The following is a 57,671-nucleotide window of genomic DNA, read 5'->3' on the forward strand; positions in this document are numbered from 1 at the left end:
GGCGCGTGCGCAGGATGTGCTCGACGATCTCCGGCACCGACTGGTACTGGTAGATGCGGAACTGTTTGCCCCGGCCCAGCAGGGCGAAACGCGGTTGCAGGGTGATTTCGTAGCGGGCTTCGTCGTGGGAGCCGGACAGGCGCTTGAACTCGGTGACCGCACCGTGGAAGGTGCGCAGCGGCTTGATCACCGGGGGCTTGAAGCCCTTCGGTGTCGGCGGTGGCGGCATCGGGTACAGGCTGAAATGGGCGCTGTGGTTGAGCAGGTCGGTGGCCGCCAGGTCGCGCTCGGTGCAGGTGAATTCGATGCGGTAATGGTAGGGCCGGCTCAGGTGTTCTTCGCCGGCGAAGGCCAGGACGTCGAGGCGGGCCTTGAGGTTGTAGACGCTCAGGGTGTGGCGGCTGTGGTCGAAGAAGATGGGCATGTTCATTGCGCGGGCTCCATATCGACAGCCCCGGCAGCGTCTGCGGCATCGACGAAGCGCAGGGTAATCCCCTCCTCCTGGCAATGACCCAGGTGCACCACGCGGGTCCGCAACTGCGCTGCCCGACGTTGCAACAACTGTTGGCTCAGCACCGGCAGGATCTGTTCGTTAAGCAGGCTATCGATGTTGCGTGCACCGGTGTCGGGCAGCAGGCAGGCGGCGACCAGGGCCTGGTTGAGAGCGTCGTCGATCTCGCAGTGCAAGCCATAGTGGCGCTGCAACCGCTTGGCGACCTGCCCCAGCTTGATCGCGACGATGCGTTGCAGGGCATCCTCTTGCAGAGGGCGGTAGATGAGGGTCTGGAAGCGGGCCAGGAGAGCCGGCTGAAAATGTTCACGCAGGATCGGTCGCATCAGGTCATGCAGCACGCTGTCCGGCGCGTCGGGTTGCGCCTGCAAGCAGGCCTGCAATGGCTCGCTGCCCAGGTTGGAGGTCATGAGGATGACGGTGTTGCGAAAGTCGATCTCGCGCCCTTCCCCATCGCGAATGAAGCCGCGATCGAAGACTTGGTAGAACAGATTGAGAACGTCGCGGTGGGCTTTTTCCACTTCGTCGAGCAGCACGACACTGTAGGGCCGCTGGCGCACGGCTTCGGTCAGCACGCCGCCCTGCCCATAGCCGACGTAACCGGGCGGCGAGCCCTTGAGCTGGCTGACGGTGTGGGCTTCCTGGTACTCGGAAAGGTTGAGGGTGATAAGGGATTTTTCGCCACCGAACAGGCTGTCGGCCAGGGCCAGGGCGGTTTCGGTCTTGCCGACCCCGCTGCTGCCCACCAACAGGAAAACACCCAAGGGCCCCTTGTCATCGGTGAGCCCGGCCTTGGCCGCACGCAGGCGCTGGGCCATTGCATTAAGTGCGGGGGCCTGGCCGATCACGCGCTCGGCCAATTGCTGTTCCAGCTCCAGCAGGTTGGCTTGTTCGTCCTTGAGTAGGCTGCCCAGCGGTACGCCAGTCCAATCGGCAATTACCTCAGCCACGCTGCGCGCGTCGACATCCAGGGACAACAGAGGTCGATTGCCTTGGATTGCATCCAGCTGTCGTTGCAACTGCCCACACGTTTGCTGCTGCGATACTCCAGCCTCGCGCGCATCAAGCAGTTTCTGGGACAAATCGAGCACCTGCATGTATTCGCGCACCAGCTCAACTCGCTGATGTTCCAACTCAGTGTGTTGCGCCGCGATTTGCGCCAGGCGTTCCGTATCAACGTTGCCGCTAAGGCCCTGGTCTACTTCCAGCGCTTGACGCTCCAGTTCCAGGGCAACTTTGCGCGCCTTGACACGAACCAGCGCCTGCGGTTCGCAGTCCACACTCATGCGCACCCGTGCGCTGGCCGTGTCCAGCAGGTCAACCGCCTTGTCCGGCAATTGGCGACCGGTGAGGTAGCGCCGCGACAGGCTGACGGCGGCCTGCACCGCCGCATCCTGGATGTGCACGCCATGATGGCTGGCGTAGCGCGCCTTGAGGCCGCGCAACATCAGGCAGGCGCTGGCGTCGTCCGGTTCGTCGACCTTGACCTTCTGGAAACGCCGCTCCAATGCCGCATCGCGTTCGAAGTATTGCTTGTACTCACTCCAGGTGGTGGCGGCGATGGTGCGTAACTCGCCACGAGCCAAGGCCGGTTTGAGCAGGTTGGCCGCATCGGTGCCGCCCGCCTGGTTGCCGGCGCCGATCAGCGTATGGGCTTCATCGATGAACAGCAGGATCGGGTTTTCGGACTGCTGCACCGCGTCGATGATATTTTTCAGGCGCTGCTCGAACTCACCCTTGACCCCGGCTCCGGCTTGCAACAGCCCGAGGTCCAACGCACGCACGCTGACCGACTTGAGGCTGTCGGGCACGTCGCCCTGGGCGATGCGCAGCGCCAGGCCTTCGACCAGCGCGGTCTTACCCACGCCCGGCTCGCCGACCAGGATCGGGTTGTTCTTGCGTCGACGACTGAGGATGTCGATGACTTGGCGTATTTCATCGTCGCGACCGAACACCGGATCGATCTGCCCTTCCTGCGCCTGGGCGGTCAGGTCCTGGGTGAATCTGTCCAGCAGCACCTGCCGTGCATCGGGTTTCGCACTACCGGGAACGGCGATGATGGGCTCGTTCATCGCAACATGTTCTTGTACCTCCGGGCGTTCTTCGGAAGTTTGATCCAGCAAGACAAACAAGCGCTGCAATTGGGTCTCGCTGAGGCTCAGCAATGGCCAGGCCTCAGCGCAAACCAGCAGGCCGGGCGTGTCCATCAGCGCTCCCAACAGATGCGCGGAACGCAGCCGGTCGTAGTCGTCATCCAGCGAGGCGCGCAGCCAGGCATTCCTGATCAGCTCCTGCAACGGCTCCGACAGCTGCGGCTTGCCCTGTACGCTGCGCGGCAGGCTGTCGAGGTGGTTGAGCAGGTCGCACCAGAGCGCCTCCAGATCCCATTCGTAACGCCGAGCGATCACCGTCAGGTCACCCTCGCCCTGCCCCAGCAACTTGAGCAACCAGTGCTCGATGGTGATATGTCCATGGGCACGGCTTTGACACAGCGACGCCGCGTCACTCAATGCCTGGGCACAGTAGGGATTTAGACGACGAAGCAAACGAGTGGCGCTCTGTGCCATGAGGGGGCGTCCTTGTGTGGGTTTCAGTGTTGGTGCAAGCGAAGATTGAAAGCAGATGTGCTTGGCTGAGCGCCCGCGAACGGACGCTCAACCCAACACACCGACGTGGGCGTGTCAGGCGCTCTGGCGTTCGCTCCAGGCATCGGAATGAATGATGTTGCCGTCCTTGTAGGTCCAGGTGACCTTTTCGTAGCGCAACGCAACTTCTTCCAGATGGTTGTGCTTCTCTTTATCCGGATCCTTGATGTCATGCATTTTCGGCGCGACTTTCACCACCTTGACGTTTTCCAAGCGGGTGACGAAATACACGACTTCCTGCCCGGCATCGTTGATGCGGTACCACTTGAATTCGGCGCTCTCAAGGGTTTCCCCACTCGTCACTGCCTTGTAGAGGTAAGGCGTCGAAGCATCGATTTCCTTGGTAAACACAAACGGTGCGTGCATCCGCGCGCCGGTCAATTTGCCGGTGTTGCTATCCGTGGGGATCGCAAGGCTGTGTTCCTGGGCGAGCACCTCGATACTGCCCTCGCGGTCTTGCACATCCACCGACCCCTTGATGGGCTCGTTTGCATCCTTGTGCAGCCAGAGATAAATGGGAATTGCCATGGGAAGCTCCTGTTTCTGAGGTTAAGAGTCGCTTGATGCGACAGGGGGTTGCGTGTCTGGGCCTGCCGTGGGAAATGCACAGGCCCCCACTTCGGGTACCAGACGAATATCGACACGACGATTGGCGGCGCGCCCTGCCTCGGTGTCATTGCTGGCGATCGGGTAGCTCGCGCCGAACCCTTGCACGGCAAAGCAGCTGTCGGGGATGCCGCCCATGTGCTGCATCCAGTCATGCACGGCGGCTGCACGTGCACGGGACAACCGAAGGTTCTGCGACGCATCGCCGGTGGCATCGGTGTGCCCGGCAATCACGATCAGCCAGCCTGGTTGGGCCTTGATACCGACCAGCGCATCGATCAACACCTTGGTCGAGTTCGGTTTGAGTTGCGCACTGCCCGGACTGAACAGCGAGAGGCTGTCCAGGCGTACCGGGGTGGGTAATTGCAGGGGTATCGAAAGCGACCGCTCACGGTGATTGGCGAGCACCGCCCACAGCCGCGTACGCAAGCGTTCGCCGCGATACAGGCCCAGGCCTAGCGCCAACGGTTCACCGTTGCGGTAATAGGTGTCCAGTCGCTGGCCTGCTTGACGGAGCTCCCGCGCTGCGACTTCACGCCGGGCGATGGTCTGCCGATCACGTTGTTTCAATGCCGAAAGGGAGGTGTACCGTTGCAGATCGTCGCTGACCTGACGGACCAACAAGGTGTTTTGCCACGCAGAGTGAGCCAATGCGAGCACGCCGGTCAGCGCAAGCATCCACAACGCAACGACACTGGCGCGCTGTGTCTGAGAGCCTTGGCCGCGTCGTGGAATCACGTTCAATACAGGGTCCGGGAACGGCAGCTGTGCACCTGTCAATGCTTGTCTGTTGTCGTCCAGCGCTACCTTGTTGCGTAGCCATTGCTGCCACAAACTCCCCTCCACGAGCAGGGGTAACGCCGGTACTGGTTTGATCGCGCAAATCATTGCCGGCCCCACGGCATCATCGAACCACAAGTGTGGTAGGACCGCTTCATTCAGCCAGACGCTAACGCTGCGCAGTTGCACGACGGTGCATGTCCGCGCGGTTTGCACTGACGAATCAGCGGATTGCGACTGCCAATCGGCCACACTGACGCAGGCACCGGCATTACGAACCCGGGGACTGGACTGGCCGTTCGCCCAACAGAACCAGGGATCTTCGCTTTGCGATGTCGGTAGGTAGCTCAGCAGCACCAGCGGTAGCGCGCCGCCGTACTTTCTCGCTTGGGCGAACTGGTAGCGGAAGGTGCGCAAGTGGCCCGCCAGGACGCCGGCCTCGGCGTGCGCAGCCGGATTGACGATCAGCATCACACTGAGCTGACTGCCCCAATCCGGGCGCACGGCCAGGACGCTTTCGGTGAAGGCCGGTAGCTGTTCCACCCCCGGCACTCGTACGTAGCATCCCTGGTCGCTCACGCGCAGGGCCATTTGTTCCTCTGCAACGGTGCCGAACAAGCCCTCCAAGTCATCGCCACACACCAGTACGACCGGTCGACGAAATGAAGCCGCGGGCAAGGACATGCTCGCGGCCAGGTTCACCGATCCACGCCGACGCGCGGCGTGGCGACTGGACAGCACCCAGCCCAACCCAACACAGCACACCACGATCAGCATCGCGACGACGCGTACCCAAGTGGCAAGCGCAATGATGGCCAGTAGTGCGAGCGCAAGCATGCCCGCCCACAGCCAAAGAACTCGTTGCAGTTTGAGCGTCATGTGCGCCTCACGCTTGGTCGGGCAAAAGTGAGGCGATCACGCCGTTCAACAGATGGTCCATAGCCCACCAGACACCCGCGAACAACAGGACGACCGCCAGGGCATGTACCAAGGGTGAACGTAGCTGGCGCAAACGCTCGATCAGTTCGCTGCCGGCCACCTGGGTAGTCGGGCCAGGATTGAACGCCAGGGGCATAACTTGTGCGTTGAGGGCAGCCAGAATCTGCTCGCGCTCCGGATCGGCTATATCCTGGTAACGCCCCCGGAAACCAAGCGTCAATATCCGTTGAAACGCGGTCAACACTGCCTGATCCGGCGCGGCTTCGCGCAACACCTCCCGCATATCCTCGTAAAGAAACTCACCCGCCTGATGCCGATTGAAAAACCTGGCCTGCAACGGCTCCCTGGCCCAGTCGGTACGTTCAGTCCCTTGCGTGCAAGTCAGCACGGTCTCATCCAGCAATGCGCATTGGGCATGGTTGATGTGATCGACGCTACGCGGGCTCAACCCCGCCTGCTCGAGCCGTTGGCGAACCTGTTCGACCTGCGTCACACAAAGGTCTCCCAATGCCTCGCTATCGGGCACCGAAGCGCCTCGGCGCAACTCGACCACCAGCAGATAGGTGCCCTGCAACAGGTCATCGATGTCCACCGTCGTTGCGTTGTGTTTTTTCGAAGTGATCAGATTCATGTGCGCAGCACCGCAAACAGTTCAAGTTGTACATCCGCCAGCGTGCTGGGCACGTAGAAGGCGCAGGTCCCCATGGCTAACATCGCCTGTCCCTTGGGATGACCGAGGTCCAGGACGAAGTACTGGTTCTCCAGACGCAGAGGTATCGCCGCCGGCACATGGCTGAGCGGTTTCAGTGGCACGCCGTCGAGTGCGGCATTGATCAAAGCATCGACATCGTCCGGCGCACCGGCCTTGCACAGGCGAGGAAATTGATCCTGCAACTGCGCCGCCGGCGAATGGCTGCGAACCGACAGGTAGAAATCCGCACCACCAGGTTCACGCAGGCGCTCATCGTTGAGTGTCACCTCCCAGCGATTGACGCCCTTCTTCTCCAATACCAAGGCAATGACCCGCGACGGCAGACTGGCTTCCAGCAAAGTGGAGATGGTGCGTATCAGCGGTGCAAACACGGTTTCCAAGTGCGCATGCCGATAGGCGGGAATTTTGTCGATATCGTGTTCCAGCGAGAACGTCAGCAGGCTGCCGGCCAGTTTGATCAACTCCAAGTAGACCTGCTCGGGATGCCGCTGCGGGTACGCCTTGAGGTCCGTCAGCACCGGCTGGTAGGTATTCAAGGCATTGAGCAGCCAGAACAACGACACATCGGCCACGGCAAAATCGGCCATGCGCTGATTGCTTTCCCGACGCATGCTCATCAGTCGTTGCCGCTTGGCCGACAACTGCGTCAGCAGGTTATCCAGCTGGCCCAGGAGCCCCGGATGCGCGGCGAAACTGAGCAGCGGCGGCACGTAGGTCGAGTCGAGGCTCCACCCCTCCTGCCCCTCGCGCACCAGGCGCGCGAGGGGGCAAGTCAGGTAATCGCCGTTGTCGTCCTTATCCAGGCGTAGGCTCAGCACGTGCTCCAGTACGCCGATCGACTGCACTTCGTCTGCATAAAGATCCTGTACCGCTCGCCAGTCCTGGCGATAACGGGTCGGCCGATCAGCCCGGCCTTCCTGCAACAGGCAGTTGTTACCGTTGGCCTGCTCCAAGGGCAAAGCCAGCAGCACGAGCGTTTGCTGGATATCGTCAGGCAGCAGCCGCGCCAACTCCAGCCCTGGCGGCAAACGATCCACCCTTTCACTATCGAGCAGGGTTCCATCGGGCATGCGCACACTCAGCCGGGTTGCCTTGAGCTTGCCCAGGCGCAATGCGTCCAGGTCAAACGCAACAGCCTTCACCCCCCATGGGTGTGCCAAGGCCAGGTGAGCAAGCTGTTCGTTGGCCCAAGCTTCCCAGCGCGCCTGCTGCTGGAACTGTTGCGCAGACAACAAAGTCCCGGACGCCCACAAAGGACGATCGATTTTCATGGCATCGTTTCCTTGGGAGTGAGTCAGGCTTTTGCCTTGGGCATCTGCGAAACCAGTGACAAGTTGACGTCCATGCCCTCGACTTGAAAGTGCGGCACCGCGTACAACTTCACGCGGAAGAAACCGGGATTGTCTTCAATGTCTTCTACGGTCACTTTCGCGTCACGTAGCGGATGGGATGCCTGCAGGTCATCGCCCGGGTCGGTCATCTCGGTGACCAACCCGCCGATCCATTTATTGAGTTCCAACTCCAATAAACGACGGTCCTTGGTGGTGCCGATGTTTTCGCGCTGGATCAGTTTCAAATAATGGGCGATGCGCGAGAGCAGGAAGATATAAGGCAGGCGCGCGTTGATTCGGCTGTTGGCGGTGGCATCCGGGGTGTCGTACAAAGCTGGCTTCTGGGCGGAACTGGCGGAGAAGAAACACGCATAATCACGGTTCTTGTAATACGACAGCGGAATGAAACCGAGATTGGCGAATTCGAATTCGCGGGTTTCCGGAATCATCACCTCCGAAGGAATCTTCACCTGGTTACCGGTACCCAGGTCGTACAAATGGATCGGCAAGTCTGTAACCGCACCGCCGGACTGCGGCCCTCGAATCTGCACACACCAACCGTTCGCGATAAAGCTCTTGACCATGTTCGCAGCGAAGGCAAAAGACGCGTTGGTCCACAGGTACTTATCGTGGTCGGGGCCTTTGACGCTTTCGATATAGTTGAAGCTGCGCACGGGAATCGTATCCGGCCCATAGGGCAAACGACCCAGGACCCGAGGCATGACCAGGCCGATATAGCGCGCATCGTCACTGTCGCGAAATGCCTTCAACTTGATGTATTCGGCACGATCGAAGTAGTTACCGATGTCCTTGATGGCCGCCACTTCCTCCATGGATTTTTTGCCAAAGAAAGCCGGGCCCACCGAACCAATGAATGGCATGTGCGCCGCTGCCGACACTTTCGAGATGTTGCGCAGCAACGCGATGTCCTGTGGGCTGCGATCGAACTCGTAGTCGGAGATGGCTGCCGCAATCGGCTCTCCACCCGGCGTGTCGTATTCGCGAGTGTACGTGTGCAAATACAAACCGCTCTGCGCTATTTCCGGTGCATCTTCGAAGTCCCGCACCAGATCGTCCTTGCTGATATCCAGCAATTCTATGCGCACGTTCTGGCGAAAATCGGTCTGGTCGATCAATGACTTCACGCCACGCCAGGTTGATTCGACTCGTTGAAAGTCGGGGTGATGCATCACTACGTCGAGTTGGCGACTGATCTGCATGTCCAGCGAGGCGATATGCTCATCGAGCAGAACCTTGTCCAAACGCTCCACTTTTTGCGATGACTGTTTTAGCAATTTCAAGAACACGCTGACAGCGGCAGTGACCCGTTCATCAGTCGACGCCTCCGACAAGGCCTCGGCGTGCTGGAAAGTTTCGATATCTGCCAACTCTGCGACAGGGCTTAGATTGATCTTGCTGAAAAGCGCAGCGTAGACACCACTTTCTTCGGACAACACTGTAGCGCCGCGCGATTGCACGTTAGAACTTTCAACGGACATAGTTAATGTACTCTTCTGGGCTGCCGGCAATTTTAATTAACGAACGGTTTCTGGCGCCAACGCTGCCAACTCGGCTCGCAACTCATCGCTGAGCGCATCATCCTTGAGGATGCGCTCCAACTCGTGACGAAAGGTTACGTTATCCAACAAGTTAGATTTCAGGTCACGTAATAGATTGCGCATGGCCAGCAATGCGCGCAATTGAGGAATCTGCCGTGCTACCTGCTCCGGTTCGAAATCCTTCATACTTTGAAACTTCAACTCGACAGACACGTCGGAATCATCATCAGCCAGGGTATTATTCGCTCTAAGTTTCAGTCTTGGAGAAAACTCACCCAAGACGCTATCGAAGTTATTTCGGTTGATGTCGATTTTTTCTCGCTCCGACAACTGGCGATGCTCCTTGCCGTTGCTGTAGTCACCCATCACCATCAATTTCAGTGGCAACTCGACTTTTTTCTGCGCGCCTCCGGTGTGCAAGTCGAGTTTGATATTGACCCGCGCTTTGGGCACCTCATTTTGGAAACTGTTTGAAGCCATGTTTTTGCTCCTTGTTTTCAACGGCCATTGCCGCATCTGAAGACGGCTCATGTACCGTCTGCTTGATCTTGCTCCCGCTGCCGATATAACCCACTTGCCCGCTCGCCCTCCCCTGTAGCCAGCCACACCTCACTGACACTCAGCAAACGCGCGAGCTGCTCCACCCGCAATCGAGGTACGCCTCGTCTTTTCCAGTAGCACAAACATTGAGGAGTTATACGCAGTACCTCGGCAAAACCCGAGGCAGGGATGCCGTACTCCTTCAGCAGGCCACTCAATCGTTGTGCGCAAGCTCGCCGGGCGCTGGACTGCGGATTACTTTGTTTCCACCAAACATTGACCATCGTGATTGCCCTGCATCTTGCTCGTACATTCAGTGGTACTGACTGTAAGCAACGCAGCACAAAGCTGGATAGGTTTAACAAGGTGGTCGCCATCGAAAAAGGAACAACCCCACAATAAGCAAACGGGGGGCTTACAGAAAATTCCCACAACAGTGCTCACCCATACGAATGTATGGGCGAGCGCTCAAATATTTAGGAAACAAATTACAGACGCAAAGCCGGACACAATGAGTTCCGCTTTGCACGCTCATTCTGGGAACTGATAACAAAAGACAAAGTTCAAGATTTTTGGCGGTCGGATGATTTATACCGTCAGATAGACGCGACCAAGCATCGGGGTTTCGGACACCGCGTCGATGACATTTTTCAGACGCTGCTCGAATTCACCCTTGACCCCGGCAACGCCTTTCCACGCAGGACGGCGCCCCGAACACATCTCCTGCCCGCTCGCCCTCCCCTGTGGCCAGCCACACCTTACTGACACTCAGCAAACGCGCCAGTTGCTCTACCCGCAACCGAGGTATGCCTCGCGCACTCCAATTCGTCAGGCATTGAGGGTTGATACGCAGCACCTCGGCAAACGCCACGGGATAAATGCCGTATTCCTCCAGCATGCCTCTCAAACGTTGCCCGCAAGCCCGTCGGGCACCTGACCGCGAATTACATTGCTGTTGCTGTTCCCACCAAGCATCAATCATTGCTATTGCTTTTCATCCTGCCTGTTCGTTTAGCGGGCCAAATGTAAGGAACTCGGCGCAAAACCGGGTAGGTCCAAGTACTGGTCCATCTGAATAAAAGGAATGCCCCCACAAACAGACAGGAGAGGGATTACAGACTGCACCTACGAACAGGTGCGTGCGTGGCCGAATCCTCAGATCTGTAAGAACAGGATTACGCAGGGATGCTCATACAGATACGCCTGGCGACGTGGCGAGGGAGCCGGAGCTTGCTCGCGCTGGGCTCCGTAGGAGGTGGCGAAGCCTGCGATCTTTTGATCTTTCGCTGGGGACTCACGTGGCTGGGGAAAGATCGCAGCCTCTTTGCACTCGACAGCGCCTACACAGCGTTCAATCAACCGCCGTGATCCGGCGTCAACTTGCAAGACCCAAGGCTTTTGTCGACGGGATGATCTATACCTTCAGATACACGCAGTCAGGCCGATGCAACAGACGGGCCTGTCCAGATAAAACGGCTGTGGCGAATCCGCTTTTTGGGGGGCTGCATCACATAAAATCGGCCAACAACACGCTGTTTCCTGCGCCGCCCCGTAAAATGGCGCACCACTTTCCAATGCCTGAAGTATTGATCATGAGCCCGAGCAAGCGCGTTTTGAATGCCCCCACCAGAGCGCTATCCAGGCTTTGTCTGTTGTTACCGCTGCTGGTTGTCGATAACGCGTGCGGTGAACCCCTGACGATTGAACTGCACATTCTGGATGCGCCCCCGCTGACCTTTGTCAACGACCCCAGGGGCCACGGCATCGTTGGCGATGTCGCCGTGGCAGCCATGGCCAAAGCCGGGTATGTGATGAAAATCCATGTACTGCCCTGGGCCAGGTCGCAGAAACACGTGAGCGAGGAGCATGACCACCTGATCGCTCCCCTGTCGCGCATACCGGAACGTGAAGAACGCTTCACCTGGATCGCCTCGATCATGCCCATGGAGCGGGCCTTCTTCAGCCTCGACCGGAAAGTGAGCAGCTTTGCCCAAGCAAAAGAAACCTACCACAAGATTGGTGTCGGCCTGGGCAGTGCGCAGGAACAGATCCTGCGCAGCGAAGGGTTCAGCGAAAGGCAGATCCATACGCTGGCCATTGGCGACAACCCCGCCCAGATGCTTTTAATGGGACGCATCGATGCCTGGTTCAACGGCGTCCCAGAGAGTCGATATATCTGGCCGAGGGTGTCCAAGCGCAAACTGCTCATGAGCCCGGTCGGCAGCCATGCCGATCTCTACCTGGCCTGTTCCAAGCAATGCTCGCCCCAAATGGTGGAGGACTTGCGCGATGCCATTGACGCACTTCGCAAGGATGGTTCAATCAAGCGCATCCATGACGTCTACTTGCCCGAATAGCTGTTCCCTGGAGACCCGCCGACCATCAACTACATTGATAGCCCCCTAACAAGATCCCCGCAATAGAGGCCTTGTCGATGGCTTATATCATTCTGAATGATAGTTACCTTTGCTTCATTCGATTCGTTCCTCTGCCTTGCGCCACGCATCATCCGCCCATTCTCAATACATTGGCGGATGGTATCCATGGAACATTCACTTTCAAAACTGCGTTTTCCCCTCGCGCTGCTGGCGGTGCTGGTGGTGAGCGCCTGCGGCAAGACTCCCGACTCGACAGCCTCGATGCCGCCGGCCAAAGTCAGTGTGGCCAAGGTACTGGAACAGCCGGTCAACGAATGGGATGAATTCACCGGACGCCTTGAGGCGCCGGAAACCGTCGAGATCCGCCCACGGGTTTCCGGGCAGATCGACAAAGTGGCCTTCACCGAAGGTTCGCTGGTCAAGAAAGGCGATCTGTTGTTCCAGATCGACCCACGCCCCTTCCAGGCTGAAGTACGTCGTCTCGACGCCCAACTGGCTCAAGCCCGCGCCACCGCCACCCGCAGCAAGAACGAAGCCCAGCGTGGTGAACGTCTGCGCTTGAGCAACGCCATTTCCGCCGAGCTGGCCGACTCGCGCACCAGCGCCGCCCAGGAAGCCCGCGCCGCTGCCGCGGCTATCCAGGCACAATTGGACCTGGCCAAGCTGAACCTGAGCTTCACCCGGGTGACCTCGCCCATCAGCGGTCGCGTCAGCCGAGCGGACATCACCGCCGGCAACCTGGTGACCGCTGACGTCACCCCGCTCACCAGCGTGGTCTCCACCGACAAGGTCTATGCCTACTTCGATGCCGACGAAGGTGTCTTCCTCAAGTACACCCAACTTGCCCGCCAGGGCCAGCGCGGCCAAGCCACGCCGGTCTACATGGGCCTGTCCAACGAAGACGGCAACCCGCACCAGGGCCACATGAACTTCGTTGACAACCAGGTCAACCCGCAGACCGGCACCATCCGTGGTCGCGCCGTGTTCGACAACAAGGACGGCGCCTACACCCCAGGCCTTTATGCCCGCCTGAAGCTGGTGGGCAGCGGTACTTACGCCGCCGTGCTGATCAACGACGAAGCCGTCGGCACCGACCTGGGCAAGAAATTCGTGCTGGTGATGGATGCCGAGAACAAGCCGGCCTACCGCGCCGTCGAGCTGGGTCCGAAGATCGAAGGCCTGCGCATCGTGCGCAGCGGCCTGAGCAAAGACGACACCATCATCGTCAAGGGGCTGCAACGGGCTCGCCCCGGTTCGCCGGTCACGCCTGAAACCGTGCCGATGGCCAGTGAAGAAACCATCGCCGCCCTGGCCCAACAACGTAAAGCGCTCGAAGCCAGCAACCTGCCCCAAGTCGCGCCATCCAAGAACGCGTCAGAGTCGGCAGGCAATTTGGCCGCTGCGACCCCACGCGGTTAAGGGACTGAATCCAAGATGAAATTTTCCCAGTTCTTCATTTCGCGGCCGATCTTCGCAGCAGTGCTTTCGCTGCTGATCCTGATCGCCGGCGCCATCTCGCTGTTCCAATTGCCAATCAGCGAATACCCGGAAGTCGTGCCGCCGACCGTGGTCGTGCGCGCCAATTTCCCGGGCGCCAACCCCAAGGTCATCGGCGAGACCGTGGCCGCGCCCCTGGAGCAAGCCATCACCGGCGTCGAGAACATGTTGTACATGTCTTCGCAGTCCACCGCTGACGGCAAGATCACCCTGACCATCACCTTCGCCCTGGGCACCGACCTGGACAACGCCCAGGTGCAGGTGCAAAACCGCGTCACCCGGACCGAGCCCAAGCTGCCGGAAGAAGTGACCCGGATCGGCATCACGGTGGACAAGGCATCGCCCGACCTGACCATGGTCGTGCACTTGACCTCGCCGGACAAACGCTACGACATGCTCTACCTGTCCAACTACGCCCTGCTCAACATCAAGGATGAGCTGGCGCGCCTGGGTGGCGTGGGTGATGTGCAGCTGTTCGGCATGGGCGACTACTCCCTGCGGGTCTGGCTGGATCCGAACAAGACCGCTTCGCGCAACCTGACCGCCACCGACGTGGTCACGGCGATCCGTGAACAGAACCGCCAGGTGGCTGCCGGTGCCCTGGGTGCGCCGCCAGCACCCAATGCCCAGGCTTTCCAGCTGTCGATCAACACCCAGGGTCGCCTGGTGAATGAGGAAGAGTTCGAGAACATCATCATTCGTTCCGGCGCCAACGGCGAGATCACTCGCCTGAAGGACATCGCCCGGGTCGAACTGGGTTCCAGCCAATACGCCCTGCGTTCGCTGCTGGACAACCAGCCGGCCGTAGCGATCCCGATCTTCCAGCGTCCGGGCTCCAACGCCATCCAGATCTCCAACGACGTCCGCGAGAAGATGGATGAGTTGAAGAAGGGCTTCCCGGCCGGGATGGACTACAGCATCGTCTATGACCCGACGATCTTCGTCCGGGGCTCCATCGAGGCCGTGGTGCATACCCTGTTCGAAGCCCTGATTCTCGTGGTGCTGGTGGTGATCCTGTTTCTGCAGACCTGGCGCGCCTCGATCATTCCATTGGTGGCGGTACCGGTATCGCTGATCGGTACGTTCGCGGTGATGCACCTGTTTGGCTTCTCGTTGAACGCCCTCTCGCTGTTCGGCCTGGTACTGGCGATCGGTATCGTGGTGGATGACGCCATCGTGGTAGTGGAGAACGTCGAGCGTAACATCGGCCTCGGACTGACCCCGGTGGAAGCGACCAAGCGGGCCATGGGCGAAGTGACCGGGCCGATCATCGCCACCGCCCTGGTGCTGTGCGCGGTGTTCGTCCCGGCAGCGTTCATCAGTGGCTTGACCGGGCAGTTCTATAAGCAGTTCGCCCTGACCATTGCCATCTCCACGGTGATTTCGGCAGTCAACTCCCTGACCCTGTCGCCGGCCCTGGCCGCCGTATTGCTCAAGGGCCATGACGCGCCCAAGGACCGTTTCTCCAAGTTCCTCGACAAGCTCTTCGGTGGCTGGCTGTTCCGGCCGTTCAACCGCTTCTTCGAGCGTGCCAGCCACGGGTACGTGGGCACCGTCGCCCGGGTGATTCGTAGCAGCGGCATCGCCTTGGTCCTCTACGCGGGCCTGATGGTGTTGACCTTCTTCGGTTTCTCCAACACCCCCACCGGTTTCGTGCCCGGCCAGGACAAGCAATACCTGGTGGCCTTCGCCCAGTTGCCGGACGCCGCGAGCCTGGATCGTACCGAAGACGTGATCAAGCGCATGTCGGACCTGGCCCTCAAGCAACCGGGCGTTGAAAGCGCCGTGGCCTTCCCGGGCCTGTCGATCAACGGCTTCACCAACAGCCCGAACGCCGGCATCGTGTTCGTGACCCTCAAGCCCTTCGACGAGCGCAAGGACTCGAGCATGTCGGCCGGCGCCATCGCCGGTGCCTTGAACGGCCAGTACTCGGAGATCCAGGAAGCCTACATGGCGATCTTCCCGCCGCCGCCAGTACAGGGCCTGGGTACGATCGGTGGTTTCCGCCTGCAAATCGAAGACCGGGGCAACCTGGGCTACGACGAGCTGTACAAAGAAACCATGAACATCATCAACAAAAGCCACAACGTGCCGGAACTGGCCGGGTTGTTCACCAGCTACACCGTGAACGTACCCCAGGTCGATGCTGCCATCGATCGTGAAAAAGCCAAGACCCATGGCGTGGCTGTCAGCGACATCTTCGACACCCTGCAGATCTACCTGGGTTCGTTGTATGCCAACGACTTCAACCGCTTCGGCCGTACCTACCAGGTCAACGTCCAGGCCGAGCAGCAATTCCGTCTCGAGCCGGACCAGATCGGCCAGCTCAAGGTGCGTAACAACCGTGGTGAGATGATCCCGCTGGCGACCTTCATCAAGGTCAGCGATACCTCGGGGCCAGACCGCGTGATGCACTACAACGGTTTCATCACCGCTGAAATCAACGGTGCCGCCGCCCCGGGCTACAGTTCCGGCCAGGCTGAAAAAGCCATCGAGAAACTGCTCAGGGACGAACTGCCCAACGGCATGACGTACGAATGGACCGACCTGACGTACCAGCAGATTCTCTCGGGCAACACCGCGCTGTTCGTGTTCCCGCTCTGTGTACTGCTGGCGTTCCTGGTGCTCGCGGCACAGTACGAAAGCTGGAGCCTGCCATTGGCGGTGATCCTGATCGTGCCGATGACCCTGCTGTCGGCGATTACCGGGGTGATCCTCTCCGGCGGCGACAACAACATCTTTACCCAGATCGGCTTGATCGTACTGGTGGGGCTTGCCTGCAAGAACGCGATCCTGATCGTCGAGTTCGCCAAGGACAAACAGCTCGAAGGCATGAACCCGTTGGCGGCGGTCCTCGAAGCGTGCCGCCTGCGTCTGCGGCCGATCCTGATGACCTCCTTCGCCTTCATCATGGGCGTGGTGCCTCTGGTGTTCTCCAGCGGCGCCGGTGCCGAAATGCGCCATGCCATGGGTGTGGCGGTGTTCTCCGGGATGCTCGGCGTGACCTTCTTCGGTCTGCTGCTCACCCCCGTCTTCTATGTACTGATTCGCAACTTCGTCGAACGCAGCGAGGCACGCAAGGCGGCCCGGGCTTTGAAACTGGAGGCGCAACAATGAGTCTGAAAGCGTTCGTGCCGAGCTTGCTGGTGCTGGCCTTGAGTGCCTGCGCCGTGGGCCCGGACTACAAGGCCCCGCAAACGGAGGCGGCGAATATCACCACCGCCACCGACGGCGCCGCCGGCCAGAAGAATTTCGACCGCGCCCGGTTCGAAGGCATCTGGTGGCAGCAGTTCGACGACCCGACCCTTAACTCACTGGTGACCCGATCCCTGGAGGGCAACCGCGAGTTGCGCGTGGCTTTCGCCCGCTTGCGGGCCGCCCGGGCGATTCGCGATGACGCCAGCAATGACGCCATGCCGACCATTACCAGCCGCGCCAGCAGCGAACTGGGCAAAGGCCAGAATCCGATGGGGCAAACTGACGACCGGATCAACTCCGAGCGTTACGACCTGGGCCTGGACATGGCCTGGGAGCTGGACTTGTTCGGGCGTATCCGGCGCAACCTGGAAGCCACCGATGCCGATCAGCAGGCCGTCGAAGCCGACCTCTATCAGTTGCAAGTGACAATGATCGCCGAACTGGTGGACGCCTACGGTCAATTGCGCGGTGCGCAGCTGCGGGAAAAGATCGCCCTGGCGAACCTCAAGAACCAGCAGGATTCGCGCAAGATCACCGAAAGCCTGCGTGATGCCGGCGTCGGCGATCAGCTCGATGTGGTGCGTGCCGATGCACGACTGGCCTCGGTGGAAGCCAGCGTGCCGCAGCTGCAGGCCGAACAGGTGCGTCAACGTAATCGCATCGCCACGTTGCTGGGCGAACGCCCGGACAAGCTCAGCGTGGACCTGAGCCCGAAACAGTTGCCAGCCATCGCCAAGGCCCTGTCCATCGGCGACCCGGGCGAACTGCTGCAACGGCGCCCGGACATTCTCAGTGCCGAGCGCCAACTGGCCGCTGCCACGGCGCGCATCGGCGTGGCCAAGGCCGATCTGTTCCCACGGGTCAGCCTGAGCGGGTTCCTGGGCTTCACGGCTGGACGCGGTTCGCAGATCGGCTCCTCGGCGGCCAACGCCTGGGCGCTGGGCCCGAGCATTACCTGGGCCGCTTTCGACCTGGGCAGCGTGCGGGCTCGCTTGCGCGGTGCCGGCGCTGAGGCGGACGGCGCCCTGGCGACCTACGAACAGCAAGTGCTGCTGGCCCTGGAAGAATCGGAAAACGCCTTCAGCGACTACGGCAAGCGCCAACAACGGCTGATCTCGCTGATCCGCCAGAGTGAATCGAGCCGCGCCGCCGCTGACCTGGCAGAGATTCGCTACCGCGAAGGCACCGTGGACTTCCTCGTGCTGCTCGACGCCCAGCGCGAACGCCTGGCAGCCGAAGACACCCAGGCCCAGGCCGAAGTGGACCTGTACCGCGGCATCGTCGCGATCTACAAGACCCTGGGCGGCGGCTGGAAACCGGAAACCGTTGCCAGCAACTGATCTCCCCTGCTCAACCGAGCTCCTTTGGTTGGCCGCAACCAACCAAATTTTTGCCCCGCGTCTCATTTGGACGCGGGGCTTTTTTTCGGCTAAAGGGTGCTGAGGAAGACCCCGTGGGAGCAAAGCTTGCTCGCGATAACGGTGTGTCAGATGCGTTGATGCTAAATGTGCCGCCCTCATCGCGGGCAAGCCTTGCTCCCACATTGACTTGGGCAAGCTTACCCAAGGCGCCTCAGAGGCTTCACAAGGTTTGACTCAAGCCCCCACCTGACCGAAGCTTGCGACATTTCACGCTCCTGGTTATGGATTACCTGCATGTCTTCGTCTCGCCGCCGCTATCTGCTCCTCAGCCTTTGTGTCCTGTTGGTGATTGGTTTTGTCGCGGTGTGGCTACGCAGCACCACGCCGCAGATCCCCGACGCGATCAAGCGTGGCTACAGTGAAGCCTTGGGAAGCGCCCGCAACGGGCAGCCAGGGGCGGCGCGGATGCTTTACCAGCAATTGGGGCGTCCGGACCTTTCGCCCAAGCGTCGTGTGTGGCTGCACGCCGAACTGCCCAACTATCCCAGCCCCCAAGCCCTGAAGCTGGCGGATGCGGACCTGCACAGCAAATCACCGGACGTGCGGCGGGCCGCCATCGGCAGTGTCGTCGGGCTGGTGCCGACAGGCCAGCGCAGCCTGTTGCTCGGCCCGCTCCTGGAGGATGATGACCAGAACGTCCGGTTCGCCGCCGTGAACGCGCTGCTGGGCTTGTCGCCGGATGACCTCGGCTTGTATTTCGGGGCGATGCAGTCAGCCATCGACACCTGGAAACAGGTGCTCGAGGACGGTCCGAAAACCGCTGAGACCCACTACCAGCTCGCCCGACTGCACCTGCACAACGCCGAACTGAAGAAAGCCCAGCGGGCCCTAGAACAAGCCTTGAGCCTGCAACCGGACAACCTGCCGGCGCTGGTCATGCAGATCAAGGTGCTGGACAAACAGGGCCAAAGCGAAGCCGCACGATTATTGCTCGCCCGACAGCTAAAAACCCAGCCAGCGTCGGCTTATCTGCAACACGCGCTGGGCATGTGGCTGCTGCAACACGGCCAGAACGAGTATGCAGTGCTCGGCTTGGCAAAAGCTGTGGAACTGGAGCCCGAGAACCGCCATTACCGCTTTGACCTGGCGACCACCCTGCATGCCGAGCAGGAAGTGGAGGCGGCGCAGAAACAGTTGCAGGAAATCGTCCAGCGCTATCCCGCCGACCGCAAGGCGCGGGTGCTGCTGATCAACTATTGGAAGGAGACCGGCCAGCTGCAGAATGTTCAAATCCTGCTGGCGCAACTTGAACAGTTGAACCCCGACGACCCGGCGCTGCAACAGGGTCTGTAGGCGCTGCCGAAGGCTCGGGCCGCGTTCGGGTGATCGTTTGATCTAGAGCGTTCGAGTGTTCGCTTGTCATTCAATTGGCTTGGTAAAGATCGCAGCCTCGCTTCGCTCGACAGCTCCTACACAGCGCCTACCAAAGTTGTGCAGTACTCCTCGTTTTATCGATGTAAGCGGAACCGCCATCACCGCCAAAGGTCAAGTGTTCAGGCAGTTGAATTCAGGCGTGACCCCGCCTGCTGCCCACTTCCCTAGTCATGAGAGGGCTTTTTTTGTCTACATCTAACGAGTTGATCAGTGCAAAAGCCGCCACCGGCATCGAAGGGCTGGACAATGTCCTTTCCGGTGGTTTGTCCCGCGGCCATGTGTTCCTGCTTGAGGGGGAACCGGGGACTGGTAAGACCACGGTCGCGCTGCATTTTCTGTTGGCCGGCGCCCAGGCTGGCGAGCGCTCGTTGTACATCACGCTATCGGAAACCGAGCGTGAACTGCGTCAGGGCGCAACCTCCCACGGGTGGACGCTGGACGACAACATTCATATTTTCGAACTGACCCCACCCGAAAGCCTGCTCAATGCCGAGCACCAGCAGAGCCTGCTGTACTCCTCGGACCTAGAGCTGGGCGAAGCAACCCGACAGATCTTCGAAGTGGTCGAACGGGTCAAGCCGACCCGAGTCGTGCTCGACAGCCTGTCGGAGATTCGCCTGCTGGCACAAAGCTCCTTGCGCTACCGTCGCCAGATCCTCGCGATCAAGCACTATTTCGTGCGTTACGACGCCACAGTCCTGTTGCTCGACGACCTGACCACCGAGTCCCTCGACAAGACTGTCCACAGTGTTGCCCACGGGGTGATACGCCTGGAGGAACTGACCCCCGACTATGGCGCCGAACGACGCCGGATCCGGGTGGTCAAGTATCGCGGACAGAAATACCGTGGCGGTTACCATGACTTCACCATCATGGGCGATGGCGTACACGTCTTCCCACGCCTGGTGGCCGCCGAACACCGTGGTCAGTACCTGCGCCAGCAACTCTCCAGCGGCATCGGCGAAATGGACGCTCTGCTCGGCGGTGGTATCGAGACCGGTTCCAGCACGTTGATCCTGGGTCCGGCGGGGACTGGCAAATCACTGATAGCGCTGATTTTTGCCGCAGCCGCCGTGCATCGCGGCGAAAAAGCCGCGCTGTTCATCTTCGACGAAGAACTGGGCTTGTTGTTCGAACGCATGAAAAACATCGGCATCGACCTGCAAGCCCTGCAAGAGACCGGCAACCTGCTGATCGAGCAAGTGGACGCTGCCGAGCTGTCCCCTGGCGAGTTCTCCCACCGCGTACGCCGTTGTGTCGATGAGGGCGACATCAAGACCGTGGTCATCGACAGCATCAATGGCTATCAAGCGGCCATGCCGGAAGAGAACGCCCTGGTGCTGCACATGCACGAATTGTTGCTCTATCTCAACCGCAAGGGCGCGGCGACCTTCATGACGGTTGCACAGCACGGTCTGGTCGGTGACATGCAGGCGCCCGTGGACATTACTTACCTGGCTGACACGGTGATTCTGTTGCGTTATTTCGAAGCACTGGGCAAGGTCCGGCGGGCGATTTCCATTATCAAGAAACGTACGGGCAGCCATGAATCGACCATCCGCGAATACCGCATCAGCGGCCAGGGCATGACCATTGGCGAACCGCTGGAGGCATTCCAGGGCGTATTGCGTGGCGTGCCGACCTACATGGGAGCGGACCACCCGCTGCTCAAGGATGATCTCCAGTGACCTTGACCGAGCCCCTATCAGAGCGAGCATTGATCCTCGCGCCGCTGGGACGGGACAGCCAGATCGCCTTGATGATCCTCAATGAAGCCGGTTTCACCGGTCTCATTTGCCGTCATCTGGGGCATTTGTGCGAAGAACTGGAAAATGGTGCCGGCCTGCTGGTGATTTCATCGGAAGCGCTGCTGGGGCCCAATCTGGAAACGTTGTTCCTGCACATCGAGCAGCAGCCGGCCTGGTCTGACCTGCCCATTGTCTTGCTGACCCATCACGGCGGCCCGGAACAGAACCCGGCGGCGCGCCTGGGTACGCAACTGGGCAACGTGACCTTCCTTGAGCGCCCTTTCCACCCTGTGACCCTGATCAGCCTGGTGACCACCGCCCTGCGAGGCCGTCGAAGGCAGTACGAAGCCCGCGACCGCCTGATCGACCTCAGCAACAGCGAACAGCGCCTGCAAACCACCCTTGAAACCCTCGAGCAACAGGTGGAAGAGCGCACTGCCCAGTTGCGCCATAACGAAGAAGCACTGCGCCAGTCGCAGAAAATGGAAGCGGTTGGCCAACTCACCGGCGGTATCGCCCACGACTTCAACAACATGCTCACCGGGATCATTGGCAGTCTCGAACTGCTGCGCCGGCGCCTGGCGCGGGGCCGCACCGAGGATCTGGACAGCCTGATCGACCTGGGCGTGACCTCGGCCAACCGCGCGGCCGGCCTCACCCACCGCCTGCTGGCGTTTTCCCGTCGCCAATCGCTGGACTCCAAAGCCGTCCAGATGAACACGCTGGTGCTGTCCATGGGCGAGTTGCTGCAACGCAGCCTCAACGAAAGCATCCGCCTGGACATGCAACTGGACGAGCAGCTCTGGGTCGCCGAAGCTGACCCCAACCAACTGGAAAGCGCCCTGCTCAACTTGGTCCTCAATGCCCGGGATGCCATGCCCAACGGCGGGACCCTGGTGGTACAGACCTGCAATCGGCACCTGGACGCCGATTTTACCGACGCCTCTACCCACCTGCAGCCCGGCGACTATGTGGTGCTGAGCGTGCAGGACAGTGGTTGCGGCATGCCCGAAGCGATCATCGGTCGTGCGTTCGATCCGTTCTTCACCACCAAGCCCATCGGCCAGGGCACAGGGCTGGGCCTGTCGATGATCTATGGCTTCAGCAAGCAATCGCACGGCCATGTGACCATCGACAGCGAAGTCGACAAAGGCACCACCGTAACCCTTTACCTACCACGCTTTGTCGGTGAAGAAACACACGAACCCCCGATCTTCCCCCCCCACACGCCCTATGCGCAGGACGGCGAGACCGTGCTGATCGTCGAGGACGATCCGGCGGTGCGGGTGCTGGTAAGCGCGGTGCTGAGCGAACTGGGCTATACCTTTGTGGAGGTGGGGGACGCCAACGGCGCGGTACCGATCCTCCAATCAGACCAACGCATCGACCTGCTGATCAGCGACGTAGGCCTGCCCGGCATGAATGGCCGGCAACTGGCAGAAATTGGCCGGCAGATCCGTCCGGACCTGCGGGTGCTGTTCATCACCGGTTATGCGGAACATGCCGCTGTACGCGGCGGTTTCCTTGACCCGGGGATGCAGATGATCACCAAGCCGTTCACCTTTGATTTGTTGACAGCCAAGGTCCGGGAGATGATCCGGAACCCTTGATTTCGTGGGAGCAAAGGCCTTGCCCTATCCAGACCATGCGTCTTGAACCTACGACAACATTGACTGCATGATGCTCTGCAGCTCATCCAGGTCGAACGGTTTGTCCAGGATCGGCGCCTTACGGGTAATGGGGCTATCGGTGTCGCGCACTTCCTGCGCGTAGCCACTGATGAAAATGACCTTCAGTTCCGGGCGCAACTTGACCGCAGGTTCGGCAATCTGCACCCCGGAGATACCACCCGGCAGGCGGAAGTCAGTAATCATCATGTCCAGATGAGGCTTGCTCGCCAGGATATCGAACGCCTGGGCACCGCTTTGCGCCTGCAGCACCCGGTATCCCTCGCCCGACAGGTAGGCCGACAGCACCATCAGGATCGACGGGTCATCCTCAACGATCAATACAACATCTTGCGCATCTTCACTCATGAGAAGCCTTTGTTCGATCAATAGCTGCTGATACGACCTTAGGGTCTCTCAGAGGTTGCGTCTGTTCGGCGGTTTTGTCCAAGGCTGTTTTCTGTAAAGGCAGACAAACACGAAACAAGGCCCCTTCATTGAGGCGACTGTTGACCGTGATCGTCCCGCCATGGGCCATAACAATCTGCTCGGAAATGAACAGCCCTAGCCCAAGACCAGCAGCAGCCGCCTTGGACGATACGCGCTCGAATTGCTGAAAGATACGTTTCTGGTTCTCCTCGCCGATGCCGATGCCGTGATCCTGAACCTCGATACAGGCATGGTCGGGCGTCTTGTAGACGCGCACCTCGATCGGCCCCTTGCCGCCGTAGCGCAACGCATTGGTCAACAGGTTCGAGATCACCTGCTCGATACGAAACTCATCCCAAAGCCCCTCCACCGACGGCTCGACCAAGCAGGTCAACGAGCACTCGGCGTCGGCGATCTGTGGCTGGAAATTACGCAGTAAATTTTCCAACAATGCCGTCAGGTTGAAGTGGCTCGGACGGATCGACAGCTTGCCGGTGCGAATCCGCGAGACATCCAGCATGTCCTCGATCAGCCGGATCAGGCTCTTGATCTGCCGCTCGTCGCGGTCGACCATTGCCCGCACTTTGTCCAGGCTGAAGGCCGCGGCGTTGTCCCGGGCCAGGTGCATTTTGCGCAGTTGTGTCTCGAGAATGAGCCCATTGAGGGGCGTGCGCACCTCGTGAGCAACGATGGACATGAAGTCGTCACGCATGCGCACTGCCTGCTCCAGCTCGCCACGAGTGGCCTCCAGTTGCTGCACCAGAACCTCCTGCTCGCGGCGACTCTGCTCAAGGGCGACGACCTGCTCCTTCATGGCCTTTCGTTGGCGGTATAACTCAACGAATACACTGACCTTGCTTTTGACTGCCTGGGTGTCCAACGGCTTGTACAGGAAGTCCACCGCACCGTTTTCATAACCGGTAAAGGCATAGTTGCGTTCACGACCAGCGGCACTGACGAAAATGATAGGGATGCTACGGGTCTTCTCCGTGCCACGCATCAACTCGGCCAGTTGGAAACCGTTCATGTCCGGCATCTGCACATCGATGATGGCCAGGGCAAAGTCGTGTTGCAGCAGCAGGGACAGCGCTTCGTCCGCCGACAGGGCCTTGAAGACCTCGCGGTTGCCCCCCTTGATCAGCGCTTCCAGGGCCAACAGATTCTCAGGCAGATCATCGACGATCAGCAGTTTGGCTTGCATATCTCTTGGCATGTGGTTCATTCCAGCCCGACCAGCAATTGGCCGATGCCTTGCAAAGTAAGGATATGGTTGGGCTCGTGCAGGGCCAGCGCCGCTTCGGGCATGGTCGAGACCTGGGCCTCATCGGGGTCCTGGACCACCGTGATCCCGCCCAGCGCCCTGACCTTCGCCAAGCCACTGGCGCCATCGTCGTTGGCGCCGGTCAGCACCACGGCCAGCAATTTCTGGCCGTAGACATCGGCGGCCGATTCAAACAAAACATCGATGGACGGCCGCGAATGATGCACCGGTTCCTCCAGACTCAACGACAGGCTACGGTCAGCCTCGACCGACAAGTGATAGCCGGGCGTGGCGACATACAAGGTTCCCGGCACGATGTCCTGCTTGTCCCGGGCTTCCTCCACCGGCACCGCCAGACGATGTCCGAATACATGGGCCAGTTGGCTCACTCGCTCGTCCGGCAAATGCAATACCACCAGGATGGGCACGCCAAAGCCTTTGCGCAGGTATCCAAACACCCTGAGCAGCGCGTCGACGCCACCGGCCGATGCACCGACGACAATGGCCTCGATAGGCGGGTTGGATCTGTCCTTCGTCTGATTCATAACTTGCGATAGATCCGTTCCTGTTTGACCAACGGCTCGAATCGATGGCCGTAAGCCGAGAAATCCAACGTCTCCTTGCTGCCCAATACCAGGAAACCACGGTGACAAAGGGACTCATGAAACAGTCCAAACGCCCGATCCTGTAGTTTTTTATTGAAATATATCAATACGTTACGACATGAAATTAACTGAGTTTCTGAAAAGACACTGTCGGTCGCCAGGCTGTGATCGGCAAAGGTCACGTTCTCACACAGGGTTTTGTCGAACATCGCATAATCGTAGGCGGCGGTGTAGTAATCGGCAAACGAACGCCGGCCTCCGGCGTTCTGGTAGTTCTGAGTGTAGGTGCGCACGTTTTCCAGGGAAAAAATCCCCTGCTTGGCTTTCTCCAACGAGCGCGGATTGATATCGGTGGCATAGATGAATGTGCGGTCCAGCAGGCCTTCTTCGCGCAACAGGATCGCCATGGAGTAGACCTCCTCCCCCGTGCTGCAACCGGCGATCCAGATCTTGATCGAAGGATACGTTCTGAGTAGCGGCACGATTTCCTCGCGGATCGCGAGGAAATGCGAAGGGTCGCGAAACATCTCGCTGACCGGGATCGTCAGCAGTTGCAGCAGCTGCATGAACACCCCTGGGTCGTGCAGCACACGCTCCTGCAAGGCCGATATGGTCCTGCACTCGAACTGACTCAGCGCATGATGGACCCTGCGCTTGATGGACGCACCGGAATAATCGCGAAAATCGTAGCTGTACTTGAGGTAGATCGCTTCGATCAACAAACGAATTTCAATGTCAGTGTCACGTTCCACTAAATTCTTTCCATATTCGGCAACCACACGCGAATCAGCGAGAACAGACGATCCAGATCGATCGGTTTGGCCAGGTAGTCGTTGGAACCCGCCGCCAGGCAGCGCTCCTGATCATCTTTCATGGCCTTGGCCGTCACCGCAATAATGGGCAGCTTGCGCCAGCGCGGGTCCTTGCGGATCAGCGCGGTGGCTTCGAAACCGTCCATCCCCGGCATCATTACATCCATCAGCACCAGGTCGATGTCGTCGAATTCGTTCAGGCGATCGATCGCCTCCAGGCCGTTACGGCCGATGACAACGATCGCCCCCTTCGCCTCCAGGGCGCTGGTCAGGGCAAAAATGTTGCGCACATCGTCGTCTACCAACAGTACCTTGCGGCCCTCAAACACCTTGTCGCGGCTGCGGGCCGTCTTGAGCATCCGCTGCCGTTCATGGGACAACCGGGATTCGACTTTGTGCAGAAAGAGTGTCACCTCGTCCAGCAGGCGCTCGGGCGAACGGGCGCCCTTGATGATGATCGAGCGCGAATACTTGCGCAGTTCGGCCTCTTCATCGCGGGTCAGGTTGCGCCCGGTGTAGACAATCACCGGCGGGAAGGAACAGATGTCTTCGCTGGACATGCGCTTGAGCAGGTCATTGCCGAGCATGTCCGGCAACTTGAGGTCGATAATCATGCAGTCGTAGACGTTGGTCCGCAACAGATCCAGGGCTTGTTGGGCCAGGCCAACGGCGGTGATCTCGATGTCATCGTCGCCGATCAGGCGGGTAATACTGTCGCGTTGCAGGTCATCGTCCTCCACCAGCAGCACCCGCTTGACCTTCTGGGTCAGCTTGGCTTCCAGGCGGGCGAACACCTCCTTGAGCTCTTCGCGGGTGGTCGGTTTGACGGCGTAGCCGATGGCGCCCATGTGCATGGCGGCTTCGACACGGTCTTCGACGGAAATCACGTGCACCGGGATGTGCCGGGTTTCGGCCTGCTCCTTGAGCCGCTGCAACACCGTCAGCCCGGAATGATCCGGCAGTCGCATATCCAGCAGGATCGCGTCGGGTGCCAGTTGCAACGCCAGGTCGAAGCCTTCGTCGGCACCGTGGGCCACCAGGCACTGGTAACCGAGCTCATGGGCCAGGTCGAACAGGATCCGGGCGAATTTGGGCTCGTCCTCGATCACCAGAATGCACCGGGTGTCGAACGGCGCTTTGTCGCGGTCGTCGGCAAAGCGGGCAATCGGCGTATCCACTTCAGCGATCAACGGCGCCGCTGTTGGCGCGACGGACGCTGGCGCCGAGGCGGTCGGAGTGAACGTCATCGGCTCTGTTGGCGAGTCTCCGGGCTCGACGTAACGTTCAGGCAACACCAGCGTAAACACACTGCCCTGCCCCGGTTCGCTGGAAACGGAGATCGAGCCGCCGAGCAACGTGGCCAGGTCCCGGGAAATCGACAACCCCAGGCCTGTGCCGCCGTAACGACGATTGGTCGTGCCATCGGCCTGGCGGAACGCTTCGAAGATGCTTTGCTGCTGATTGACGGCGATGCCGATCCCGGAGTCGCGCACCATGAACGCGATGCCCGAGCCCGGTTGCCCGGCCACCGTCAGGCTGACGGCGCCGTGCTCGGTGAACTTCACGGCATTGGACAGCAGGTTCTTGATCACCTGCTCCAGGCGCTGGCGGTCGGTGTAGAGCATCGTCGGCGCATCGGGCAACACCTGGACCTCGAACCCCAGGCCCTTATCGGCCGCCAACGGTTCGAACATGTCCCGCAGCCCCTCCACCAGACGCTGCACGCTGGTGTTTTCCGGGCGCACTTCCAGCTTTCCGGCTTCGACCTTGGAGATGTCAAGAATATCGTTGATCAGGTTCAACAGGTCGTTGCCGGCGGAGTAGATCGACTCGGCAAACTTGACCTGCTCCTCGCTGAGGTTCTGCTGCGGATTTTCGGCCAACAGCTTGGACAGGATCAGCGAGCTGTTGAGCGGCGTGCGCAGCTCATGGGACATGTTGGCCAGGAACTCGGACTTGTACTTGCTCGAACGCTGCAGCTCTTCGGCGCGCTCCTGCAACTGGATCTGGGCCAGGTTCAGCTCACCGTTCTTCTGGTCCATGGCGTCGCGCTGTTCGGCCAATTGCTCGTTGCTCTGCTCCAGTTCCTGCTGCTGGGTTTCCAGGTGAGCCTGGGACTCCTTGAGGATGCGCGACTGCTCTTCCAGTTCCTCATTGGCGGTCTTGAGCTCTTCCTGCTGCACTTGCAGTTCTTCGTTCAACTGCTGGGTTTCGGCCAGCACTTCCTGCAAGCGTTGGCGATAACGGGCGGCCTCGATGGAGGTGCCGACATTGCCGGAAATCAGCTCCAGCAGCTCAATGTCGCGCTCGGTCAATGGCCGCAGCAAGCCCAGTTCGATGACACCGTTGATCCGGCCATCGTCACTGGTGGGCGCCACCAGCACGCTGTTGGGCAGCCCTTGCCCCAATCCGGAGCTGACTTTCAGGTAATCGTCCGGTACGTCATCCAGGCGAATGACACGCCCCTGTTGCAAGGCCTGGCCAGCGATGCCTTCACCGTCGACAATCACCTGCTGCTGCTCGTTATCCTCCCGGGACAAGCCATAACTGGCAACGCGCCTGAGGACGCCATTGTCTTCCCGTACATAGAGTGCAGCGACCGCCACATCCAGGTACTTTGCACAGAACTGCAAGATGTTGCGACCCAACAGGTTCAGGGACAACTGCCCCAGGACCTGCTCGGCCAGCAGCATCTGGCCATTGCGCAACCAGGCCTGCTTCTCCAGGTGCAGGGCGCTACGTTGCTGGACTTTCAAGCTGGCGCTGTAGCTCTCGGACAGGCTCAACAGATCCCGGCGGCCGACGTAGGCCAGCAACCCACTGACCGCGGCGACGAACAGCAAGTACAGGGCGATACTCCAGACCGTGGTCGTGCGCACCTCCTCATTGCGCGCCGCACGCAGTTGCTGCTCGGTCTCGACAATGTCTTCGAAGGACTGGCGAATTTCGTCGATCAGGCGCTTGCCGCGCCCGGCCTTCACCGCTCCCCGGTAATCGCCACGGGTGCGTTGCAAGTCGATCACGCCTTGGGCGTAATTGGCCCACTCGGTCTGGAGTGCCTGTATCTTGTGCAGGCGGTCGGTCTGGACGGGGTTGTCGGCGGTCAATTCCAGCAGTGTGTCCAGCGCAACGGCGATCCGGGGCTTGGCGACTTCATAGGGGTCGAGAAAATGCTCGTCACCACTCAAGAGATAGCCGCGCATGCCCGTTTCCAGGTCCACGCTCAGCTTGAACGCCTCATTGACGTTATTGATCACCCGGTCGGTATGGCCGACCCATTGGATCACCGACAGCAGGTAGGTGATCAGGATGATGAAAAACACCGAGCTGAGGGCGCCCATGCCCAGCGGCAGACCGATATTGCGGCTCAGGAGCTTGCGAAAACTTTTCTCGTCGACCGAAGACGAAGGGATCATGGAAAAGGCCTTGGTGGACAGTTGAAAACCGTGGAGTTTGCCCGAAAAATGGCGCTTGGATCCACATTATCTGACGAGTCAAAGGCGCAAGTGCGCGACGATCCACCGAGTAGCAAGGAAGCGACTATCCTTGTCAGCTCTTGTACTATAGATCCTTTCTTGTACAACCCTGGGAACTTGTGCCGCCTCGGGACTTACTCATAAAAGAGGCTCATAAAAGAGGCTCATGAATGAGACCGTTTTTTTTTTGAGTCTCCCTCCCGTTCCCTTTTTCGAGAATGTCTACTATGTCCACCCCTGCCACTCCGCCCACCATCCTGGTCGTCGAAGACGATGATATTGTGCGGATGTTGATCGTCGACGTGCTGGAGGAACTGGAATACCGGGTGTTGGAGGCGGAGGGTTGTGAGCAGGCGCTGGCTTTTTTGCACAACGACGCGCAGCCCATCGAACTGATGATGACCGACGTCGGTCTGCCGGTCATGGATGGGCGCGAATTGGCAAAACAGGCCCAAGCCGTGCGGCCAGAGCTGCCTGTGCTGTTTGCCAGTGGTTATGCCGAAAGTATCGATGTGCCGAAGGGCATGAGTGTGATCAGCAAGCCCTTCTCGATCGATCAATTGCGAGACGAGGTCAAACGCATTCTTTCTTGCCCCCCTTCTTGAGCCGGATCGTATTGTTGGTCACTATCGGCGCCCCGTGCGCCAACAGCGCCTGATTCGCTTCGAGGAACCCTCTGCTCATGCATCACCCCACCGCCACCAAAGTACTGGTTATCGGCTACGTCTGGCCCGAACCGCGCTCATCGGCTGCCAGCGGGCATGTCATGCAGATCCTCGACGCCTTCCTCGGGCAAGGCTGGGACATCACCTTCAGCAGTCCGGCGGGTCCCGGCGAACACCGCGCCGACCTGGTCGCGCTGGGTATCCAGGAAGTGCCGATCGAACTCAATAGCAGCAGCTTCGACGCCTTCATCAGCGAGCTGGCGCCGGACATCGTGCTGTTCGACCAATTCATGATGGAAGAACAGTTCGGCTGGCGGGTCGAGAAGCACTGCCCCGGCGCCCTGCGGGTGCTCGAGACGTCAGATTTGCAAAGCCTGCGCCACGCCCGGCATCAGCGCTTGAAGGACCGTTTGAAGCGCGATGAGGCTAGCCAGGAGTTCAGCGACCTCTTCGCTCCCGCCCTGGGCGAGGAGTTCCAGCGGATGGCCGACACCGACCTGGCCAAGCGGGAAATCGCTGCACTGTACCGCTGTGACCTCAACCTGATGGTGTCCGAGGTTGAAGTCGAACTGTTGGTGGAACATTTCAAGTTGCCCCGCAACCTGCTGCACTGGTGCCCTTTGATGCTGGACCTGCCCAGCGAACAGTCGGTGCCGTTCGAGGACCGGGCGCATTTCCTGAGTATCGGCAACTTTCGCCACGCGCCGAACTGGGACGCCGTGCTCTGGATGAAAAACGCCATCTGGCCACTGATCCGCCAACAATTACCCGGCGCGCAACTGCACCTGTACGGCGCCTACACCCCGCCCAAGGCCGCCGTGCTACATAACCCGGCCCAGGGTTTTCACATCATGAACTGGGCCGAGGACGCCTTGCAGGTGATGTCAGCGGCACGCATTTGCCTGGCACCTCTGCGTTTCGGCGCTGGCATCAAGGGCAAGCTGATCGACGCCATGCTTTGCGGCACACCCAACGTCACCACCCCCGTGGGGGCCGAAGCCATGCACGGCGGCATGCCCTGGCCCGGCGCAATTGCCCAGAGCGCCGAAGGCATCGCCAGCGCGGCGGTGCAGTTGTACAGCGACCAGGGGCGCTGGACCCAGGCCCAGGATGCAGGCCTCGCCCTGCTGGCGAGCCGCTACCAGCAACAGGTTCACGGCCCGGCGCTGATCGACAGCATCAACGCTTGCCGGGCGGACCTGGTACAACGGCGCCGGGACAACTTCACCGGCAGCATGCTGCGTCACCACCAACACAAAAGCACCCAATACATGTCCCAGTGGATTGAGGAAAAAAACCGCAACGCCTAATCGTCAGAGTGGCACCTGCCTGGGGAAGGGGGCATTATCCAACGGCGATAACAATAAAAGCGCCAGGCCCATGACCCGAACTGCCAGAATCACCGACCCCTCCTACGAGTTGATGGACGACCATAATGGGTTATCCATCATCTACCGCCAGCACGGTTTCCCTTGCCCGCTGGTGCGCTGGCATTTCCACAAGGAATACGAACTGCACTTGATCGTTGCCAGTTCCGGCAAGGTGTTCATTGGCGACTATATCGGCAACTTCTATCCCCAGTCGCTGTTCCTAACCGGGCCCAACCTGCCCCACAACTGGATCAGCCAGGTGGCTGAGGACGAAGTGGTGCACAAGCGCGACATGCTGGTGAACTTCACCGACGAGTTGTTCGAAAGCGGCCATCAGGTATTCGCCGAACTCAAGGCTGTCGCACCGCTGCTCGAACGTGCTCAATACGGCATCGAGTTTCGCTGCAAGCGCACCATCCGCCAGGCCATGACCCTGATGCAGCGCATCGCCGATTCCCAAGGCATGAGCCGCCTGGGGCATTTTTTCATTCTGATGGAATTGCTGGCCGCCACGGATGACTATCAACTGCTTTCCGGCGCGACCTCCCCGCAGGCGGCGGACGAACACAGCGTCGACCGCACCAACCGCGCGGTGGACTACATCTTCGCCCACTACGCCCGGGAACTGTCCCTGGAAGAAGTGGCCGAGCACCTGAGCATGAAACCCACCTACTTCAGCCGGGTGTTCAAGCAGGCCACCGGTCGCTGCTTCATTGAGTTCGTCAATCGCCTGCGCATCAGCAAATCCTGCGAGTTGCTCGCCGACGGCGACAAACCGGTGACAGACGTGTGCTTTGAATCCGGTTTCAACAATATCTCCAATTTCAACCGGCGTTTCCAGCAGCTCAAGGGCATGACCCCTTCCCACTACCGGCGGTTGGCGATGCAGCGGCTGACGGAGCAAAACCAGGGCTGACAATCTCGGATTGTCCCTGTGGCGAGGATTTATGTGGGAGCCAAGCTTGCTCGCGACGCAGGCGCCTCGGTTTCCCGGCAGACCACGTCATCTTCATCGCGGGCAACCCTTGCTTCCACAAAGCGGGACGGTGCGACATTTCGCTAAATTCCCTCGCCACAAATCTTCGCCAGTGCAAAAAAGTATCAGCACAAGTGCGACGGATGATTTGTCACGCCGCCCATTGAGGGCTGTAATCAGCGCACATTCTTCCCTTCATCCGGAAGACACAAAAACAATAACTGTCCTTCTGCAACCTTCGGGCGCAGAAAAGGAGTGCGCGATGAAACCTTCGGTAAAAGCTCTGTTTGTCTCCACCTGCATGACCCTCAGCAGCGTCAGTTTCGGCGCACAGACCCTCACCATTGCCACCGTCAACAACAGCGACATGATCCGCATGCAAAAGCTCTCGAAAACCTTCGAGGCCGAGCACCCGGACATCAAGCTGAACTGGGTGGTGCTCGAAGAAAACGTCCTGCGCCAGCGCCTGACCACCGACATCGCTACCCAGGGCGGACAGTTCGATGTGCTGACCATTGGCATGTACGAAGCTGCACTCTGGGGTGCCAAGGGCTGGCTGGAACCGATGAAGGACCTGCCGGCTTCCTACGACCTGGAAGACGTGTTCCCTTCCGTGCGCGATGGCTTGTCGGTCAAAGGTTCGCTGTACGCCCTGCCGTTTTATGCCGAAAGCTCGATCACCTATTACCGCACGGACCTGTTCAAGGACGCCGGGCTGACCATGCCCGAACACCCGACCTGGACCCAGATCGGTGAGTTCGCGGAAAAGCTCACCGACAAATCCAAGGAACAATATGGCCTGTGCCTGCGGGGCAAGGCCGGTTGGGGCGAGAACATGGCGCTCATCACCACCCTGGCCAACGGTTATGGCGCGCGCTGGTTCGATGAGAAGTGGCAGCCGCAATTCAATGGGCCCGAGTGGAAGCAAGCACTCAATTTTTACGTCGACAACATGAAGAAGTCCGGCCCGCCGGGCGCTTCCAGTAATGGTTTCAACGAAAACCTGGCGCTGTTCAACAGCGGTAAATGCGCGATCTGGGTGGACGCCAGCGTCGCCGGGTCGTTCGTCACCGACAAGACTCAGAGCAAGGTGGCCGATCACGTTGGATTCACCTTCGCCCCCCACGAAAAAACCGACAAGGGCACTTCGTGGATGTACTCCTGGTCCCTGGCCATCCCGACCAGCTCCAAAGCCAAGGACGCGGCCACGGCCTTTACCACCTGGGCGACGTCCAAGGAGTACAGCCAATTGGTTGCCAAGACCGACGGCATTGCCAACGTCCCGCCAGGCACCCGCACCTCGACCTACAGCGACGAGTACATGAAGGCCGCGCCGTTTGCCAAGGTGACCCTGGAATCGTTGAAAGTCGCCGACCCGAAAGCGCCGACCCTCAAACCTGTGCCCTACATCGGCATCCAGTTGGTGACCATTCCCGAGTTCCAGGCCATCGGCACCCAGGTGGGCAAGTTCTTTTCGGGTGCGCTGACCGGCCAGCAGACCGTGGACCAGGCGTTGACCGCTGCGCAGTCCACCACCGAACGCGAGATGAAACGCGCCGGGTATCCCAAGTAATCCGCGTCGCCGCTCTGCCTTTTGTGGGAGCGGGCTTGCTCGCGAAAGCGATCTGTCAGTCACATTGATGTTGGATGTGCCGCCCTATTCGCGAGCACGCTCGCTCCCACAGTGGATCTTCATAGGCCCGCAAAAATCGGTTCAATGCCATGAATAGCTCAACAACAACTGCCAAAGCCCCCATCGAGATTGCTCCGCCGGCACGCAAGCTCCGCCTGGCCAACCCCGGTTGGTTCCTGGTCAGCCCTTCGGTGGCCTTGTTGCTGCTGTGGATGATCGTGCCGCTGGGCATGACCGTCTACTTCTCGCTGATCCGCTACAACCTGCTCTACCCCGGTGAAAACCAATTCGTCGGGCTGGAGAACTTCACTTATTTCCTCACCGACTCAGGTTTCGTGCCCGGCGCCACCAATACCCTGTTGCTGGTGGGCAGCGTGCTGTTGATCAGTATCGTCCTCGGGGTGTTGATCAGCGCGCTGCTGGAGGCCAGTGAGTTTTTTGGTCGTGGCATCGTCCGTGTGCTGCTGATCTCGCCGTTCTTCATCATGCCCACCGTCGGCGCGTTGATCTGGAAGAACCTGATCTTCCACCCGGTCTCGGGCATCCTCGCCTCGGTGTGGAAACTGTTCGGCGCCCAACCGGTGGACTGGCTGGCCCACTATCCGCTGCTGTCGATCATCATCATCGTGAGTTGGCAATGGCTGCCATTCGCGATCCTGATTCTGATGACCGCCATGCAGTCGCTGGATCAGGAACAGAAAGAAGCCGCGCGCCTGGACGGTGCCGGCCCGATCGCGATCTTCTGGCACCTGACCCTGCCGCACCTGGCCCGCCCGATTGCCGTGGTGGTGATGATCGAAACGATCTTCCTGCTGTCGGTATTCGCCGAGATATTCACCACCACCAACGGTGGCCCCGGCTACGCCTCCACCAACCTTGCCTACCTGATCTACAACCAGGCACTGGTGCAGTTCGACGTCGGCATGGCTTCGGCCGGTGGCCTGATTGCCGTGGTCATTGCCAACATCGCCGCCATCATCCTGGTCCGGATGATCGGCAAAAACCTCACCGACAAGCATTGAGGCCGTCGCCATGACTCTTCAACAATCCCGTCGCCTGCAAAGCCTGCTGCTGGGCACGCTGGCCTGGGCCATCGCGATCCTGATCTTCTTCCCGATCTTCTGGATGGTGCTGACCAGCTTCAAGACCGAAATCGACGCGTTCGCCACACCGCCGCAGTTCATCTTCGCGCCCACGCTGGAGAACTACCTGCACATCAACGAGCGCAGCAACTACTTCAGCTTCGCCTGGAACTCGGTGGTGATTTCCTTCAGTGCCACCGCCCTGTGCTTGCTGATTGCGGTGCCTGCGGCCTACTCCATGGCGTTCTATGAAACCCAGCGCACCAAAGGCACGTTGCTGTGGATGCTCTCCACCAAGATGCTGCCGCCAGTGGGCGTGCTGATGCCGATCTACCTGCTGGCCAAGCAGTTTGGCCTGCTGGACACGCGTGTCGCGTTGATCATCATCTACACCTTGATCAACCTGCCCATCGTGGTCTGGATGATTTACACCTACTTCAAAGACATTCCTCGCGACATCCTCGAGGCCGCGCGTCTGGATGGCGCCACCCTGTGGCAGGAGATGGTCCGGGTGCTGCTGCCGATTGCCAAGGGCGGCCTGGCCTCCACTGTGCTGCTGTCGCTGATCCTGTGCTGGAACGAGGCCTTCTGGTCGCTGAACCTCACCTCCTCCAAAGCCGCACCACTGACGGCGTTGATCGCCTCTTATTCCAGCCCGGAAGGGTTGTTCTGGGCCAAATTGTCGGCCGTCTCGACCCTGGCCTGCGCGCCGATCCTGATCTTCGGCTGGATCAGCCAGAAACAGCTGGTGCGCGGTTTGTCCTTCGGCGCGGTGAAATGAACCGCCAGAAGATCGCAGGCTTCGCCAGCGCCCACCGGATCGCTGTAGGAGCGGTCGAGTGCAACGAGGCTGCGATCTTTCCCGGCCAACTGAATAAATAACAAGTGGAGGCCCATCATCATGGCCAACCTGAAAATCAAGAATTTGCAAAAGGCTTTCGAAGGCTTCTCCATCATCAAAGGCATCGACCTTGAGGTGAACGACCGCGAGTTCGTGGTCTTCGTTGGCCCATCGGGCTGTGGCAAGTCCACGCTGCTGCGGCTGATCGCCGGCCTTGAAGAGGTCAGCGACGGCACCATCGAACTGGATGGCCGGGACATCACTGAAGTCAGCCCGGCCAAGCGCGACCTGGCGATGGTATTCCAGACCTACGCCTTGTACCCGCACATGAGCGTGCGCAAGAACATGTCCTTTGCCCTGGACCTGGCCGGTGTGCCCAAGGCCGAGGTCGAGAAGAAGGTCAACGAGGCGGCACGCATCCTCGAACTGGGGCCGATGCTCGAGCGCAAGCCCAAGCAACTGTCCGGCGGCCAGCGCCAACGTGTTGCGATCGGCCGGGCCATCGTGCGTAATCCGAAAATCTTCCTGTTCGACGAACCACTGTCCAACCTCGACGCCGCCCTGCGGGTGCAAATGCGCCTGGAACTGGCACGCCTGCACAAAGAGCTGCAGGCGACCATGATCTACGTGACTCACGACCAGGTCGAAGCCATGACCCTGGCCGACAAGGTAGTGGTGCTCAATGGCGGGCGCATTGAGCAGGTCGGCTCACCGCTGGAGCTGTACCACCAGCCGGCCAACCTGTTTGTCGCCGGGTTCCTCGGCACACCGAAAATGGGTTTTCTCAAAGGCAGGGTCACCGGCCTGGACAGCCAGGGTTGTGAAGTGCAGTTGGACGCCGGCACGCGTATCAGCCTGCCCTTGAGCGGTGCCAGCCTGAACGTCGGCGGCGCGGTGACCCTGGGGATTCGCCCAGAGCATCTGAACCTGGCGCAACCGGGTGATTGCACCCTGCAAGTCACCGCCGACGTCAGCGAACGGCTGGGCAGCGACACTTTCTGTCACGTCGTCACCGCATCCGACGAAGCCTTGACCATGCGCGTTCGCGGCGACTTGGCGAGCCGTTTCGGCGAGCAACTGAGCCTGCACCTGGACGCCGAACACTGTCACTTATTCGATGCCGAGGGCGTTGCGGTGACCCGCGCGCTGCGCGCCGCCGCCTGATTGCCGAGACCTGCGATGAAACTCAACCGACAAAACCTGCACAACCTCAACCCTGACGTCGCCCTGCCCGCCTACCCTGTGGGCGACATTCGCCAGGGCATCGCCCACATCGGCGTCGGCGGTTTCCACCGCGCTCACCAGGCCTACTACACCGATGCGTTGATGAACACCGGTGCCGACCTGGACTGGGCCATCTGCGGCGTGGGCCTGCGAGCCGAGGATCGCCGTGCCCGGGACGACCTGGCCGCCCAGGAATACCTGTTCACCCTGTACGAACTGGGCGACACCGATGACACCGAAGTCCGGGTGATTGGCGCGATCAATGACATGTTGCTGGCTGAAGATGGCGCCCAGGCGCTGATCGACAAACTGGCCGACCCGCAGATCCGCATCGTCTCGCTGACCATCACCGAAGGTGGCTATTGCATCGACGACAGCACCGGCGAGTTCATGGCCCACTTGCCGCAGATCCAGCACGACCTGGCCCATCCTGAGACGCCGAAAACCGTTTTCGGTTTCCTCTGCGCCGCCCTGGCCAAGCGCCGTGCGGCCGGCACTCCGGCGTTCACCCTGATGTCCTGCGATAACCTGCCCCACAATGGTGCTGTGACCCGCAAGGCGTTGCTGGCCTTCGCCGCGCTGGGCGACGCCGATCTGGGGCAATGGATCGACCGCAATGTCAGTTTCCCCAATGCCATGGTCGATCGCATCACGCCCATGACCAGCGTGGCCCATCGCCTGCAACTGCATGACGAACATGGCATCGACGACGCCTGGCCGGTGGTCTGCGAACCCTTCGTGCAATGGGTCCTGGAAGACAAGTTCGTCAACGGTCGCCCGGCCTGGGAAAAGGTCGGCGTGCAGTTCACCGATGACGTCACACCTTATGAAGAGATGAAAATCAAGCTGCTCAACGGCAGCCACCTGGCGTTGACCTACCTGGGCTTTCTCAAGGGTTATCGCTTCGTCCACGAGACCATGAACGATCCGCTGTTCGTACGTTACATGCGCGCCTACATGGACCTGGACGTGACGCCGCAACTGGCGCCAGTGCCGGGCATCGACCTGAGCGACTACAAGAACACCCTGGTGGAGCGTTTTTCCAACCAGGCGATTGCCGACCAGTTGGAACGGGTCTGTTCGGACGGCTCGTCGAAGTTTCCGAAATTCACTGTGCCAACCATCAACCGCTTGATCGCCAACGGTGGCGAGACCCGCCGCGCGGCGCTGGTAGTGGCCGCCTGGGCCGTGTACTTGAAGGGTGTGGACGAGAACGGCGTGACGTATTCAATCCCGGACCCACGGGCGGCGTTCTGCCAGGCACTGGTGGCTGACGATGCGCTGGTGACCCAGCGGATGCTGGAGGTGGAAGAAATCTTTGGCACTGCCATTCCTCGCTCGCCGGAGTTCGTGGCAGCATTCGAATGGTGCTGCAACAGCTTGCGTGAACACGGGGTAACACGAACACTTGAGCGAGTGTTGGCTGACGGCGCTTAAACAGCAATCCGCTTTTGTGGCGAGGGAGCTTGCTCCCGCTGGGCCGTAGGAGCTGTGTAGGAGCTGTCGAGTGCAACGAGGCTGCGATTTTTCCCTGACACTTGAATCCCAAGCGAAAGATCAAAAGATCGCAGGCTTCGCCAGCTCCTACAGAGCCCAGCGGAAGCAAGCTCCCTCGCCCCGGGGTTGTGTGTTTGCTGACCGAGCTGCTATTACCTGCTGGTATTGATCTGACGACCAAGGATTTCTATGGCAAACCAACAACTGTTCCTGGGCATCGACTGCGGCACCCAAGGCACCAAGGCGCTGGTCCTGGACGCGACCAGTGGCCAGGTCCTCGGCCAGGGTGCCGCGGCGCACGCCATGATCAGCGGCCCCAACGGTCGCCGCGAACAAGACACCCAGCAATGGCTCGAGGCATTCACCCAAGCCACTCACCAAGCCTTGGCTGTCGCTGGGGTCGATGGCCAGGCGATCCACGGTATCGGCGTCTCCGGCCAACAACACGGCCTGGTGTTGCTCGATGACCAAGGCCAGGTGCTGCGCCCGGCCAAGCTGTGGTGCGACACCGAGACAACGCCGGAAAACGATCGACTCCTGCTGCACCTGGGTGGTGAAGGCGGCAGCCTCGAACGCCTCGGCGTGGTGATCGCGCCGGGCTACACGGTTTCCAAACTGCTCTGGACTCGAGAGCAACATCCCCAGGTTTTCGAACGCATCGCCAGCGTCCTGCTGCCCCACGACTACCTCAACTACTGGCTCACCGGCCGCCATTGCAGCGAATACGGCGACGCCTCAGGAACCGGCTATTTCAACGTGCGCACCCGCCAGTGGGACGTGCAACTGTTACAACACATCGACCCCAGCGCACGCTTGCAAGCGGCGCTGCCGGAACTGATCGAGGCCCATCAGCCAGTTGGACGTATCCTGCCAGCCATTGCTGCGCACCTGGGCATCAACCCCAACGCGGTGGTGGCAAGTGGTGGCGGCGACAACATGATGGGGGCCATCGGTACGGGTAATATCCAGCCCGGCGTGATTACTATGAGCCTCGGTTCCTCCGGTACGGTCTACGCCTATGCCGCCGAACCTGCGGTCAGTCCACAGCCGTCCGTGGCGACATTCTGCTCCTCCAGCGGTGGCTGGCTGCCGCTGATCTGCACCATGAACCTGACCAACGCCACCGGGGCGATTCGCCAATTGCTGGCGCTGGACATCGACACATTCAACGCCCTGGTGGTCCAGGCTCCGATTGGTGCAGAGGGCGTGTGCATGCTGCCGTTCCTCAACGGCGAGCGTGTTCCCGCCCTGCCCCATGCCACCGGCAGCCTGTTGGGCCTGACCACCACCAACCTGACCCGGGCCAACCTGTGTCGCGCCGTGGTCGAAGGCACGACATTCGGTTTGCGCTATGGCTTGGACCTGTTGCGGGCCAACGGACTCCAGGCCCAGAGCATTCGCCTGATCGGCGGTGGCTCCAAAAGCGCGGAGTGGCGGCAGATCGTCGCCGACACCATGGACACCACGGTCATTTGCACCGAGCAGAGCGAAGCCGCGGCTTTGGGGGCGGCGATCCAGGCGGCATGGTGTCACTCGGGTTCGCAAACAGGCTTGGCCGAGCTGTGTGAGCGCTGCGTCAAGCTCGACCCGACCAGCGAAACCCGGCCAATCGCCGCGCATGTCGCGGCGTCGCAACAAGTTTATGAACGTTATCGACAACACGTCGCAACCCTTTGAGAGCGGGCAACTATGTATTTGGTGTGTGGTGAAGCGCTGTTTGATTTTTTCAGTGAGACCGAGGCGAATGGCTTGGCCTCGCAAGTGAACTACAAGGCCATTGCCGGCGGTTCACCGTTCAACGTAGCCGTGGGGCTGCGCCGCCTGGGTGTTGAATCGGCGCTGTTGACCGGGCTGTCCACCGACTACTTGGGCCGACGCTTGCAGCAGGTGCTGCTCAATGAAGGTGTCAGCGCCCAATACCTGGTGGAGTTCGACGCACCGACCACCCTGGCAATGGTTGCCGTGGGCGCCAATGGTTCGCCCCACTACAGTTTTCGCGGCGAAGGCTGTGCGGACCGACAACTGAGCCTGGCGCATCTACCGGACCTGGGCCCCGAGGTGCGCGGCTTGCATTTCGGCTCGTTCTCGCTGGTGGTCCAGCCCATTGCCGATACGCTCCTGGCCCTGATGCAACGCGAAAGCGGCCGCCGCCTGATCAGCCTCGACCCGAATGTGCGACTCAACCCGCAGCCGGATATCGAGCTGTGGCGCTCACGGATTGCGACGCTGGTGCAATATGCCGACCTGATCAAGGTCAGTGACGAAGACCTGGAGCTGCTCTACCCAGGGGTTGAGCCCAAGGCGATCGTCGAAGGTTGGCTGGGGAACCGCTGCCAATTGGTCTTCCTGACCCGTGGCGGCCAGGGCGCTACGGTCTTCAGTCGCCAACACGGCTCATGGTCGCTGCCGTCCTGTCCGGTGAAGATCGCCGACACCGTGGGTGCAGGCGACACCTTCCAGGCCGCGCTGATTGCGTGGTTGACTGAACAACAATTGGATTCGGTCGAGGGCTTGCACACCCTGACCCGGGAACAGATCAGCGCAATGCTTGAGTTCGCCATTCGCGCCGCCGCCCTGACGTGTGGCAAAACCGGGCCAGACCTGCCATACAGACAACAATTGAACTGAATGGCGCATCGCTGCTAAAAAATCGCAGCTAAAAAACTGGACGCCGGGTTCGGACATGACCGGACCCGAGCGTCAGGCTTACAAGGACAAGGCCGTTATCAGCGGCCAGTCATCCGATGGTGTTGCTGATGAAAGTGATTGCCAGCGGCAGGGTTGTGGTCGAGCTCGGTACGCAGCTCGGCGATCAAGTCGTTGATGGCCCGGCAACCGGTGAGTTTATTGGCATCGATGTCGGTTTTGACCAAAGCCACGCGATCGGTTTCGTGATCGTCGTAAATCTTGACTGTCATCGTCAGCTCAGGTGACAAGGTGCATTGCGAGCGCTTGGGTAACAAGCTGCTTTCAATGATGTTTCGCATTTCGAGGGCAGATAGAAACATGGCGACTCTCTCCTGTTGAGGCGGCCAACTTATGTTCACGGCAGCGGTATTTCGTCCGTTTTCTTCCCTGCGGACTGGAACTACGAATACCGTGCCGTTCGTTTTTTTCAGCACTTTCAGTCAACGAGTTCGCCAAACGAACCCTTGAATCATCCCGCAAGAAGTATGCCTGTATTGAAAACGTTGCGGATTGATCTGAATCAAGCGTTTAGCTTCGTCCCGCGCCAGATAGTTCGTGCAAAATGCAAGGAAACGCTACTTTCCCCCCTGCAAATTGCAATCGCTTTTATCCGGTTCGCAACCTAGAGTAGCCCCTAATGCGAAGATGCAAGTGGGCATCCGTCGCCTGCTTCAAAAAATGTGTGACGTAGCGTAAATCACTCAAACCGCGCCCACCGCTGCACGCTCGGCCACGTGGCGCAAACTGTCGAAATTGATGTTGGCACCGGAATCGATCGCCACCAATGTCTGGCCTCGCGCCCCCGTGTGCGCCACGTATTGCTTGATGCCTGCCACTGCCAGTGCGCCCGACGGTTCGGTGATGGAACGGGTATCGTCATAGATGTCCTTGATCGCGGCGCACAGTTGATCGTTGCTCACGGTGATCACTTCATCGACACAGAAACGGCAGATATCGAAGCCATGGGCGCCAATCTGCGCCACGGCCACGCCATCGGCGAAGGTTCCCACCTCTGGCAGGGTTACCTGCTCACCGGCTGCCAGCGCTGCCTGGAGGCAGGCAGAATGCTGCGACTCGACGCCGATGATGCGTACTTCCGGGCGCAGGTACTTGACGTAGGCCGCGATCCCGGCGATCAACCCACCGCCGCCGACCGGGACGAAGATCGCATCCAGCTGGCCGGGGTGCTGGCGCAGGATTTCCATGGCGACAGTGCCCTGCCCGGCGATCACGTCCGGGTCATCGAAAGGCGAGACGAACTCCCGTCCGGTCTGCCCGGCCAGGTCCAGCGCATGCGCCAGGGCAAACGCAAAGCTTTCCCCGTGCAGAATCGCTTCGGCGCCTCGGTTGCGCACGCCCAGCACCTTCAATTGCACAGTGGTCACAGGCATGACGATGCTGGCCGAAATACCCAATTCCCGTGCCGCCAGCGCAACGCCCTGGGCATGATTGCCGGCAGACGCGGTGATGACGCCACGGGCGCGCTGCTGCGGGGTCAGATGCACGAGTTTGTTATAGGCACCGCGGATCTTGAAAGAAAAGGTTGGTTGCAGGTCTTCGCGCTTGAGCAGGATCCGGTTACCCAAGGCCTCGGACAGTGCGGAAGCCGCTTGCAGCGGCGTGCGTACGGCCAATTCATAGACTGGCGCGGCGAGAATCTTCTTAACGTAGTGCTCAAGCAGGGCTTGCTCGGTGCGGGTAACGGTCATGGCGATCTCCTGGTTCGGGCGGAGCCCAGGAGACAGAAAGAAAAAACCCGCCTCCAGGGCGGGTTGGGTGCAGCCGTCAGCTAACCCGCCAAATAAGGAATGGCGGTAATAATGCTTGGCTGGCTGCGCAGTACGGTTGAAGTCATGGCTGGAAGTTAGCGGTGCGTTGGTGGCAAGTCAATGGCAAATATGTTGGAGCTGGCGAAGCTTTTGATCTTTTGATCTTTTGATCTTTTGATCTTTTGATCTTTCGCTTGAGATTCAATTGTCTTGGGAAAGATCGCAGCCTCGTTGCACTCGACAGCTCCTACACAGCTCCTACGCAGTTCCTAGATGAATGGCTGCACATGAACGCCTACAGGGCGGTGCGTCATTTGAGTCCGACTTTATACAACGCCCCGTCGTCCTCATCCGTCAGCACATACAGGTAACCGTCCGGGCCTTGACGAACGTCCCGGACTCGCGCCTTGAGCTCACCCAGCAAACGCTCTTCGTGGACGACCTTGTCGCCCTGCAATTGCAGGCGAATCAGTTCCCCGGGCACCAGCGCCCCGATGAACACGTTGCGCTGCCAGGCCTTGAAACGATCATGGTCGTAGAACGCCATGCCACTGAGCCCCGGTGACACCTGCCAGACGTGATGTGGGCCAAGGCTGCCCTCGACAGTCTTGCCCTGGGCTTCGGGAATCGGGGCGCCGGAGTAGTTGATGCCATGGGTCGCCAATGGCCAGCCGTAGTTCTTGCCGCGCTCGATGATGTTCATCTCATCACCGCCCTTGGGTCCGTGTTCGTTCTCCCACAACGTGCCATTCCAAGGGTTGAGGGCCGCCCCCTGGGGGTTACGCATGCCGTAGGACCATATTTCGGGACGGACGTTTTTCTGGCCGACAAAGGGGTTGTCGTCGGGCACCTTGCCGTCGGGGTAGATGCGCACGACCTTGCCTTGCAGCTTGTCCAGGTCCTGGGCGGTGGGCCGCTCGTTATTTTCCCCCAAGGTAATGAACAGATAGCCATCGCGGTCGAAGACCAGGCGCGAGCCAAAGTGGTTGCCCGTGGACAGCTTGGGTTGCTGACGGAAGATCACGTCGAAATTCTTCAGGCTTTTGAGGTCTTCGGCCAGTTGCCCACGCCCCACGGCGGTGCCGGCCTTGCCGTCTGCGCCCGCCTCGGCGTAAGACAGGTAGACGGTACGATCCTGCTTGAAATCGGGCGACAGCACCACGTCCAGCAGACCGCCCTGCCCCTTGGCCCATACTTCAGGCACGCCACTCAAGGGTGTGGACAATTGGCCATCGAGGCTGACCACGCGCAGGTTGCCCGGTCGCTCCGTCACCAGCATGCCCTGCTGGCCAGGCAGGAATGCGACAGACCAAGGGTGCTCAAGTCCCTTGACCACGGTGGTCACTTCCACGGTGCCCTCCTCGCTCTTGAATGATTGGGTCGGCGCGGCAGCAGCCGACGTGGCAAGGGTCAGGGCAGCGCTGGCGCAACATGCGGCCAGGAGTGTTTTACGCAACATGCACAATTCCTTCTGTGGTGTGAAAAGAGCGCGACGACCTAGCGGTTGCCATTCTGGGTGCTCCTGGGTGGCGTCGGAGCCTCGATGGTGGGACGCGGCGAGCCCGGTGGCTGGCCGGAACGGGGATAACCATTGCCAATGCCGCCGTTTTCCAGGGTCGGTGGGCGCAGTACCGGCACCGTCGGGTTGTCATGAATCGTCGGCACGTTGGACCGCGTGCCCTGCATGCTATTGGGATTGGCCCGCCGCGTCGGGCTGTTATAGGGATTGTTGTTGCCCGGTAGATTCTGGGCCAGAACCATGGGGCCTCCGCCCGGCGTGGCAGCTTGGGCAGCGGCGGTCAGAAATAGCGTAATGATGGCAACCATCAGCCTGTTCATTCGGACACCTCTTGAGTTCAGGCATATCGAAAGCACGCTACGCCGCAGGTTCGCCCTTGTTAAGCGAAATGTCCGGGTGAAGATGTAACGAAACGTCTGCGAACCAATGCGTGCGGGCTTGCTCGTGACAGCGGAGGGTCAACTTGCGTCAATGGCGCCTGTACTGCCGCCATCGCGAGCAAGCTCGCAAAATGGAAACTTTTCCCAAGCCGCGAAGGTCACCAGAAAGACATCCACCGGCAAGGACAACACCACCATGGCACGGGCAATTTGGAAAGGCGCAATCAGTTTCGGACTGGTCCATATTCCTGTCGCGCTGGTGTCGGCCACCTCCTCCCAGGGTGTGGATTTTGACTGGCTGGACAAACGCAGCATGGACCCGGTGGGCTACAAACGGGTCAACAAGGCGACGGGTAAGGAGGTGACCAAGGACGACATCGTCAAGGGCGTCCAGTACCACAAAGGCCAGTACGTGTTGCTCAGCGAGGAAGAAATTCGTTCCGCCCACCCCAAGTCCACCCAGACCATCGATATCTTTTCCTTTGTCAACAGCGAGAAGATCCCACTGCAAAACATCGACACACCCTATTTCCTCGCCCCTGACAAACGCGGTGGCAAAGTCTATGCCCTACTGCGCGAAACCCTGGTCAAGACTCACAAGGTCGCCCTGGCTCATGTCGTGTTGCATACCCGCCAGCACCTGGCGGCGCTCATGCCCCTTGAATCGGCGCTGGTACTGGTGATGCTGCGCTGGCCTGCTGACGTGCGCGACCTTGATGTCCTGGAGCTGAGCGACGAGGTGACGAACCCGACCCTGGCCAAGGGCGAGCTGGAAATGGCCAAGCGTCTCGTGCAAGACATGAGCGCCGACTGGGAGCCGCAAGAATACCGGGACAGTTTCGAAGACAAAATCATGGAGCTGGTGGAAAAAAAAGCCAACGAAGGCCGCCTCGAAGCGGTGGAGACTGCCCCAGGCGAAGAACAACGCAAGACGGCCGATGTCGTCGACCTTACAGAGTTGCTCAAGCGCAGCCTGGGCAGCAAGGGCAAAGCCACCGACAAATCCGCCGGGAAGGCGCCTGCAAAACCTGCAAAACCCCGCAAATCCGTTCCTGCCAAAAAAGCCACCAAGGCCTCCCGGGGGTAACCCCTGGCGTGCGCAATAGAAGGGAATCTGTCATGGCCAACGCCAAGAGTGAATCTGCTCGTTTGTCTAACGCCAAGTCGGACACTACAACGGCCCGCAAGGCGCCTCAAAACCGCCTGCCCGAGCGCCTGTCGCCGCACCTGGCCACGCCCGTGGAAGAACCGCCCACCGGCGAATGGCGCTATGAAGTCCAGTTCCACGGTTATCGACTGCTGACCCGCATCGAACAGGGCGAAATCCGCTTGTTCAATAGCAATCACCAGGACTGGACCGAGCGTCTGAAGCTGCATGCCGATGCCCTGGCCGAGTTGAACCTGGGGGACAGTTGGCTCGACGGCGAACTGGTGCTGCTCGATGAGACCGGCCACTGCGATTTCGCGGCCCTGCGCCAGGCTTTCGACATCAGCCGCACGGTCGACATGGTGTACTTCCTATTCGATGCGCCGTTCCTCAACGGTGTCGACCTGCGCCAGGCGCCGGTGGAGGAACGCCGTGCGGCCCTGAAAAAAGCCCTTGGCAACAACGCCAGCAAGCGCCTGCGCTTTTCCGAGTCGTTTTCTGCCAGCCAGCACGACATGTTCGAAAGCGCTATCGCGCTCTCACTGGACAGCGTGGTCGGCAAGCGCCTGGGCAGCCCTTATATGTCCCGGCGAAGCGCCGATTGGGTAAAACTCAAGTGCCGGTTGCGCCAAGCCTTCGTCATCGTCGGGTTCACCCGCCCCCAAGGCAAGCGCAGCGGTTTCGGCGCGTTGCTGCTGGCCGTCAACGGGCCGTCTGGGCTGGTGTACGCCGGTCGGGTCGGCACGGGGTTCAGCCAGGCGCAAATCAAACAATTACACCCGCAACTGTGCGCGCAGCAGCGCGAGACTCCGCCACTGGCTTTGCCACTCAACGGTGTGCGGGGACGGGGCGTGCAGTGGGTCGAGCCTGGCCTGACCTGCGAGGTCGAGTTCACTGAATGGACTCACGATAACCGGGTGCGGCAGGCTACTTTCCTGGACTTGTCGGGCAATATGCCGGCCAACAAGGTGTTTCGCGAACAGCCTCTGCCAATAAAGCCCACGACGCCAGAACCCAAGCGCCGCAGCAAAGCCCGCGCGGCCAAAGTCGACGGCGTGACCATCACCCACCCTGATCGGGTCATCGACGGTGTCAGCGGTGTGCAGAAAGCCGAGTTGGCGCAGTATTACCTGGACATCGCTCCGTGGATCCTGCCGCACCTCAAGCGGCGCCCGGTCGCGCTGTTGCGGGCGCCGGACGGTATCGGTGAAGAGCAGTTCTTCCAAAAACACGCCGATCGCCTGGACATTCCCCATATCAAACAGCTGGATCCGCGACTGGACCCGGGCCATGCAGCGCTGATGGAAATCGATGACATCCACGCCCTGGTCAGCGCGGCGCAGATGGGTACAGTGGAACTGCACACCTGGACCGCGACCCACGACCGGATCGAGACGCCCGACCTGTTTGTCCTGGACCTGGACCCGGACCCTTCGCTGCCCTGGAGCGCCATAATCGAGGCGACCCATATGACCTTGGCGGTGCTCGACGAGTTGGGTTTGCAGGCTTTTCTCAAGACCAGCGGTGGCAACGGCATGCACGTGATCGTGCCCTTGGCGAGAAGTGAAGGCTGGGACACCGCCAAGGCGTTCGCCAAAGCCATCTCGCAGTTCCTGACCCGGCAAATGCCAGAGCGCATCACGGCCACCATGGGCCCAAAGAACCGCGTCGGGAAAATATTCGTCGACTACCTGCGCAACGCTCGCGGTGCCAGCACGGTAGCTGCCTACTCGGTACGCGCCAGGCCAGGCCTGCCAGTCTCGGTGCCAATCGCCCGGGCCGAACTGTCGACCCTGCGCAACGCCCAGCAATGGGACATCTATACCGCGCAGGAACGGGCAAAGGGCTTGGGCGCCGATCCCTGGGAAGGCTACAACCACCGCCAGCGCATCACGGCCAGGATGTGGGAGCAACTGAATGCACAAAAACCCACCAACTGAACACCCTGTAGGGACGTAGGGACGTAGGAGCTGTCGAGTACAACGAGGCTGCGATCTTTCCACAACCCATAGAGTCCAGAGCAAACGATCAAAATCAAAATCAAAAGTTCGCAGGCCTCCCCAGCGCCTACATCCAGATAAAGATCACCAGCAGGCCACCAAAGAACGCCCACTTCTGCAGGTAATACAGCGTGCGGTTGCGCTTTTTCAGGGCCTTGCCCTGCAACCGTATCTTGTAGAGCCTGGAGAACGCCCGGTTCAAGGCGCCCGTCCTGTCGCCCGCGTCGTTGGGCGCGCCGGCCGCTGTCATCACGGTGCGGCTGAACCAGCGGTTGAACGCGGTAGCCCAGCGAAACTTCATGGGCCGTTCCACGTCGCAGAACAGGATGATGCGATTATGGCCGGTGGTGTTATGGGCGTAATGAATGAACGTTTCGTCGAAGATCACCGCCTCGCCATCGCGCCAATGATAAGGCTCGCCATCGACATTGATGTAGCAACCAGCATCGTTGGGTGTTTCCAGGCCCAGGTGATACCGATAGGACCCGGCATAGGGGTCGCGGTGCCGGACCAGCTTCGAGCCCGGCGGCAACTCGGCGAACATCGCCGCCTTGATCGAGCCGATGCTCTGCACCAGTTCGGTGGTACGGGGGCACAGCTTCATGGCCGAAGGATGGCTGTCGCCGTACCACTTCAGGTAGAAGCGCTTCCAACCGGTCTTGAAGAACGAGTTGAAGCCCACATCGTCGTATTGATCGGAACGCTTGATCTCCCCCGCGCGCAGCAGCTCCTGGCCTTCCGCCCGGATCTCCTCCCAGTGGGCCTGCAACGGGCTCAGGTCCGGGAACTGCGCCGGGCTCAGGAAAGGCCTGTTGGGCAGTTTCGAGCACAGGTAAAGCAGGCAATTGATCGGGGCGAGAAACGACGAATGATCGCTCAACTGGCGTCCGAACTTATGCCGCACGCGACCGCGCAGGTGAACGTAGCCAATGGAGAAGATGTAGATCGCGACAATGATGAGCTTCACGAAAAACCGCCACAATGCTGGAGTGGACAGGTCGTTTCCCTGGCCAGTCAAGCGACAGGCAGATGGCACAGGGGGAAATGGCATTTTAGCCACAGTTTGTAACCAAAAGTTATCCTTCCATTGTGAAAAACTGTCTTGCCCGGGCAATACCCTATCGTTTATGCGGCCAGACCAGTACAATCGCCGCCAACTATTACGCGCCCCCTTTGGCCGATGCCGCAAACGCGGCCTCGGCGCACGTCTACCGGGCCAGGCGCTCCGTATGCTGCTGTCCTCTTATGCCGGATGGACCCTTGCGCTTGCGACCGCGACACCTTTGCGCGGTCGGGACGTGCGCAAATAGGTACTGAACAGGTACTGCCGCACCCTTAGCTACTCTGAATGTTCCGCAGGATAAACCTTTGATCTCTACAGCTAACATCACGATGCAGTTCGGCGCCAAGCCACTGTTCGAAAACGTCTCTGTCAAATTCGGCGCGGGTAACCGCTACGGTCTGATTGGCGCCAACGGTTGCGGCAAGTCGACCTTCATGAAAATCCTCGGCGGTGACCTCGAGCCGTCCGGCGGCCAGGTCATGCTCGAGCCGAACGTGCGCCTGGGTAAACTGCGCCAGGACCAGTTCGCCTACGAAGAATTCACCGTGATCGACACCGTGATCATGGGTCACGAAGAGCTGTGGAAGGTCAAGGCCGAGCGCGATCGCATCTATTCGCTGCCGGAAATGACCGAAGAAGACGGCATGGCCGTGGCCGAGCTGGAAACCGAATTTGCCGAGATGGACGGCTACACCGCCGAATCCCGTGCCGGTGAACTGCTGTTGGGCCTGGGGATTGGCATCGAGCAGCATTTCGGCCCGATGAGCGAAGTATCACCAGGCTGGAAACTGCGTGTGTTGCTGGCCCAGGCACTGTTCTCCGACCCGGAAGTGCTGCTGCTCGACGAACCGACCAACCACCTGGATATCAACACCATCCGCTGGCTGGAAAACGTGCTGACCCAGCGTTCGAGCCTGATGATCATCATCTCCCACGACCGTCACTTCCTGAACAGTGTCTGCACCCACATGGCGGACCTGGACTACGGCGAGCTGCGCCTGTTCCCGGGCAACTACGACGAGTACATGACCGTGGCGACCCAGTCCCGCGAGCAACTGCTGTCGGACAACGCCAAGAAGAAAGCGCAGATTTCCGAGCTGCAGTCGTTCGTCAGCCGTTTCTCGGCAAACGCCTCGAAAGCCAAGCAGGCCACCTCTCGCGCCAAGCAGATCGACAAGATCCAACTGGCCGAGGTCAAGCCATCGAGCCGCGTCAGCCCGTTCATTCGCTTCGAACAAACCAAAAAGCTGCACCGTCAGGCGGTCATTGTCGAACGCATGGCCAAGGGTTTTGACGGCAAGCCACTGTTCAAGGACTTCAGTTTCACCGTCGAAGCCGGTGAACGCGTGGCGATCATTGGCCCGAACGGTATCGGCAAGACCACCTTGCTGCGCACCCTGGTCAATGAGCTGGAACCCGATGCCGGCACCGTGAAATGGACCGACGCCGCGGAACTGGGCTACTACGCCCAGGACCATGCCCACGATTTCGAAGACGACGTCAACCTGTTCGACTGGATGGGCCAATGGACCCAGGGCGGCGAACAACTGGTTCGTGGCACCTTGGGCCGTATGCTGTTTTCCAACGACGAGATCCTCAAGTCGGTCAAGGTCATTTCCGGTGGTGAGCAAGGCCGCATGCTGTTCGGCAAGCTGATCCTGCAAAAGCCGAACGTGCTGGTGATGGACGAACCGACCAACCACTTGGACATGGAATCGATCGAGGCGCTGAACCTGGCGCTGGAAAACTACCCGGGCACGCTGATCTTCGTCAGCCATGACCGTGAGTTCGTCTCCTCCCTGGCCACCCGCATCATCGAACTGAGCGCCGATGGCGTGGTCGACTTCAGCGGCACCTATGACGACTACCTGCGTAGCCAGGGTGTGGTGTTCTAAGGACGGCCCTTGGCTGTTCGCTGTAAAAGCAAAGCCCTGTCCACTGTGACAGGGCTTTTTGTATTGCAAGGGTAAAACTGTGAGCGGGCTTGCTCGCGAAGCGGCCGGTGCATACAACCTCAATTGAAACTGACCATCCGCCTTCGCCAGCACATTTAGTTAGCCTGCTTTCTTTTATCCCCTCCTCGCGCCATGATGAGGCTCTCTTACCGCTGCCCGCGAACGAGCCCTATGCCCAAGCCCTCACCTGCCTCCAGCTCCCTGTCGATCACCCTGCAGATCGTCTCCATCGTTTTCTACACCTTCATCGCCTTTCTCTGCATCGGCCTGCCCATTGCCGTGCTGCCGGGTTATGTCCACGAACAACTGGGCTTCAGCGCGGTGGTGGCCGGGTTGACCATCGGCTCACAGTACCTGGCGACCCTGCTCAGCCGCCCCATGGCCGGGCGGCTGTCGGACAGCGTTGGCACCAAGCGGGCAATCGTCTACGGGCTGACGGGGATTGTGCTCAGCGGCTTGCTGACGCTGCTCTCGATCTTGTTGCAAAGCTTTCCCCTGGCCAGTCTGTTGATTCTGATTGTTGGGCGCTTGCTGCTTGGCGTGGCCCAAGGGCTGATTGGCGTGGGCACCATCAGCTGGTGCATGGGCCAGGTGGGTGTGGAGCACACCGCCCGCTCGATTTCCTGGAACGGCATCGCCTCGTACGGAGCCATCGCCATCGGTGCGCCGTTGGGCGTGGTGATGGTCGGTGAGCTGGGGTTCGCCAGCCTGGGCGTTGCGTTGTCGCTGCTAGCCGGGGCGGCGCTGTTGATCATTCGCAACAAGCCGTCGGTGCCGGTCATTCGCGGTGAGCGCTTGCCTTTCTGGGCGGTGTTTGGACGCATTGCGCCATTCGGGGCGGGCCTGAGCCTGGCATCGATCGGCTACGGCACGCTCACCACGTTCATCACATTGTTTTATGTCAGTCGCGGCTGGACCGGCGCGGCCTGGTGCCTGACGGTCTTCGGTGCCTGCTTCATCCTGGCGCGGTTGTTGTTCATTTCCAGCATCGCCCGCTTCGGTGGCTTCAACTCAGCCATTGCCTGCATGAGCATCGAAACCCTCGGCCTGGTATTGCTGTGGCTGGCGCCGTCCACCGCGTTCGCCCTGGTCGGTGCCGGGCTGGCCGGTTTCGGGCTATCGCTGGTATACCCGGCGCTGGGGGTGGAGGCCATCAAGCAAGTGCCGAACACCAGCCGTGGCGCGGGTTTGAGCGCCTATGCGGTGTTCTTCGACCTGGCGCTGGCGATTGCCGGTCCGCTGATGGGGGCGGTGGCGTTGAACCTGGGCTATTCATCGATCTTCTTCTGCGCCGCCTTGTTATCCGTCACTGGTCTGGGCCTGACCCTGCTGCTGCGTCGCCGAGCTATAAACGCACCTTGTTGATCATAATGCTGTTCACTCTGGGAAAAACGGTGCTTGTTTCACGAATGGAAAGCCAGGCCCTTCAAAAAAAACCAAAAAAAACGGCGCTTTTCATTTCTGAAAAAACGCCGTTGTTTCTATGTGAACAGCATCACGCCAAAGCGGGCTTCTCACTCATCACCAATGCAATCAGTCGTCGCGACCCATCAGGCCGAACAGCTGCAGCAAGCTGACGAACAGGTTGTAGATCGATACATACAGGCTAATAGTGGCCATGATGTAGTTACGCTCGCCGCCGTGGATGATAGCGCTGGTCTGGTACAGGATGCAGACCGACGAAAACAGCACGAAGCCGGCGCTGATCGCCAGTTGCAGGCCGCTGATCTGGAAGAAGAAGCTGGCCAGCACTGCCCCCAGCAACACGAAGAAACCTGCGGTGATGAAGCCACCCAGGAAGCTCATGTCCTTGCGGGAAATCAGCACGTAGGCCGACAGACCACCGAACACCAATGCGGTCATTGCGAAGGCCGAGCTGACCACTTCAGCGCCGCCCTGCATTTGCAGGTAGCGATTGAGGATCGGGCCGAGCAAAAAGCCCATGAAGCCGGTCAGGGCGAAAGCCGACACCAGGCCCCAGGCCGAATCACGGAGTTTGTTGGTGAGGAAGAAAAGGCCGTAGAAACCGATCAGCACAACGAAGATGTTCGGGTAACCCACCCGCATCTGTTGTGCGACGTAAGCCATCACACCGCTGAAAGCGAGTGTGAGTGCCAGCAACCCATAAGTGTTGCGCAGGACGCGGCTAACCTCTAGCTGCTCAGCCTGCACGCTGTTGTTCACTGCGTAATCCTGTTCGCGCATGGCGACACTCCTCCGGTTTTGAAACATTCAGTGGCAAGGATAATAACAGACGCTCTGTAACAAGCTACGTAGAGAGTTTGACAGTGTGTTTCATTCGGGTATTATGGCGCCCGCAACGCAATACGGAGGTGTGGCCGAGTGGTTTAAGGCAACGGTCTTGAAAACCGTCGACTGTAACAGGTCCATGAGTTCGAATCCCATCGCCTCCGCCATCTTTATACGAAAAAGCCCTGATTATTCAGGGCTTTTTCGTGTCTGGCATTCGCAATACCGATTGCAGCTTCAACATTGGACACAGCTATGGCAAACCCCATCCAGCCACTCAAGGAAAGAAAAGTGCCCCATAAAACCATCGGCTCCATCGTCGCAGCAATCGGGGGCATCCTCCTGTTGTGTATATTCTTCAGCAGCTGGTACACGGTCGACGAAACCGAGCGCGGCGTGCTGCTGCGCAACGGGGCGTTGGTCGGGGTGATTGAACCGGGGCTGTCCTTCAAGATGCCATTTATCGAGTCGGTACGCCTGATCAGCGTCCAGAACCAAGTGACGGCTTATGAAGACCTACAGGCCTACAGCAAGGACCAACAGTCTGCCCAGCTCAAGGTGTCCGTGTCCTGGCACATCGCGCCTTTGGATGTCGCGAAGGTCTATACCCAGTTCAAGGACCTTGAAGGTATCCGCGACCGGATGATCAGCCGCCAAGTGCCTACCCAGGTGGAAAACGTCTTTGGCAAGTTCAACGCCGTGGCTGCCGTGCAGAACCGCGTCCAACTGGTCAACGATATTTCCACGGCCATCAAGGCCAGCATTACCGGCCCCGTGATCATCGACAGCGTTCAGGTCGAGAACATTGACTTCAGTGATGCCTACGAAAAAGCCATCGAAGCGCGCATGGCTGCGGAAGTCCAGGTCAAGACCCGCGAACAACAGCTCGCCACCGAGCAGGTGCAAGCACAGATTCGCGTGACCCAGGCGCAGGCGGAGGCCGATTCGCAAGTGGCACAGGCCAAGGCAGACGCACTGGCTACCGAGTTGCGCGGCAAAGCCGAAGCCGAAGCCATTAAGGCGCGGGCCCAGGCCCTGGCCAGCAACCAGAACCTGGTGGAGCTGACCAAGGCCGAGCGCTGGAATGGTGTCTTGCCAACCACCGTGCTGCCAAACGGCGCCCTGCCCTTCATCGACATCAAGTAACGCCACGGGCGCGGCCTGCACGGCCGCGCCTGCTCCACTGCGGCGTACTCGCGCAGCAGCATCGCCCCTCTCGTTAGCGCTACACTCAACCATGAACCCGACGTTCATCGTTAGCACGGAGCTCAACGTGTACCCAGGCCAAAGCAAACCTGAACACCAACCCGCACGACGCTTACCTTTCCCCCCTTCCGCCCCCCTTCGAGCATCTCTCCCCCTCGGGAATTCATCGACTCCTTCGGTCAGCGCCCTGAACAGGAGAATAACGTGACCACTATTATCAAAAAATATAAATGGCCCGCCCTGTTGGCTGTCGCGCTTGTTGTGTTTTGCGCACTGATATTCTTTTTAATCAAGTCATACACGTACGACTCATCGACCTACTTTGAATCCCGCGACTTCATTCGCCAGCTCAAGCAGGCCGATGCTAACTGGAACGTCAAGATCCTCAGGAAAAAGATCGGCGTGAACAACAACCTGTCGCTGGCACTGCCGCTTGAGGCCGGCAGTCGATGGGAGCAGTTGGAGCAACTCAATAATTCCGGCCCTTTAGCGGCGCTTTGGGCCTCCAGGCGCAAGGGCTATGTGGAGGCCGTCAAGAACAAGACCTTGTTGGTGGAGCAATTCGAACAGCACAACGCCAATCTACGCACATCCCTGGATGCGTTGCCGCAGGTCGAAGACCAGATTCAAACGCTACTCAACGACATGAATATCGAAAACCCCATGGAGCGCCTGACCGCAGCGTCCAATGTGCTTCAGTTGACCCTGACAACGCTGGAGTTCGCACTTTATGTCTCGACGGACAAAGCCAAGGAAGTGCAGGGCAAATTAACTGAGCTGGAGCCTTACATTCACCAGTTGCCTGCGGCCTATCAGCCCCCGTTCATGACCCTGACCCACCACGTCCAGACCATTGCCCAGGAACAACCTGTCGTCAATGACCTACTTGATCGCATCAGCGTCATTCCGGTTGCCCAGGAGCTGGACAGCATCAATGAGCTGCTGAACGAGACACAGCGCAGGACCGCCGCAACGGACCGTCAATATCATCTCTACCTGGCGGTGTGCGCCAGCGTGATGGCACTGTTGATGATCTACCTGGCGGTGCGACTGGTTCGCAGTTACGCCGTCATCAATCAGATCAACCAGGAACTGCAAGTGTCCAATGAACGGCTCGAGGAGCGCGTACAGGAGCGCACCCAAGAGCTGAAGGAGGCCGAACGCGAATTGGTGGATGCGGCCCGAATGGCGGGCATGGCCGAAATAGCCACGAATGTGTTGCACAACGTCGGAAATGTGCTCAACAGCGTGAATATTTCGGCCGAGCTCGTGACCCGCAAGTTGAGGAACAGCAAGACGCTCGGGCTGACTAAAGCGGTCAAGATGATGAATGAACATGCCGAGGATCTTGGACAGTTCATCACCCTTGATGAAAAAGGCCGGTTGCTGCCACGCTATTTCAACGAACTGGTCGATTCCATCGCCGCGGAACAGGCAGTGCTTATCGATGAGCTGGCGCAGTTGACCAAGAGCATCGATCACATCAAGGAAATCGTCACCACTCAACAAACCTATGCAGGGGCCGCCAGACTGATCGAACCGCTCAATGTCAGCAATCTGTTCGAAGATGCGCTACGTATGAATTCGGGCGCGCTCAGCCGGCATCACGTCACTGTCATCAAGGAATACCAGGACGTTCCTGCGATCATGGGAGACAAGCACAGGTTGCTGCTGATCCTGATCAACCTGATCAGCAACGCCAAAATCGCCATGTCGCACATCAGTGAGCATCCGCGGGAAATGACCCTGGGGATTCGCATCCTCGACGAAACCACGCTATGCCTCAGCGTCAAGGACCGAGGCGAAGGTATTGCCCCGGAGAACCTGGCCCGCATCTTCAACCATGGCTTCACGACCCGCAAGGACGGCCATGGATTTGGCTTGCACAGCTGCGCCCTGGCGGCGGTAGAAATGAATGGCCGCCTCTATGTCCATAGCGACGGACCGGGGCAAGGCGCCCTATTTACCTTGGAAGTTCCGCTGGAATTGGCACGCGCCTGATGAGTGACGGACGTTGGCTGCCCCCGCTGCTATCGTAAGCAAGCTCCCACAGGGGACGATTGCTGAACACCCGGGAAACCTGTGGGAGCGAGCTTGCTCGCGATGGCGGCGTACCTGTCACCGAGAGGTTGGATGTACCGCCCCCTACCTATTTCGTGTTGACAGACCGATCGCTACAGCTTCTGCGGGTCGGCAACGCGGCGGCGTAGGCCAGCGCTTCCTCACGGGAAGCAAAGGAACCCAACCGGTCAGCCTGGGTACAGACCCTCCATGGGCCGCTGTTTACGCTAAGCACGTCATAACCGTTGATGTGCATTTTCGTCAGCATCGCAGTACTCATTGGTCACCTCCTACTTTAACCAAGGGTGCACGGCCTACCATACACGCCGATTGCGCTGGGCGGCCAACCGACCGTCGCGACACCCGCCGCATTCGTGGCGCCCTCAGTGGGAATCCGAATCCCACAACCAGTCCCACAGTCCTGGCAAATGCACGGGCTCGGTACTGTGATCGACCGTCCGAGCCAAGGCCGCTCGCTCCAGTGCCTGGTGGTCATCATAGAACGGCTTGGCGTCGGTCCTCACGCCGGTAGCCTTGGCACTGTCGAGCAGGATCTGCAGGTATTCGCGGGCATGCCGAGCGGTATAACGATTGATGTCGTGAAACGTCACCACCACCGGAATGACCCCATCCACCACCGGCAACTGCCCGGCGGCGATGCGCTCGCGCACCTCGGAAAGTTGCCGGGTCAGGTTGATCCGCCGCCGCGGGCTCATCGTGATGCCCCAGACTTTGCCGTCATTTGCGCTCAGGTCGGTCAACAAAATATGCAGGCCATGGCGCCGGTAGGCGGCAGAAGTACGCCTGTCGAAGCTCCAGAATGGCGGCCTCAGCAAGGTCGGCGCCGCACCTGTAA

General features: G+C 59.9%; 44 protein-coding genes and 1 tRNA gene (1 of these 45 running past the window's edge). 24 read left to right on the forward strand and 21 right to left on the reverse strand.

The window, feature by feature from the left end:
* The 8 genes from AACY31_RS20615 to tssB form a co-directional block, all read right to left on the reverse strand.
* Window positions 1–430 (reverse strand): contractile injection system protein, VgrG/Pvc8 family (locus tag AACY31_RS20615; RefSeq protein WP_339482848.1); only part of this gene is annotated, 430 nt, incomplete at its 3' end.
* Complete coding sequence (gene tssH / locus AACY31_RS20620) at window positions 427–3,078, reverse strand: type VI secretion system ATPase TssH (RefSeq protein WP_339492607.1); 2,652 nt, start codon at window positions 3,076–3,078, stop codon at window positions 427–429. The genes AACY31_RS20615 and tssH, both read right to left, overlap by 4 nt.
* A gap of 114 nt (window positions 3,079–3,192) precedes the next feature.
* Window positions 3,193–3,684, reverse strand: coding sequence for an Hcp family type VI secretion system effector (locus AACY31_RS20625; protein WP_339482844.1), 492 nt, complete (start codon window positions 3,682–3,684; stop codon window positions 3,193–3,195).
* Window positions 3,685–3,705: 21 nt separating this feature from the next.
* A complete protein-coding gene (locus AACY31_RS20630; protein WP_339482843.1) occupies window positions 3,706–5,421 on the reverse strand; it encodes an OmpA family protein in 1,716 nt (571 codons plus the stop codon).
* Window positions 5,422–5,428: 7 nt separating this feature from the next.
* Window positions 5,429–6,112, reverse strand: coding sequence for a type VI secretion system protein TssL, short form (gene tssL, locus AACY31_RS20635; protein WP_339482842.1), 684 nt, complete (start codon window positions 6,110–6,112; stop codon window positions 5,429–5,431).
* On the reverse strand, window positions 6,109–7,464 hold the full coding sequence (gene tssK / locus AACY31_RS20640) for a type VI secretion system baseplate subunit TssK (RefSeq protein WP_339505038.1): 1,356 nt from the start codon (window positions 7,462–7,464) through the stop codon (window positions 6,109–6,111). The genes tssL and tssK overlap by 4 nt, the downstream gene beginning before the upstream one ends.
* 23 nt (window positions 7,465–7,487) lie before the next feature.
* On the reverse strand, window positions 7,488–9,023 hold the full coding sequence (tssC, locus tag AACY31_RS20645) for a type VI secretion system contractile sheath large subunit (RefSeq protein WP_339492610.1): 1,536 nt from the start codon (window positions 9,021–9,023) through the stop codon (window positions 7,488–7,490).
* A 36-nt stretch (window positions 9,024–9,059) separates the two neighbouring features.
* Complete coding sequence (tssB, locus tag AACY31_RS20650; RefSeq protein ID WP_339482854.1) at window positions 9,060–9,563, reverse strand: type VI secretion system contractile sheath small subunit; 504 nt, start codon at window positions 9,561–9,563, stop codon at window positions 9,060–9,062.
* 1,652 nt (window positions 9,564–11,215) lie between these two features.
* Between tssB and AACY31_RS20655 the strand changes: the two genes are divergently transcribed.
* The 7 genes from AACY31_RS20655 (at window position 11,216) to AACY31_RS20685 (ending at window position 22,849) form a co-directional block, all read left to right on the forward strand.
* Window positions 11,216–11,980, forward strand: coding sequence for a substrate-binding periplasmic protein (locus tag AACY31_RS20655; RefSeq protein ID WP_339482852.1), 765 nt, complete (start codon window positions 11,216–11,218; stop codon window positions 11,978–11,980).
* 186 nt (window positions 11,981–12,166) lie between these two features.
* Window positions 12,167–13,420 (forward strand): multidrug efflux RND transporter periplasmic adaptor subunit MexE, encoded by a 1,254-nt coding sequence (gene mexE / locus AACY31_RS20660; protein WP_339482838.1) that lies wholly within the window; start codon window positions 12,167–12,169, stop codon window positions 13,418–13,420.
* Between the two features lie 15 nt (window positions 13,421–13,435).
* Window positions 13,436–16,615, forward strand: a complete 3,180-nt coding sequence (locus AACY31_RS20665) for an efflux RND transporter permease subunit (RefSeq protein ID WP_339482837.1) — start codon at window positions 13,436–13,438, stop codon at window positions 16,613–16,615.
* Window positions 16,612–18,036 (forward strand): TolC family protein, encoded by a 1,425-nt coding sequence (locus tag AACY31_RS20670; RefSeq protein ID WP_339482835.1) that lies wholly within the window; start codon window positions 16,612–16,614, stop codon window positions 18,034–18,036. Before AACY31_RS20665 ends, AACY31_RS20670 begins: the two co-directional genes overlap by 4 nt.
* A 315-nt stretch (window positions 18,037–18,351) precedes the next feature.
* Window positions 18,352–19,410, forward strand: a complete 1,059-nt coding sequence (locus AACY31_RS20675) for a tetratricopeptide repeat protein (protein ID WP_339482834.1) — start codon at window positions 18,352–18,354, stop codon at window positions 19,408–19,410.
* Between the two features lie 266 nt (window positions 19,411–19,676).
* On the forward strand, window positions 19,677–21,179 hold the full coding sequence (locus AACY31_RS20680) for an ATPase domain-containing protein (protein WP_339482833.1): 1,503 nt from the start codon (window positions 19,677–19,679) through the stop codon (window positions 21,177–21,179).
* A complete protein-coding gene (locus tag AACY31_RS20685; protein ID WP_339482832.1) occupies window positions 21,176–22,849 on the forward strand; it encodes an ATP-binding protein in 1,674 nt (557 codons plus the stop codon). The genes AACY31_RS20680 and AACY31_RS20685 overlap by 4 nt, the downstream gene beginning before the upstream one ends.
* Window positions 22,850–22,897: 48 nt before the next feature.
* On the opposite strand, the gene AACY31_RS20690 is transcribed toward AACY31_RS20685, so the two are convergent.
* The 5 genes from AACY31_RS20690 to AACY31_RS20710 are packed head-to-tail and all read right to left on the reverse strand — an operon-like array spanning window position 22,898 to window position 29,429.
* Window positions 22,898–23,275, reverse strand: coding sequence for a response regulator (locus AACY31_RS20690; RefSeq protein WP_339482831.1), 378 nt, complete (start codon window positions 23,273–23,275; stop codon window positions 22,898–22,900).
* On the reverse strand, window positions 23,268–24,548 hold the full coding sequence (locus AACY31_RS20695) for a hybrid sensor histidine kinase/response regulator (RefSeq protein ID WP_339482830.1): 1,281 nt from the start codon (window positions 24,546–24,548) through the stop codon (window positions 23,268–23,270). The genes AACY31_RS20690 and AACY31_RS20695 overlap by 8 nt, the downstream gene beginning before the upstream one ends.
* Before the next feature lie 5 nt (window positions 24,549–24,553).
* Window positions 24,554–25,141 (reverse strand): chemotaxis protein CheB, encoded by a 588-nt coding sequence (locus AACY31_RS20700; protein ID WP_339492617.1) that lies wholly within the window; start codon window positions 25,139–25,141, stop codon window positions 24,554–24,556.
* Window positions 25,138–25,953, reverse strand: a complete 816-nt coding sequence (locus AACY31_RS20705; protein WP_339482828.1) for a CheR family methyltransferase — start codon at window positions 25,951–25,953, stop codon at window positions 25,138–25,140. The genes AACY31_RS20700 and AACY31_RS20705 overlap by 4 nt, the downstream gene beginning before the upstream one ends.
* A complete protein-coding gene (locus tag AACY31_RS20710; protein WP_339505039.1) occupies window positions 25,953–29,429 on the reverse strand; it encodes a response regulator in 3,477 nt (1,158 codons plus the stop codon). Before AACY31_RS20710 ends, AACY31_RS20705 begins: the two co-directional genes overlap by 1 nt.
* A 287-nt stretch (window positions 29,430–29,716) precedes the next feature.
* Between AACY31_RS20710 and AACY31_RS20715 the strand changes: the two genes are divergently transcribed.
* The 10 genes from AACY31_RS20715 (at window position 29,717) to AACY31_RS20760 (ending at window position 41,405) form a co-directional block, all read left to right on the forward strand.
* On the forward strand, window positions 29,717–30,094 hold the full coding sequence (locus AACY31_RS20715; protein WP_339482826.1) for a response regulator: 378 nt from the start codon (window positions 29,717–29,719) through the stop codon (window positions 30,092–30,094).
* Between the two features lie 77 nt (window positions 30,095–30,171).
* Window positions 30,172–31,464: a glycosyltransferase gene (locus AACY31_RS20720; RefSeq protein WP_339482825.1), complete on the forward strand. Its 1,293-nt coding sequence runs from the start codon at window positions 30,172–30,174 to the stop codon at window positions 31,462–31,464.
* Window positions 31,465–31,534: 70 nt separating this feature from the next.
* A complete protein-coding gene (locus tag AACY31_RS20725; RefSeq protein ID WP_339492622.1) occupies window positions 31,535–32,440 on the forward strand; it encodes an AraC family transcriptional regulator in 906 nt (301 codons plus the stop codon).
* Window positions 32,441–32,762: 322 nt separating this feature from the next.
* A complete protein-coding gene (locus tag AACY31_RS20730) occupies window positions 32,763–34,073 on the forward strand; it encodes an ABC transporter substrate-binding protein (RefSeq protein ID WP_339482823.1) in 1,311 nt (436 codons plus the stop codon).
* A gap of 149 nt (window positions 34,074–34,222) precedes the next feature.
* On the forward strand, window positions 34,223–35,155 hold the full coding sequence (locus tag AACY31_RS20735) for a carbohydrate ABC transporter permease (protein WP_339482821.1): 933 nt from the start codon (window positions 34,223–34,225) through the stop codon (window positions 35,153–35,155).
* A 10-nt stretch (window positions 35,156–35,165) separates the two neighbouring features.
* Window positions 35,166–35,996, forward strand: a complete 831-nt coding sequence (locus AACY31_RS20740; protein WP_018601515.1) for a carbohydrate ABC transporter permease — start codon at window positions 35,166–35,168, stop codon at window positions 35,994–35,996.
* A 120-nt stretch (window positions 35,997–36,116) separates the two neighbouring features.
* Window positions 36,117–37,220: an ABC transporter ATP-binding protein gene (locus AACY31_RS20745; RefSeq protein WP_339482819.1), complete on the forward strand. Its 1,104-nt coding sequence runs from the start codon at window positions 36,117–36,119 to the stop codon at window positions 37,218–37,220.
* A 15-nt stretch (window positions 37,221–37,235) separates the two neighbouring features.
* The gene (locus AACY31_RS20750; RefSeq protein ID WP_339482817.1) at window positions 37,236–38,717 is read left to right on the forward strand and encodes a mannitol dehydrogenase family protein; all 1,482 of its coding nucleotides are present in this window, start codon (window positions 37,236–37,238) and stop codon (window positions 38,715–38,717) included.
* Window positions 38,718–38,966: 249 nt separating this feature from the next.
* Window positions 38,967–40,454, forward strand: a complete 1,488-nt coding sequence (gene xylB, locus AACY31_RS20755; RefSeq protein ID WP_339482816.1) for a xylulokinase — start codon at window positions 38,967–38,969, stop codon at window positions 40,452–40,454.
* Between the two features lie 12 nt (window positions 40,455–40,466).
* Complete coding sequence (locus AACY31_RS20760; protein ID WP_339492624.1) at window positions 40,467–41,405, forward strand: carbohydrate kinase family protein; 939 nt, start codon at window positions 40,467–40,469, stop codon at window positions 41,403–41,405.
* 98 nt (window positions 41,406–41,503) lie between these two features.
* Here the strand turns inward: AACY31_RS20760 and AACY31_RS20765 are convergent, their stop codons facing one another.
* The 4 genes from AACY31_RS20765 to AACY31_RS20780 all read right to left on the reverse strand — a co-directional run bounded on the left by AACY31_RS20765 (window position 41,504) and on the right by AACY31_RS20780 (window position 45,073).
* Window positions 41,504–41,785: a DUF1652 domain-containing protein gene (locus AACY31_RS20765; RefSeq protein WP_339492625.1), complete on the reverse strand. Its 282-nt coding sequence runs from the start codon at window positions 41,783–41,785 to the stop codon at window positions 41,504–41,506.
* Between the two features lie 381 nt (window positions 41,786–42,166).
* A complete protein-coding gene (gene ilvA / locus AACY31_RS20770) occupies window positions 42,167–43,174 on the reverse strand; it encodes a threonine ammonia-lyase, biosynthetic (RefSeq protein ID WP_339505041.1) in 1,008 nt (335 codons plus the stop codon).
* 370 nt (window positions 43,175–43,544) lie between these two features.
* On the reverse strand, window positions 43,545–44,693 hold the full coding sequence (locus tag AACY31_RS20775) for a PQQ-dependent sugar dehydrogenase (RefSeq protein ID WP_339482812.1): 1,149 nt from the start codon (window positions 44,691–44,693) through the stop codon (window positions 43,545–43,547).
* Between the two features lie 38 nt (window positions 44,694–44,731).
* Window positions 44,732–45,073, reverse strand: a complete 342-nt coding sequence (locus tag AACY31_RS20780) for a hypothetical protein (RefSeq protein WP_339482811.1) — start codon at window positions 45,071–45,073, stop codon at window positions 44,732–44,734.
* A 256-nt stretch (window positions 45,074–45,329) separates the two neighbouring features.
* Between AACY31_RS20780 and ku the strand changes: the two genes are divergently transcribed.
* Both ku and ligD read left to right on the forward strand, forming a co-directional pair.
* A complete protein-coding gene (gene ku, locus AACY31_RS20785; RefSeq protein WP_339482810.1) occupies window positions 45,330–46,220 on the forward strand; it encodes a non-homologous end joining protein Ku in 891 nt (296 codons plus the stop codon).
* Between the two features lie 32 nt (window positions 46,221–46,252).
* Window positions 46,253–48,220 carry a DNA ligase D gene (gene ligD / locus AACY31_RS20790; protein WP_339482809.1) on the forward strand — a complete coding sequence of 656 codons (1,968 nt, stop codon included), beginning with the start codon at window positions 46,253–46,255 and terminating at the stop codon, window positions 48,218–48,220.
* A gap of 127 nt (window positions 48,221–48,347) precedes the next feature.
* Here the strand turns inward: ligD and lpxO are convergent, their stop codons facing one another.
* On the reverse strand, window positions 48,348–49,247 hold the full coding sequence (gene lpxO / locus AACY31_RS20795; protein WP_339482808.1) for a lipid A hydroxylase LpxO: 900 nt from the start codon (window positions 49,245–49,247) through the stop codon (window positions 48,348–48,350).
* 401 nt (window positions 49,248–49,648) lie between these two features.
* Between lpxO and AACY31_RS20800 the strand changes: the two genes are divergently transcribed.
* Entirely contained in the window at window positions 49,649–51,238 is a 1,590-nt protein-coding gene (locus AACY31_RS20800; protein WP_003181279.1) for an ABC-F family ATPase, read from the forward strand.
* A gap of 231 nt (window positions 51,239–51,469) precedes the next feature.
* Entirely contained in the window at window positions 51,470–52,663 is a 1,194-nt protein-coding gene (locus tag AACY31_RS20805) for an MFS transporter (RefSeq protein ID WP_339482807.1), read from the forward strand.
* A gap of 168 nt (window positions 52,664–52,831) precedes the next feature.
* Here the strand turns inward: AACY31_RS20805 and AACY31_RS20810 are convergent, their stop codons facing one another.
* A complete protein-coding gene (locus AACY31_RS20810; protein WP_339482806.1) occupies window positions 52,832–53,503 on the reverse strand; it encodes a Bax inhibitor-1/YccA family protein in 672 nt (223 codons plus the stop codon).
* A gap of 124 nt (window positions 53,504–53,627) precedes the next feature.
* Here AACY31_RS20810 and AACY31_RS20815 point away from each other — a divergent pair.
* The 3 genes from AACY31_RS20815 to AACY31_RS20825 all read left to right on the forward strand — a co-directional run bounded on the left by AACY31_RS20815 (window position 53,628) and on the right by AACY31_RS20825 (window position 56,755).
* A tRNA-Ser gene (locus AACY31_RS20815) sits at window positions 53,628–53,715 on the forward strand.
* 124 nt (window positions 53,716–53,839) lie between these two features.
* A complete protein-coding gene (locus tag AACY31_RS20820; protein ID WP_339482850.1) occupies window positions 53,840–54,694 on the forward strand; it encodes an SPFH domain-containing protein in 855 nt (284 codons plus the stop codon).
* Between the two features lie 264 nt (window positions 54,695–54,958).
* Window positions 54,959–56,755 carry a DAHL domain-containing protein gene (locus AACY31_RS20825; RefSeq protein ID WP_339505042.1) on the forward strand — a complete coding sequence of 599 codons (1,797 nt, stop codon included), beginning with the start codon at window positions 54,959–54,961 and terminating at the stop codon, window positions 56,753–56,755.
* Between the two features lie 148 nt (window positions 56,756–56,903).
* Here AACY31_RS20825 and AACY31_RS20830 read toward each other — a convergent pair whose 3' ends face one another.
* Both AACY31_RS20830 and AACY31_RS20835 read right to left on the reverse strand, forming a co-directional pair.
* Window positions 56,904–57,095: a DUF2188 domain-containing protein gene (locus AACY31_RS20830; RefSeq protein ID WP_339482803.1), complete on the reverse strand. Its 192-nt coding sequence runs from the start codon at window positions 57,093–57,095 to the stop codon at window positions 56,904–56,906.
* A 103-nt stretch (window positions 57,096–57,198) separates the two neighbouring features.
* Window positions 57,199–57,671, reverse strand: the 3' portion of a protein-coding gene (locus tag AACY31_RS20835; protein ID WP_339482801.1) for a polysaccharide deacetylase family protein. It continues 427 nt past the right edge of the window; only the last 473 of its 900 coding nucleotides appear in the window; its start codon lies beyond the right edge, outside the window; the stop codon is at window positions 57,199–57,201.

The organism is Pseudomonas sp. RL_105y_Pfl2_101, from assembly GCF_963970585.1.
Taxonomy (GTDB): Bacteria; Pseudomonadota; Gammaproteobacteria; order Pseudomonadales; family Pseudomonadaceae; genus Aquipseudomonas.

What these genes read in the sequence shown, in the direction of transcription:
- tssH (WP_339492607.1), bottom strand. Translation starts at nt 3,078, where the DNA reads ATGGCACAGAGCGCCACTCGTTTGCTTCGTCGTCTAAATCCCTACTGT.
- AACY31_RS20625 (WP_339482844.1), bottom strand. Translation starts at nt 3,684, where the DNA reads ATGGCAATTCCCATTTATCTCTGGCTGCACAAGGATGCAAACGAGCCC.
- AACY31_RS20630 (WP_339482843.1), bottom strand. Translation starts at nt 5,421, where the DNA reads ATGACGCTCAAACTGCAACGAGTTCTTTGGCTGTGGGCGGGCATGCTT.
- tssL (WP_339482842.1), bottom strand. Translation starts at nt 6,112, where the DNA reads ATGAATCTGATCACTTCGAAAAAACACAACGCAACGACGGTGGACATC.
- tssK (WP_339505038.1), bottom strand. Translation starts at nt 7,464, where the DNA reads ATGAAAATCGATCGTCCTTTGTGGGCGTCCGGGACTTTGTTGTCTGCG.
- tssC (WP_339492610.1), bottom strand. Translation starts at nt 9,023, where the DNA reads ATGTCCGTTGAAAGTTCTAACGTGCAATCGCGCGGCGCTACAGTGTTG.
- tssB (WP_339482854.1), bottom strand. Translation starts at nt 9,563, where the DNA reads ATGGCTTCAAACAGTTTCCAAAATGAGGTGCCCAAAGCGCGGGTCAAT.
- AACY31_RS20655 (WP_339482852.1), top strand. Translation starts at nt 11,216, where the DNA reads ATGAGCCCGAGCAAGCGCGTTTTGAATGCCCCCACCAGAGCGCTATCC.
- mexE (WP_339482838.1), top strand. Translation starts at nt 12,167, where the DNA reads ATGGAACATTCACTTTCAAAACTGCGTTTTCCCCTCGCGCTGCTGGCG.
- AACY31_RS20665 (WP_339482837.1), top strand. Translation starts at nt 13,436, where the DNA reads ATGAAATTTTCCCAGTTCTTCATTTCGCGGCCGATCTTCGCAGCAGTG.
- AACY31_RS20670 (WP_339482835.1), top strand. Translation starts at nt 16,612, where the DNA reads ATGAGTCTGAAAGCGTTCGTGCCGAGCTTGCTGGTGCTGGCCTTGAGT.
- AACY31_RS20675 (WP_339482834.1), top strand. Translation starts at nt 18,352, where the DNA reads ATGTCTTCGTCTCGCCGCCGCTATCTGCTCCTCAGCCTTTGTGTCCTG.
- AACY31_RS20690 (WP_339482831.1), bottom strand. Translation starts at nt 23,275, where the DNA reads ATGAGTGAAGATGCGCAAGATGTTGTATTGATCGTTGAGGATGACCCG.
- AACY31_RS20695 (WP_339482830.1), bottom strand. Translation starts at nt 24,548, where the DNA reads ATGCCAAGAGATATGCAAGCCAAACTGCTGATCGTCGATGATCTGCCT.
- AACY31_RS20700 (WP_339492617.1), bottom strand. Translation starts at nt 25,141, where the DNA reads ATGAATCAGACGAAGGACAGATCCAACCCGCCTATCGAGGCCATTGTC.
- AACY31_RS20710 (WP_339505039.1), bottom strand. Translation starts at nt 29,429, where the DNA reads ATGATCCCTTCGTCTTCGGTCGACGAGAAAAGTTTTCGCAAGCTCCTG.
- AACY31_RS20715 (WP_339482826.1), top strand. Translation starts at nt 29,717, where the DNA reads ATGTCCACCCCTGCCACTCCGCCCACCATCCTGGTCGTCGAAGACGAT.
- AACY31_RS20720 (WP_339482825.1), top strand. Translation starts at nt 30,172, where the DNA reads ATGCATCACCCCACCGCCACCAAAGTACTGGTTATCGGCTACGTCTGG.
- AACY31_RS20725 (WP_339492622.1), top strand. Translation starts at nt 31,535, where the DNA reads ATGACCCGAACTGCCAGAATCACCGACCCCTCCTACGAGTTGATGGAC.
- AACY31_RS20730 (WP_339482823.1), top strand. Translation starts at nt 32,763, where the DNA reads ATGAAACCTTCGGTAAAAGCTCTGTTTGTCTCCACCTGCATGACCCTC.
- AACY31_RS20735 (WP_339482821.1), top strand. Translation starts at nt 34,223, where the DNA reads ATGAATAGCTCAACAACAACTGCCAAAGCCCCCATCGAGATTGCTCCG.
- AACY31_RS20740 (WP_018601515.1), top strand. Translation starts at nt 35,166, where the DNA reads ATGACTCTTCAACAATCCCGTCGCCTGCAAAGCCTGCTGCTGGGCACG.
- AACY31_RS20745 (WP_339482819.1), top strand. Translation starts at nt 36,117, where the DNA reads ATGGCCAACCTGAAAATCAAGAATTTGCAAAAGGCTTTCGAAGGCTTC.
- AACY31_RS20750 (WP_339482817.1), top strand. Translation starts at nt 37,236, where the DNA reads ATGAAACTCAACCGACAAAACCTGCACAACCTCAACCCTGACGTCGCC.
- xylB (WP_339482816.1), top strand. Translation starts at nt 38,967, where the DNA reads ATGGCAAACCAACAACTGTTCCTGGGCATCGACTGCGGCACCCAAGGC.
- AACY31_RS20760 (WP_339492624.1), top strand. Translation starts at nt 40,467, where the DNA reads ATGTATTTGGTGTGTGGTGAAGCGCTGTTTGATTTTTTCAGTGAGACC.
- AACY31_RS20765 (WP_339492625.1), bottom strand. Translation starts at nt 41,785, where the DNA reads ATGTTTCTATCTGCCCTCGAAATGCGAAACATCATTGAAAGCAGCTTG.
- ilvA (WP_339505041.1), bottom strand. Translation starts at nt 43,174, where the DNA reads ATGACCGTTACCCGCACCGAGCAAGCCCTGCTTGAGCACTACGTTAAG.
- AACY31_RS20775 (WP_339482812.1), bottom strand. Translation starts at nt 44,693, where the DNA reads ATGTTGCGTAAAACACTCCTGGCCGCATGTTGCGCCAGCGCTGCCCTG.
- AACY31_RS20780 (WP_339482811.1), bottom strand. Translation starts at nt 45,073, where the DNA reads ATGAACAGGCTGATGGTTGCCATCATTACGCTATTTCTGACCGCCGCT.
- ku (WP_339482810.1), top strand. Translation starts at nt 45,330, where the DNA reads ATGGCACGGGCAATTTGGAAAGGCGCAATCAGTTTCGGACTGGTCCAT.
- ligD (WP_339482809.1), top strand. Translation starts at nt 46,253, where the DNA reads ATGGCCAACGCCAAGAGTGAATCTGCTCGTTTGTCTAACGCCAAGTCG.
- AACY31_RS20805 (WP_339482807.1), top strand. Translation starts at nt 51,470, where the DNA reads ATGCCCAAGCCCTCACCTGCCTCCAGCTCCCTGTCGATCACCCTGCAG.
- AACY31_RS20810 (WP_339482806.1), bottom strand. Translation starts at nt 53,503, where the DNA reads ATGCGCGAACAGGATTACGCAGTGAACAACAGCGTGCAGGCTGAGCAG.
- AACY31_RS20830 (WP_339482803.1), bottom strand. Translation starts at nt 57,095, where the DNA reads ATGAGTACTGCGATGCTGACGAAAATGCACATCAACGGTTATGACGTG.